Annotated in this window: 50 protein-coding genes, 1 tRNA gene and 2 pseudogenes (1 of these 53 running past the window's edge); 25 read left to right on the top strand and 28 right to left on the bottom strand. The window is 69.3% G+C overall.

Translation table 11 applies throughout. The features are described 5' to 3' along the window. The 4 genes and pseudogenes from ACILRB_RS09960 to ACILRB_RS09945 all read left to right on the top strand — a co-directional run. Positions 1 to 724, top strand: a pseudogene (locus ACILRB_RS09960) (transglutaminase family protein) (its annotated part extends 209 nt beyond the left edge of the window); the annotation flags it as partial. 141 nt (positions 725 to 865) lie between these two features. Further along, positions 866 to 2,188 carry a proline--tRNA ligase gene (proS, locus tag ACILRB_RS09955; protein ID WP_395666138.1) on the top strand — a complete coding sequence of 441 codons (1,323 nt, stop codon included), beginning with the start codon at positions 866 to 868 and terminating at the stop codon, positions 2,186 to 2,188. Positions 2,189 to 2,241: 53 nt separating this feature from the next. Beyond that, on the top strand, positions 2,242 to 3,462 hold the full coding sequence (locus ACILRB_RS09950; protein WP_395666142.1) for a lipoprotein-releasing ABC transporter permease subunit: 1,221 nt from the start codon (positions 2,242 to 2,244) through the stop codon (positions 3,460 to 3,462). A gap of 2 nt (positions 3,463 to 3,464) precedes the next feature. Then, entirely contained in the window at positions 3,465 to 4,172 is a 708-nt protein-coding gene (locus ACILRB_RS09945) for an ABC transporter ATP-binding protein (protein WP_395666137.1), read from the top strand. Positions 4,173 to 4,176: 4 nt separating this feature from the next. Here ACILRB_RS09945 and lipB read toward each other — a convergent pair whose 3' ends face one another. Continuing rightward, complete coding sequence (gene lipB, locus ACILRB_RS09940; RefSeq protein ID WP_395666136.1) at positions 4,177 to 4,911, bottom strand: lipoyl(octanoyl) transferase LipB; 735 nt, start codon at positions 4,909 to 4,911, stop codon at positions 4,177 to 4,179. Positions 4,912 to 5,075: 164 nt separating this feature from the next. On the opposite strand from lipB, the gene ACILRB_RS09935 reads away from it, so the two are divergent. The 3 genes from ACILRB_RS09935 (at position 5,076) to ACILRB_RS09925 (ending at position 7,666) form a co-directional block, all read left to right on the top strand. Next, positions 5,076 to 5,160: transfer RNA gene (locus ACILRB_RS09935), tRNA-Leu, on the top strand. 459 nt (positions 5,161 to 5,619) lie between these two features. Further along, positions 5,620 to 6,867, top strand: a complete 1,248-nt coding sequence (chrA, locus tag ACILRB_RS09930; RefSeq protein WP_395666135.1) for a chromate efflux transporter — start codon at positions 5,620 to 5,622, stop codon at positions 6,865 to 6,867. 301 nt (positions 6,868 to 7,168) lie between these two features. Continuing rightward, positions 7,169 to 7,666 carry a DUF3455 domain-containing protein gene (locus ACILRB_RS09925; RefSeq protein WP_395666134.1) on the top strand — a complete coding sequence of 166 codons (498 nt, stop codon included), beginning with the start codon at positions 7,169 to 7,171 and terminating at the stop codon, positions 7,664 to 7,666. A gap of 29 nt (positions 7,667 to 7,695) precedes the next feature. On the opposite strand, the gene ACILRB_RS09920 is transcribed toward ACILRB_RS09925, so the two are convergent. The 7 genes from ACILRB_RS09920 to ACILRB_RS09890 all read right to left on the bottom strand — a co-directional run bounded on the left by ACILRB_RS09920 (position 7,696) and on the right by ACILRB_RS09890 (position 16,201). Beyond that, positions 7,696 to 8,676: an aldo/keto reductase gene (locus ACILRB_RS09920; RefSeq protein WP_395666133.1), complete on the bottom strand. Its 981-nt coding sequence runs from the start codon at positions 8,674 to 8,676 to the stop codon at positions 7,696 to 7,698. A gap of 100 nt (positions 8,677 to 8,776) precedes the next feature. Continuing rightward, on the bottom strand, positions 8,777 to 9,367 hold the full coding sequence (locus ACILRB_RS09915; RefSeq protein WP_395666132.1) for a putative colanic acid biosynthesis acetyltransferase: 591 nt from the start codon (positions 9,365 to 9,367) through the stop codon (positions 8,777 to 8,779). Continuing rightward, positions 9,364 to 10,557 carry a glycosyltransferase gene (locus tag ACILRB_RS09910; RefSeq protein WP_395666131.1) on the bottom strand — a complete coding sequence of 398 codons (1,194 nt, stop codon included), beginning with the start codon at positions 10,555 to 10,557 and terminating at the stop codon, positions 9,364 to 9,366. Before ACILRB_RS09910 ends, ACILRB_RS09915 begins: the two co-directional genes overlap by 4 nt. A gap of 838 nt (positions 10,558 to 11,395) precedes the next feature. Then, entirely contained in the window at positions 11,396 to 12,157 is a 762-nt protein-coding gene (locus tag ACILRB_RS09905; protein ID WP_395666130.1) for a GH25 family lysozyme, read from the bottom strand. Positions 12,158 to 12,318: 161 nt separating this feature from the next. Next, positions 12,319 to 13,893, bottom strand: coding sequence for a 2-isopropylmalate synthase (locus ACILRB_RS09900; protein ID WP_395666129.1), 1,575 nt, complete (start codon positions 13,891 to 13,893; stop codon positions 12,319 to 12,321). 270 nt (positions 13,894 to 14,163) lie between these two features. Beyond that, positions 14,164 to 15,132 (bottom strand): bifunctional riboflavin kinase/FAD synthetase, encoded by a 969-nt coding sequence (locus ACILRB_RS09895; protein ID WP_395666128.1) that lies wholly within the window; start codon positions 15,130 to 15,132, stop codon positions 14,164 to 14,166. A gap of 181 nt (positions 15,133 to 15,313) precedes the next feature. Next, the gene (locus ACILRB_RS09890; protein WP_395666127.1) at positions 15,314 to 16,201 is read right to left on the bottom strand and encodes a TIGR01459 family HAD-type hydrolase; all 888 of its coding nucleotides are present in this window, start codon (positions 16,199 to 16,201) and stop codon (positions 15,314 to 15,316) included. Between the two features lie 400 nt (positions 16,202 to 16,601). Here ACILRB_RS09890 and ACILRB_RS09885 point away from each other — a divergent pair, with 400 nt between their 5' ends. The 3 genes from ACILRB_RS09885 (at position 16,602) to ACILRB_RS09875 (ending at position 18,398) form a co-directional block, all read left to right on the top strand. Next, a complete protein-coding gene (locus ACILRB_RS09885; protein WP_395666126.1) occupies positions 16,602 to 17,159 on the top strand; it encodes a hypothetical protein in 558 nt (185 codons plus the stop codon). Between the two features lie 199 nt (positions 17,160 to 17,358). Then, on the top strand, positions 17,359 to 17,982 hold the full coding sequence (gene mobA / locus ACILRB_RS09880) for a molybdenum cofactor guanylyltransferase MobA (protein WP_395666125.1): 624 nt from the start codon (positions 17,359 to 17,361) through the stop codon (positions 17,980 to 17,982). A 71-nt stretch (positions 17,983 to 18,053) separates the two neighbouring features. Continuing rightward, positions 18,054 to 18,398 carry a rhodanese-like domain-containing protein gene (locus ACILRB_RS09875; protein WP_395666124.1) on the top strand — a complete coding sequence of 115 codons (345 nt, stop codon included), beginning with the start codon at positions 18,054 to 18,056 and terminating at the stop codon, positions 18,396 to 18,398. A 21-nt stretch (positions 18,399 to 18,419) separates the two neighbouring features. Here ACILRB_RS09875 and ACILRB_RS09870 read toward each other — a convergent pair whose 3' ends face one another. Beyond that, positions 18,420 to 19,889 carry a hypothetical protein gene (locus ACILRB_RS09870; RefSeq protein WP_395666123.1) on the bottom strand — a complete coding sequence of 490 codons (1,470 nt, stop codon included), beginning with the start codon at positions 19,887 to 19,889 and terminating at the stop codon, positions 18,420 to 18,422. A gap of 290 nt (positions 19,890 to 20,179) precedes the next feature. On the opposite strand from ACILRB_RS09870, the gene ACILRB_RS09865 reads away from it, so the two are divergent. The 3 genes from ACILRB_RS09865 (at position 20,180) to ACILRB_RS09855 (ending at position 23,984) form a co-directional block, all read left to right on the top strand. After that, positions 20,180 to 20,542 (top strand): septal ring lytic transglycosylase RlpA family protein, encoded by a 363-nt coding sequence (locus ACILRB_RS09865; RefSeq protein ID WP_395666141.1) that lies wholly within the window; start codon positions 20,180 to 20,182, stop codon positions 20,540 to 20,542. 274 nt (positions 20,543 to 20,816) lie between these two features. After that, positions 20,817 to 22,559 (top strand): 30S ribosomal protein S1, encoded by a 1,743-nt coding sequence (gene rpsA, locus ACILRB_RS09860; protein WP_395666122.1) that lies wholly within the window; start codon positions 20,817 to 20,819, stop codon positions 22,557 to 22,559. Between the two features lie 129 nt (positions 22,560 to 22,688). Continuing rightward, a complete protein-coding gene (locus tag ACILRB_RS09855; protein WP_395666121.1) occupies positions 22,689 to 23,984 on the top strand; it encodes an Hsp70 family protein in 1,296 nt (431 codons plus the stop codon). Positions 23,985 to 24,081: 97 nt separating this feature from the next. Here the strand turns inward: ACILRB_RS09855 and ACILRB_RS09850 are convergent, their stop codons facing one another. The 3 genes from ACILRB_RS09850 to carB all read right to left on the bottom strand — a co-directional run bounded on the left by ACILRB_RS09850 (position 24,082) and on the right by carB (position 29,015). After that, the gene (locus ACILRB_RS09850; RefSeq protein ID WP_395666120.1) at positions 24,082 to 24,915 is read right to left on the bottom strand and encodes an EamA family transporter; all 834 of its coding nucleotides are present in this window, start codon (positions 24,913 to 24,915) and stop codon (positions 24,082 to 24,084) included. An 85-nt stretch (positions 24,916 to 25,000) separates the two neighbouring features. Then, a complete protein-coding gene (gene greA / locus ACILRB_RS09845; protein ID WP_395666119.1) occupies positions 25,001 to 25,474 on the bottom strand; it encodes a transcription elongation factor GreA in 474 nt (157 codons plus the stop codon). A gap of 217 nt (positions 25,475 to 25,691) precedes the next feature. Beyond that, complete coding sequence (gene carB, locus ACILRB_RS09840) at positions 25,692 to 29,015, bottom strand: carbamoyl-phosphate synthase large subunit (RefSeq protein ID WP_395666118.1); 3,324 nt, start codon at positions 29,013 to 29,015, stop codon at positions 25,692 to 25,694. A gap of 353 nt (positions 29,016 to 29,368) precedes the next feature. Here carB and ACILRB_RS09835 point away from each other — a divergent pair, with 353 nt between their 5' ends. Beyond that, a complete protein-coding gene (locus ACILRB_RS09835; RefSeq protein WP_395666117.1) occupies positions 29,369 to 30,346 on the top strand; it encodes an isopenicillin N synthase family dioxygenase in 978 nt (325 codons plus the stop codon). Positions 30,347 to 30,356: 10 nt separating this feature from the next. Here ACILRB_RS09835 and ACILRB_RS09830 read toward each other — a convergent pair whose 3' ends face one another. The 8 genes from ACILRB_RS09830 to ACILRB_RS09795 all read right to left on the bottom strand — a co-directional run bounded on the left by ACILRB_RS09830 (position 30,357) and on the right by ACILRB_RS09795 (position 36,342). Continuing rightward, positions 30,357 to 31,979: a proton-conducting transporter membrane subunit gene (locus tag ACILRB_RS09830; RefSeq protein ID WP_395666116.1), complete on the bottom strand. Its 1,623-nt coding sequence runs from the start codon at positions 31,977 to 31,979 to the stop codon at positions 30,357 to 30,359. A gap of 27 nt (positions 31,980 to 32,006) precedes the next feature. Beyond that, the gene (locus ACILRB_RS09825; protein ID WP_395666115.1) at positions 32,007 to 33,515 is read right to left on the bottom strand and encodes a complex I subunit 5 family protein; all 1,509 of its coding nucleotides are present in this window, start codon (positions 33,513 to 33,515) and stop codon (positions 32,007 to 32,009) included. Beyond that, a complete protein-coding gene (locus ACILRB_RS09820; protein ID WP_395666114.1) occupies positions 33,512 to 33,850 on the bottom strand; it encodes an NADH-quinone oxidoreductase subunit K in 339 nt (112 codons plus the stop codon). Before ACILRB_RS09820 ends, ACILRB_RS09825 begins: the two co-directional genes overlap by 4 nt. Further along, positions 33,847 to 34,821 (bottom strand): hydrogenase subunit MbhD domain-containing protein, encoded by a 975-nt coding sequence (locus ACILRB_RS09815; protein WP_395666113.1) that lies wholly within the window; start codon positions 34,819 to 34,821, stop codon positions 33,847 to 33,849. The genes ACILRB_RS09820 and ACILRB_RS09815 overlap by 4 nt, the downstream gene beginning before the upstream one ends. After that, a complete protein-coding gene (locus ACILRB_RS09810) occupies positions 34,818 to 35,144 on the bottom strand; it encodes a cation:proton antiporter (protein WP_395666112.1) in 327 nt (108 codons plus the stop codon). Before ACILRB_RS09810 ends, ACILRB_RS09815 begins: the two co-directional genes overlap by 4 nt. Next, positions 35,141 to 35,317 (bottom strand): monovalent cation/H+ antiporter complex subunit F, encoded by a 177-nt coding sequence (locus ACILRB_RS09805; RefSeq protein WP_395666111.1) that lies wholly within the window; start codon positions 35,315 to 35,317, stop codon positions 35,141 to 35,143. The genes ACILRB_RS09810 and ACILRB_RS09805 overlap by 4 nt, the downstream gene beginning before the upstream one ends. Continuing rightward, positions 35,314 to 35,850: a Na+/H+ antiporter subunit E gene (locus ACILRB_RS09800; RefSeq protein WP_395666110.1), complete on the bottom strand. Its 537-nt coding sequence runs from the start codon at positions 35,848 to 35,850 to the stop codon at positions 35,314 to 35,316. The genes ACILRB_RS09805 and ACILRB_RS09800 overlap by 4 nt, the downstream gene beginning before the upstream one ends. A gap of 279 nt (positions 35,851 to 36,129) precedes the next feature. After that, on the bottom strand, positions 36,130 to 36,342 hold the full coding sequence (locus ACILRB_RS09795; protein WP_395666109.1) for a hypothetical protein: 213 nt from the start codon (positions 36,340 to 36,342) through the stop codon (positions 36,130 to 36,132). Positions 36,343 to 36,797: 455 nt separating this feature from the next. Here ACILRB_RS09795 and ACILRB_RS09790 point away from each other — a divergent pair, with 455 nt between their 5' ends. The 4 genes from ACILRB_RS09790 (at position 36,798) to ACILRB_RS09775 (ending at position 40,600) form a co-directional block, all read left to right on the top strand. Further along, positions 36,798 to 38,096 carry a hypothetical protein gene (locus ACILRB_RS09790; RefSeq protein ID WP_395666108.1) on the top strand — a complete coding sequence of 433 codons (1,299 nt, stop codon included), beginning with the start codon at positions 36,798 to 36,800 and terminating at the stop codon, positions 38,094 to 38,096. A gap of 72 nt (positions 38,097 to 38,168) precedes the next feature. After that, on the top strand, positions 38,169 to 38,675 hold the full coding sequence (locus ACILRB_RS09785) for a GNAT family N-acetyltransferase (protein ID WP_395666107.1): 507 nt from the start codon (positions 38,169 to 38,171) through the stop codon (positions 38,673 to 38,675). 301 nt (positions 38,676 to 38,976) lie between these two features. Next, complete coding sequence (gene ppa, locus ACILRB_RS09780) at positions 38,977 to 39,510, top strand: inorganic diphosphatase (protein WP_395666106.1); 534 nt, start codon at positions 38,977 to 38,979, stop codon at positions 39,508 to 39,510. Between the two features lie 82 nt (positions 39,511 to 39,592). Further along, entirely contained in the window at positions 39,593 to 40,600 is a 1,008-nt protein-coding gene (locus ACILRB_RS09775; RefSeq protein ID WP_395666105.1) for a hypothetical protein, read from the top strand. Here the strand turns inward: ACILRB_RS09775 and metW are convergent, their stop codons facing one another. From metW to panD, 3 genes are all read right to left on the bottom strand, one after another. Continuing rightward, a complete protein-coding gene (metW, locus tag ACILRB_RS09770; protein ID WP_395666140.1) occupies positions 40,601 to 41,170 on the bottom strand; it encodes a methionine biosynthesis protein MetW in 570 nt (189 codons plus the stop codon). It abuts the gene before it with no gap. Between the two features lie 116 nt (positions 41,171 to 41,286). Further along, complete coding sequence (locus ACILRB_RS09765) at positions 41,287 to 42,471, bottom strand: homoserine O-acetyltransferase (RefSeq protein ID WP_395666104.1); 1,185 nt, start codon at positions 42,469 to 42,471, stop codon at positions 41,287 to 41,289. Positions 42,472 to 42,586: 115 nt separating this feature from the next. After that, positions 42,587 to 43,054, bottom strand: coding sequence for an aspartate 1-decarboxylase (gene panD / locus ACILRB_RS09760; RefSeq protein ID WP_395666103.1), 468 nt, complete (start codon positions 43,052 to 43,054; stop codon positions 42,587 to 42,589). Between the two features lie 373 nt (positions 43,055 to 43,427). Here panD and dapE point away from each other — a divergent pair, with 373 nt between their 5' ends. Then, positions 43,428 to 44,600 carry a succinyl-diaminopimelate desuccinylase gene (dapE, locus tag ACILRB_RS09755; protein ID WP_395666102.1) on the top strand — a complete coding sequence of 391 codons (1,173 nt, stop codon included), beginning with the start codon at positions 43,428 to 43,430 and terminating at the stop codon, positions 44,598 to 44,600. Positions 44,601 to 44,628: 28 nt separating this feature from the next. On the opposite strand, the gene ACILRB_RS09750 is transcribed toward dapE, so the two are convergent. Next, positions 44,629 to 45,771, bottom strand: a complete 1,143-nt coding sequence (locus ACILRB_RS09750) for a 2'-deoxycytidine 5'-triphosphate deaminase (protein ID WP_395666101.1) — start codon at positions 45,769 to 45,771, stop codon at positions 44,629 to 44,631. Positions 45,772 to 45,864: 93 nt separating this feature from the next. On the opposite strand from ACILRB_RS09750, the gene metZ reads away from it, so the two are divergent. From metZ to argE, 3 genes are all read left to right on the top strand, one after another. Next, on the top strand, positions 45,865 to 47,073 hold the full coding sequence (gene metZ, locus ACILRB_RS09745; protein WP_395666100.1) for an O-succinylhomoserine sulfhydrylase: 1,209 nt from the start codon (positions 45,865 to 45,867) through the stop codon (positions 47,071 to 47,073). A gap of 115 nt (positions 47,074 to 47,188) precedes the next feature. Next, the gene (gene apaG, locus ACILRB_RS09740) at positions 47,189 to 47,581 is read left to right on the top strand and encodes a Co2+/Mg2+ efflux protein ApaG (protein ID WP_395666099.1); all 393 of its coding nucleotides are present in this window, start codon (positions 47,189 to 47,191) and stop codon (positions 47,579 to 47,581) included. Between the two features lie 63 nt (positions 47,582 to 47,644). Next, on the top strand, positions 47,645 to 48,838 hold the full coding sequence (gene argE / locus ACILRB_RS09735; RefSeq protein WP_395666098.1) for an acetylornithine deacetylase: 1,194 nt from the start codon (positions 47,645 to 47,647) through the stop codon (positions 48,836 to 48,838). A gap of 28 nt (positions 48,839 to 48,866) precedes the next feature. Here the strand turns inward: argE and ACILRB_RS09730 are convergent, their stop codons facing one another. The 3 genes from ACILRB_RS09730 to ACILRB_RS09720 form a co-directional block, all read right to left on the bottom strand. After that, positions 48,867 to 49,436: an HNH endonuclease gene (locus ACILRB_RS09730; protein WP_395666097.1), complete on the bottom strand. Its 570-nt coding sequence runs from the start codon at positions 49,434 to 49,436 to the stop codon at positions 48,867 to 48,869. 181 nt (positions 49,437 to 49,617) lie between these two features. Beyond that, positions 49,618 to 50,493 carry a 3-hydroxybutyryl-CoA dehydrogenase gene (locus ACILRB_RS09725; RefSeq protein WP_395666096.1) on the bottom strand — a complete coding sequence of 292 codons (876 nt, stop codon included), beginning with the start codon at positions 50,491 to 50,493 and terminating at the stop codon, positions 49,618 to 49,620. Between the two features lie 325 nt (positions 50,494 to 50,818). Further along, on the bottom strand, positions 50,819 to 51,604 hold the full coding sequence (locus tag ACILRB_RS09720) for a hypothetical protein (protein WP_395666095.1): 786 nt from the start codon (positions 51,602 to 51,604) through the stop codon (positions 50,819 to 50,821). A gap of 262 nt (positions 51,605 to 51,866) precedes the next feature. On the opposite strand from ACILRB_RS09720, the gene ACILRB_RS09715 reads away from it, so the two are divergent. After that, on the top strand, positions 51,867 to 52,388 hold the full coding sequence (locus tag ACILRB_RS09715) for a DUF1465 family protein (RefSeq protein ID WP_395666094.1): 522 nt from the start codon (positions 51,867 to 51,869) through the stop codon (positions 52,386 to 52,388). A gap of 104 nt (positions 52,389 to 52,492) precedes the next feature. Here ACILRB_RS09715 and rpmE read toward each other — a convergent pair whose 3' ends face one another. Further along, positions 52,493 to 52,723 carry a 50S ribosomal protein L31 gene (gene rpmE, locus ACILRB_RS09710; protein WP_395666093.1) on the bottom strand — a complete coding sequence of 77 codons (231 nt, stop codon included), beginning with the start codon at positions 52,721 to 52,723 and terminating at the stop codon, positions 52,493 to 52,495. A 421-nt stretch (positions 52,724 to 53,144) separates the two neighbouring features. On the opposite strand from rpmE, the gene ACILRB_RS09705 reads away from it, so the two are divergent. After that, on the top strand, positions 53,145 to 54,440 hold the full coding sequence (locus tag ACILRB_RS09705; RefSeq protein WP_395666092.1) for an adenylosuccinate synthase: 1,296 nt from the start codon (positions 53,145 to 53,147) through the stop codon (positions 54,438 to 54,440). A 103-nt stretch (positions 54,441 to 54,543) separates the two neighbouring features. After that, positions 54,544 to 55,316: pseudogene (locus tag ACILRB_RS09700) on the top strand (hypothetical protein); the annotation flags it as partial.

Raw genomic sequence — 55,316 nt, 5'->3', positions numbered from 1 at the left:
CTGGTTCTGGCGCGAGCCGCAGAACGGCAAGCTGGTGCGGTGGGGGACGAGCCTGCACGACCGCTTCATGCTGGAGCATTACGTCTGGGTCGATTTCCTCGACGTGCTGGCCGATCTCGGCCGCGCCGGCTATCCGTTCGATCCGGTCTGGTTCGAGGCGCAGCGCGAGTTCCGCTTCCCCTTCTACGGCGAGATCGAGCACGGCGGCGTGACGCTCGAACTGCGTCAGGCGCTCGAACCCTGGCATGTGATGGGCGAGACCGGCGCCATCGGCGGCACGGTGCGCTTCGTCGATTCCTCGATCGAGCGGCTCCAGGTGAAATGCCATGGCTTCGTGCCGGGCCGTCATGTGGTCGCCTGCAACGGGCGGCGCATGCCCATGGCCGAGACGCAGACGGCCGGAGAAGCCGTCGCCGGCGTGCGCTTCAAGGCGTGGCAGGCGGCGATCGGCATGCATCCGACCGTGCCGGTCCATGCGCCGCTGACCTTCGACGTCATCGACGAATGGACCGGGCGCTCGACCGGCGGCTGCGTCTATCACGTCGCCCATCCGGGCGGGCGCAATTACGAGACCTTCCCGGTCAACAGCTATGAGGCCGAGGCGCGCCGCCTCGCCCGTTTCCAGCCGTTCGGCCATACGCCGGGGCCGATCTTCGTTCCGCTCGAGGAGCGCAACGCGGAATTCCCCATGACGCTCGACCTGCGCCGGCCGCGCTGGATCTGAGCCGTCGATTCCGGCCCCGGGCGCGGCCCGGGGTCGTTCCGTCCTGCGCCGGCGCCCGCCGCCGGCGGCTTTGCGTTTCGCGCGGCGGCGGCCTAAAGCTTGCGGAACCTTTCCGCCTGAGCCCGGACCCTAAAGCCCCCCATGCGCCTCACCCGTTATTTCCTGCCCGTCCTGCGCGAAAACCCCAAGGAAGCCGAGATCGTCTCGCACCGGCTGATGCTGCGCGCCGGCATGATCCGGCAGGAGGCCGCCGGCATCTATTCCTGGCTGCCGCTCGGCCTCGCCGTGCTGCAGAAGGTCGGGAACATCGTGCGCGAGGAGATGAACCGCGCCGGCGCCGTCGAGCTGCTGATGCCGACGCTGCAGCTCGCCGACCTCTGGCGCGAGACCGGCCGCTACGACGCCTACGGCCCCGAGATGCTGCGCATCAAGGACCGGCACGAGCGCGAGATGCTTTATGGGCCGACCAACGAGGACATGATCACCGCGATCTTTCGCGCCTCGGTGCGCTCCTATCGCGAGCTGCCGAAGATCCTCTACCATATCCAGTGGAAATTCCGCGACGAGCAGCGCCCCCGCTTCGGCGTCATGCGCGGCCGCGAATTTTTGATGAAGGACGCCTATTCCTTCGACGTCGACGAGGCCGGGGCGCGGCTCGCCTACAACAGGATGTTCGTGTCCTACCTGCGCATTTTCGCGCGCATGGGCCTCAAGATCATCCCCATGCGGGCCGAGACGGGGCCGATCGGCGGCGACCAGAGCCATGAATTCATCGTTCTGGCCGAAACCGGCGAATCGGCGGTCTATTGCGACAGGGCCGCGCTCGAGCTGCCGACGCCCGGCGAAGACGTCGACTATGACGGCGACCTCGCGCCGATCGTGAAGCAATGGACGAGCCTCTACGCCGCCACCGAAGACGTGCATGACGCCGCCCGTTTCGAGGCCGAGACGCCGGAGGAGCGCCGCGTCGCCACGCGCGGCATCGAGGTGGGGCAGGTGTTCTTCTTCGGCGACAAATATTCGAAGCCGATGAACGCGCTCGTGACCGGCCCCGACGGCGTCGACCGGCCGTTCCAGGGCGGCTCCTATGGCGTCGGCGTCTCGCGCCTCGTCGGCGCGCTGATCGAGGCCAATCATGACGCGGCGGGGATCGTCTGGCCGGCCGCGGTCGCGCCCTTCAACGTCGGGCTCGCCAATCTCAAGGTCGGCGACGCCGCGACTGACGCGGCCTGCGAGACCGCCTACGCCGCGCTCGAAAAGGCGGGCGTCGAGGTTCTTTATGACGACTCCGACGACCGTCCCGGCGCCAAATTCGCCAGGCTCGACCTGATCGGCCTTCCGTTCCAGCTCGTCGTCGGGCCAAAAGGCCTCGCCGCCGGCAAGGTCGAGCTCAAGACCCGCGCGACCGGCGAACGCGTCGAACTGACGCTGGAGGAGGCGCTCTCCCGCCTCGCCGCGGCGTGAGCCAGGCCGGGGAGGGGGCGCGGGCCCCAAGGCCGTTCTCGCCGTTTGAATGGATGATCGCGCTGCGCTATCTGCGCGCGCGCCGCCAGACCGGCTTCGTCTCGGTCATCGCCGGCTTCTCCTTCGCCGGCATCATGCTTGGCGTCGCGACGCTGATCGTCGTCATGTCGGTGATGAACGGCTTCCACCGCGAGCTGCTCGACAAGATCGTCGGGGTCAACGGCCATATCTTCCTTCAATCGGCCGGCGCGCCCCTGACCGACTATGACGAGGTCACGCGCGAGGTTTCGGAGATCAAGGGCGTCTCGCTCGCCATCCCGATGATCGAGGGGCCGGCGGCGGTCTCGACCACCAACATGGCCTTCGCCCTGGTGCGCGGCGTGCGCGAGGCCGACGTCAAGCGCCTGCCGGGCGTCGCCGGAAACGTGCGCTCCGGGACGCTCGACGGGTTCGACAAGGCGGGCGGGGTCGCCATCGGCCAGCGCATCGCCGACAATCTCGGCCTGCGCGTCGGCGACAGGATCAAGATCCTGATCGCCAACGGGCCGCAGACGCCCTTTGGCGTCGCGCCGCGCAGCAAGGTCTATCCCGTCGTCGCCATCTTCCAGATCGGCATGGCCGAATTCGACAATCTTTTCGTCTACATGCCGCTGCCCGAAGCGCAGAGCTTCTTCAGCCGCGACGGCGAGGCGAGCGTGATTGAGCTGTTTTTGTCGCATCCCGAGGAGATCGACGCGGTGCGCGAGCGGCTCGACGCCAATCTGACGCGCCCGATGCTGATGACCGACTGGCGCGAGCGCAACAAGACCTTCTTCGACGCGCTCACCGTCGAGCGCAACGTGATGTTCATCATTTTGACGCTGATCGTGCTCGTCGCCGCGCTCAACGTCATCTCGGGGCTCATCATGCTGGTGAAGGACAAGGGCCGCGACATCGCCGTGCTGCGCACCATGGGCGCGACGCGCGGCGCGATCATGCGCGTGTTCCTCATCACCGGGGCCTCGATCGGGGTCGTCGGCACCTTCGCGGGCTTCCTGCTCGGGCTTCTCGTCGCCTCCAATGTCGAGACCATCCGGCTCGCGCTGAACCGCGCGCTCAACGCCAACCTGTTTCCGGCCGAGCTTTATTTTCTGTCGCGGCTGCCGTCGGTGGTCGATCCGGTCGACGTCGCGAGCGTCGTCGGCATGACGCTGGTCCTGTCGATTCTCGCGACCCTCTATCCGTCATGGCGCGCGGCGCGGCTCGATCCCGTCGAAGCGCTGCGTTACGAATAGCCATGCAGGCCGAGACGCCGAACGGCGCGACCCCGGCCCTGCGCCTCGCCGCCGCGGAGCGGCGCTACCCGCAGGCCGACGCGCCGCCGCTCGAAATCCTCAAGGGCGCCTCGATCGACCTGTGGGCCGGCCAGTCGGTCGCCCTTGTCGCGCCGTCCGGCGCCGGCAAGTCGACGCTTTTGCACATCGCCGGCCTGCTCGAGCGCCCCGACGCCGGCGAGGTTTATGTCGCCGGGGCCAGGACCTCGGCCATGGCCGACGACGCGCGCACCGCGCTGCGCCGCGGCGAGATCGGCTTCGTCTATCAGTTCCATCATCTGCTGCCTGAGTTCTCGGCGCTCGAGAACGTCATGCTGCCGCAGATGATCGCCGGGCTTTCGCGCCGGGAAGCCGCGCGCCGCGCGCGCGAGATTCTCGACTATCTCGGCCTCGCCGCGCGGGCGACGCACCGGCCGGCCGAGCTTTCGGGCGGCGAGCAGCAGCGCGTCGCCATCGCGCGCGCCGTCGCCAACGGCCCGAGCCTGCTGCTCGCCGACGAGCCGACCGGCAATCTCGACCCCAAGACCGCCGATCACGTGTTCGCGGCGCTGGCCCAGATCGTGCGCGCGACGGGGCTCGCGACGCTCATCGCGACCCACAATCTGGAGCTCGCCGACCGCATGGACCGGCGCGTGACCCTGCAGGACGGCCTGCTGGTCGAACTCGACTGACCGGTCAGACGCGCGTCGTCGGCCCGAAGATCGCCTCGAAGCCGCGCTTCAGCGCAAGGTCGGCGTCCGCCATCGTCACCGGCAGGCCGAGGTCGACGAGGCTCGTCACGCCGTAATGCGCGGTCCTGATCCCGCAGGGCACGATGCCGGAAAAATGCGAAAGCTCCGGCTCCACATTGAGCGATATGCCGTGCAGGCTGACCCAGCGTTTGACCCTGACGCCGATCGCCGCGATCTTGTCTTCGGCCATTTCGCCCGAAAGCCCGCGCGGCTTGTCGGGCCGCGCCGCCCAGACGCCGACGCGGTCCTCGCGCCGCTCGCCGCGCACGTTGAATTCGGCCAGCGCGGCGATGATCCAGGCCTCGAGCGCGGCGACATAGGCGCGCACGTCCTGGCGGCGGCTGCGCAGGTCGAGCATCACATAGACCACCCGCTGCCCGGGCCCGTGATAGGTGTATTGCCCGCCGCGCCCGGTCCGGTGCACGGGAAAGCGCCCGGCCGCGACAAGGTCCGCCGCCCTGGCCGACGTGCCGGCCGTATAGAGCGGCGGGTGCTCCAGAAGCCAGACGAGTTCGCGCGCCGCGCCGCAGGCGATGGCGGCGGCGCGCGCCTCCATGAAGGCGACGGCTTCCTCATAGGGCGTGAGCGGGGCGGTGACGCGCCATTCGGCGGGCGCGCCGTCCTGGCGGCGCCAGTCGAGGGGCGCGATGGAGTCTCGGGGCGCGAAAGCTTGCGTCATGGGCGGCAAGGTTTCATGGCCCGGGCTTTCATTCAAGGCTTCGGCGCCGCGTCGCGCAGGTTTCGGCGGCGTTCGCACATTCTTCGCGTCAAAACGCTTGTCAGGCGTCCGGGCGTTTGTTAGATGACCGGCCTGCCCACGAAGCAAGCTTCGGCGCGGCGGATGCGGCCATGGCGGAACTGGTAGACGCGCTAGCTTGAGGTGCTAGTCCCGAGAGGGGTGGAGGTTCGAGTCCTCTTGGCCGCACCATTTAAATACAAAGTCATGTTGTTTCTTTATTTGTACGGCGCGGCGGTCGGTCAGCGGCGCCTTCGCCGATCCACCTTCCGGAAAGCCCGAAAGACCTGTCGGCGGCGAGCTCAAGCTCGGCTGGCGGTTGAGATCGTCCGCGGGCGATCAGTCCCGTGCGGCGCCCACGCGCTTTTGAAGAGGGCGGCGATCTTCGGCCCGCCGCTTTCTGCCGCCGACGCCCGGCGCGACGCCGTCAATGAGGCCAAGGGCTCCCCTGCGCGCAACGCCATGAGACGATGCCTGCGAGGCTGCGCCGCCGCGCGCATTTCGATGAGGAGGAGTGGTCTTTCCGCAGGACGAGCGCGTCGCCTCGCGCCTTGGCGGGCGAATGGCCGGTCGACGCCGCTTCGAAGCGCCAAAAGATGAACTTCGCGCATGCTAGAGTCGCCATCGAACGCCGCTCGCGAGTCGCATCCAATGTCTGATGACGCAGGTGGAGCCGCGCCCATCGTCAAACATGATTCGGCCGAATCGGCCCGTGCGCCGGGCGGCGCCACGGACGTGCTGTGGGCGTTCCTGAAGCTCGGCCTCACGTCGTTCGGCGGACCGGTCGCTCACCTTGGATATTTTCGCAACGAGTTCGTCGTCCGCCGCAAATGGATCGGCGAGGATGAATACGCGGACCTTGTGGCCCTGTGCCAGTTTCTGCCGGGACCTGCGTCGAGCCAGGTCGGCTTCGCGCTCGGGCTGCTGCGTGGCGGCCCGCTCGGCGCCCTGGCCGCGTGGGCGGCGTTCACGCTCCCATCCGCCATTATGCTGGCGGCTTTCGGGCTGTGGGCTGGCGCGGCGGGCGGCGCGCCGGGATCGGCGCTCGTTCATTCCCTCAAGATCGTCGCGGTGGCGGTCGTCGCTCAGGCGGTGTGGGGAATGTCGAGCTCGCTCGCGCCGGACCGGACAAGAGCGCTCATCGCGCTCGCCGGCATGCTTATCGTGATCGCCGCGTCGACGGCCGTCGGACAGATTACGGCGATTGCGGCCGGCGCTCTGGCCGGCGTTGTTTTTTGCAGGGGGCTGCCGGGCCGGCCGCCAGCCGGCCAGCTTCATTTTCGGATTGCAAGGTCCGTAGGCCTGTTTGCGCTCGCGGCCTTCGCCGCGCTGCTCGTCGTTCCGTCGCTCATGGCGCAGGCGACCGGGTGGCGCGGCGCGGCGCTGTTCGCCTCGTTCTACAGATCCGGCGCGCTGGTGTTTGGAGGCGGACACGTCGTGTTGCCGCTGCTTCGCGCCGCGGTCGTCGACAACGGGTGGGTTTCACCGGACGCTTTTCTCGCCGGCTATGGGTTCGCGCAGGCCGTGCCCGGTCCGCTATTTACCTTCGCCGCCTATCTCGGGGCGGTCGATCATCTTGCGCCGGGCGGAATTGTGGGCGCCGGCCTCGCGCTTGTGGCGATCTTCCTGCCGGGACTGCTCCTTGTCGTCGGCGCGCTTCCCTTCTGGGACTCGTTCCGGACCCGGCCGTTTGCGCAGGCTGCGATGCGCGGCGCCAACGCAGCCGTGGTCGGCGTCCTTGGCGCCGCGCTTTATGACCCGGTCTGGACGAGCGCGATCGAGGGGCCGAAGGACTTCGCTTTGGCGGCCAGCGGGTTTGTCCTGCTGACTGCATGCAAAGCCCCTCCGTGGATCATTGTCGCGCTCATGGCGGTCAGTGGAATGTGGCTCAGGCTTTGAAGGGCCATGCGCGGCGACATGCCAAAGCCGAAGGCTTTATCGCGGCTGGCGCCATGCGCCGGCAGGGCCGCTGGATCTCTCCCGACGCGTCGCCCCGCCCATGTCGCGCGACGCCAAGACGGACTTGGCGAAAGGCGGGGATCAGGTTCGAGATGCGAGTCCTGTCCGGCCGGGCGCGCGGCGCGTGTCCGGGCTTCGGCGGCCCGAGGCTGTGCGCCGGGCTCCGCGCCTTTCTGGCGGGGAGGGAGCGGGGCGTGCGATGATGCGGCCGGCGAGGATGGGCGCGATCGGGGAATCGGCGATGCTTAAGACGATGGTCGGGGTTTTCTTCATGCTGGGTCTCGCGCATGGCGCAAGAGCGGAGGACGCGACGGTCCCGCCGGCCGGATCGAAGCTGCTGCTCGAGGCGGACGCGGCCGGCGTTCAGGTCTATGTCTGCACGCCGTCGGAGACTGGCGAAAACTGGGTCTCCGCCGGCCCCTCGGCCTCCCTGTTCGGCGCCGGCGGCCGCGAGATCGGCGTCCATGGCAAGGGCCCCATCTGGACGCTTGACGACGGATCGGGCGTGATCGGCGAAACGACGGCGACGGCGGAGGCGCCCGAGCCGCACGCCGTCCCCTGGCTGCTTCTCAAGGTCAAGGAGCATGTCGGGACTTTCGGCGCGCTCTCGAACGTGACCTATGTCCGGCGGGCGTCGACCAAAGGCGGCGTCGCGCCGGCCGACGGCTGCGACGCGGCGCGCCGCGGCGACATCGCGCGCATGCGATATTCGGCCGTCTATCAGTTCTACGGACCCTGACGCCAGAGACGCGCGCGGTCGAGGCGGGCTCAGGGGCGTCCATGCGCGCGCTGCGCCGACGCGGCGAGGACCGTCTTGTTGACGAACTCCACCACGTCGGAGCGCGGCGGCCGCGCCGCCCGCGCGCAATTCTGGTCGACATGCGCCGCCTGCGACATGACGATCGCGACGACGCCGGTCGGATTCTCGCCGAAGGCGTAGTCGAGCAGAATCTCCGCCGTCATGAACGGCGGCCCGTAGGCGAGCTGCGAGGCGAGCGAGGCGAGCCGGCCGCCGTCGCCGACGAGCAGCTGCGAAAGCTTTTCATAGGCCTTGTCGAGCGCGCCGGCGAGAACGAGAAATTCGCCGTCGGCCGGCGGCGCGCCCGCGCGCACGCGTTCGATCGTGCGGTCGAAGGGATTGCTGCGTGTTTCGAAGACGCTGAAATGCCCGCAGGCGCGCGCCGCCTCGATCGCGTCGGGCGCGCCGGCGACGCCAAGGAGCTTCGCGCGGCCACTGGCCTTGAGACTCGCCAGCGCGTCAAGGACATGCGGGTCGCGGCAGGCGTCGACGCCCGGATCGTCGATCAGGAGAATGTCGACATGGTCGGTCTGGAGGCGGCGCAGGCTGTCTTCCAGCGCGCTTTCGAAGCGTTCGGCGCGCAGCGGCGCGCGCGACGGGGTCCTGAGGCCCTTGAAGGACGACGAGCCGAATTCGGGGAAAGCGGCGAAGGCGCCGCGTCTGAAGGCGAGAAGGAGGCGCGAGAGCGGCGAGGTCGTGGGGCGCCGCGAACCAAGCCTCGCCACGACGACGGCGTCCTCGCGGCGGCCCTTGAGAAAGCGTCCGAGCGTCGCCTCGGCTTCGCCGTCTCCGTCGGTCGGGCCGATCTCAAACCAGGTGACGCCGCGATCGAAGGCCTGGTCGAGCAGGCGGCGGGACTGGTTTTCGGAGACGAGCGACCCGAGCTGCGCGCACCCAAACCCGAGGGCGGAGACGCCGCGGTCGAGGCCGGGACAAAAAACCGTTCGCATGGACGACGTCCTTCAAGCTCGCTTGAAGGTCGAACAAAGCGTCGCGCCCTGTCAATCGCCGGAACGAGGGACAGGCGCGGGCGGCGCCCGTCGTCGCGCGCTACTCGGCGGCGCGGGCCAGAGGTTCGTCGAAGCGCAGGTTGCGCTCCTTGATGAGACGCGCCGGATTGCCGCCGTGAATGGTCCAGGGCGCGAGATCGCGGAAGGCGCAGCCGCGGGCGCCGAGGATCGCGCCTTCGCCGAGCGAGACGCCGGGGCCGACGAAGGCCTCCGCCGCGACCCAGGCGCGCTGGCCGATCGAGATCGGCTTGGCGACGGTCTGGAAATACAGATCCTCGACGTCATGGCCGGCCGAGCAGAGATTGGCGCCCTGCGACACGATGGCGTAGTCTGCGAGGCGGATCTGCTCGACGTTGTAGACGGTGACTCCGGGCCCGAGGATCGCGAAGCTGCCGACTTCGAGATGCGGCGGATACCAGACCTTCACCGTTCCGTAGACGACGGCGGTGGGGGCGATTTTCGCGCCGAAGAGGCGCAGGAGAAAACGCCGCCAGGCGTGCAGCATCGGCGGCGTCCAGGAGGCGCACACGCCCCAGACGACGATCCACGTCGCGCGGAAGGCGCGGTTCTTGAGCGAGTAGGTCGGCCCGCCCTCATGCGAGCGTGAGGATTTCGCGTCGAGTATCTTCATGCGGCTTTCAATGTCCTGAAGATGTCGATCAGTTCGGGGGTCATCATACCCATGTCGAATTTTTCAAGATAGGTCGCGCGCGCGCGCTTGCTCATCTCGAGCTTTTCGACCGGGGAAAGGGCGACGAACTGGGCGAGCAGGCGCGTCACGCCGCCGACGTCGTCATTTTCGACGAAGCCCGCGCGGCCGGCGACGACCTCGCGCCAGGTGTTCACCTTGTTCGTGGTCAGGACCGGCCGGGCGCAGGCCATCGCCTCGGCGACGACGATGCCGAAATTCTCCTGATGCGAGGGCAGGACGAAGGCTTCGCAGGCGCGGAAGGCGCCCCATTTCGCGTCGCCCTTGAGCATGCCCGGCCAATGCACGCGGCCGTCGATCCCGAGCGCGCGGGCGCGTTCCTGAAGCTGCGCGACCGATCCGACCGAATCCGGGCCGGCGACGACGAGGTCGAGATCGGGGTCTTTGGCGGCGATTTGGCTGAAGGCCTCGATCAGGAGGTCACAGCCCTTCTTGGGATGGATGCGGCTGAGAAACAGGACGAAGCGCCGTTCGCCGAGGCCGGGCGCGAGGGCGCGGAAGGCGGCGATCTGCGCTTCGGGGTCGCCTTCGACGTCGACGACGCCATAAGGCACCACCTTGGAGCGCGCGCGGAACGGCCAGAACGAGGTCTTGGCGAGCTCCTTTTCTTCTTCGGTCGTGAACATGACCGACGTCGCCCGATTGATCAGCCGGCCCTCGCTCCACAGCCACAGCGCCTGCTTGAACAGGCCCTTGATCGGATCGATCCGGTTGAAATAGGGATCGAGCATGCCGTGGGCGTAGACGAAATAGCGCACGTCGCCGCCGCTCAGGGCCTGGCGCGCCGCAAAGGAGGCGTAGTTCCACAGGCCGTTGACGATCACGGCGTCATAGCGCGCCGCGTTCGCGCGGATCCAGGGCGCGAGCTTCGGGCTGTAACCGTAGCGCATGAGCGGAATGCGCTGCTTCCAGGACTTGTAGCCGGGGTCCGCGTTGCCCATCGGATAGACCTTGAGCGACGAGGCGAGCACCCACGGGTCGTCCGGCAGGTCGAGCGAGACGATCTCGCGTTCGCACCCCTGTTCGAGAAAAGCGGGAGCGGAGGTGTAGATCCCCGCGACCGGACCGCCGTACTCAGGGTTCACCGTCGGAATGATGTGCAGGATGACCATGCGAATATATATTCCGTCCGCGCAGGAGTGAGAAGCAAAGTCTAGGCCGCCTTATGGGCGCCTGCCGCATCAGCGGCAATTTTTATACGTAAACTTTGTTCGGAGCAATGGAGGCTCCATCTTTGTCCGGAATGACGGCTTCACTTCAGAGTTGTTGTTTCAGATATGTTTTGAGCATGCCGGCCAATAAAGAAGGCTGGTTCGGCGAACAAACGCGCTACATGTCTCCAGCGATCGCAGGCCTATATGCTCATTGCGATGCGCATGTGAAAGCGAACGACAAGCGCAAGCTTCACAACCGCTGATATAGCGCCGCCGACGTCGGGCTTGGCCGCGATGTCCTTCCGCGTGTTTTTGACGCAGCTGCGGACGAGGCGCGGCCGGCGGCGGGATCCGGCAAGGCCCTCGCGCGGTCACGGCCGCCGCGCCCGCCTCACGCGCCGGGAACCAGTGAAGCCTGCGCCAGGGCCCGCGGATGCGACGTTTCGCACATCGGCGCGCGCACGGGGGACATGGTTCACGGTCGGTTGGCGAATCGGGTTTTTTCGCTTATCCTGTCTTCATCGTCAACGTATCGGAAGGAGGTGGTCCAGTGTCTCATTGTCTTTCTCCGCTAGGCTCGACCTGGATTGGGGGCGATCGCCCTTAACGCCTTCTGACGGCGTCAGTTTCGCGAGACAGCGGTCTTGACAATGGAAGGGTCGTCCTCGGACGGCCCTTCTTTCATTTTGGGCCTACCCTCATTTCGGGGCGCCGGCGGCCCTCGCGGCCGCGCCGGAAATCCCGGACGCGGCAACCCGGGCGTCGCCTTCAGACTCGGGTCGGGGCCGGGACGAGATCAGGCCTTGGGCGGCGTTGCGGTCGCCCCGCCGAGCCAGACCTGCCAGTCCTTGGGCGTGCCGTTGAAGGCGTTGCGGTCGACGTTGCCCTTGATGCCGGCGACGCGCCCTTCGGCGGTGTGCTGCCAGAACCGCCATTTGCGCGCGCCATATTTCAGCGCCGGATGCGTTTTCACGCTGCGCACCCAGATCGGATAGTCGGTGAACTCGCCCTGCATCACGTCGCGGTGGAAGTCGACCGTGCAATAGATCACCGGGCGCTTGCCATAGGCGCGCTCCATCATGTCGAGCATCACCTTCATCTCGGCGATCGCGACGGCGCGCGGCACCTTGCGCGGGCAGGTTTTGGAATGGCCGTTCCATTCGACGTCGAGCACCGGGGGCAGGGCGTCCGGGTCGTTCGGGACATTGGCCGCGAACCAGGCCGCCTGCTCGGCGGCGGGGCGGCACCAATAGGCGAAATGATAGGCGCCGCGCGGCACGCCGGCGGCCTTGGCCGCCTCCCAGTTGTGGCCGAATTTCTCGTCGACGTGGTCGCCGCCTTCGGTCGCCTTGATCCAGGCGAATTTGACGCCCGATTCGCGCACCGTGTTCCAGTCGATCTCGCCCTGATATTTCGAGACGTCGATGCCGTGGACCAGATAGTCGGCGGGCTTGGGGAAAGGATCGTCGCCGAATCCGGCGCCGCCTCCGCCTCCGCCGCAGCCTGCGAGGAGGAAAGAGAGCAGCAGCGCGGGCGCAAGAAAGAGAAAACGCCGCATGAGGCCTCTTCCGATCATCGATCCTTTGCGTTTATCGCCAAATCAGTAAAGCCGCGTTAACGCGTCGAAAAAACGGCGGCCAAGGGCCGCCGCGACGAATTTATCCCCATTTCGCACAAAATCGCGGCGGCCGGCGCGTGCGCCGGACCTGTCGCCGGCCGTCAGCCGGCGAGCGCGTCCCGCGCCTTGGAGCGGCGCAGCATCAGCTTGTTCAGCGAGGCGACATAGGCCTTCGCCGAGGCGACCAGCGTGTCCGGATCGGCGCCTTTCGCGGTCACCGTCTTGCCGTCTTCGGAGAGCCGCACCGAAACTTCCGCCTGCGCGTCGGTCCCCCGCGTCACGGCGTGGACCTGGTAGAGCTCCAGCGTCGCGCCATGCGGCACGAGCGCCTGAATGGCGTTGAAGATCGCGTCGACCGGGCCGTTGCCGGTCGACTGATGGGTCTTTTCCTCGCCGTCGATCGAGAGGGTCAGCACGGCCGACTGCGGCCCCTTGGTGCCGGCGAAGACGGTGAGGTCGACGAGCCGGATGCGGTCATGGGCGTGCACGATCTCGTCGTCGACGAGCGCGATCAGGTCTTCGTCATAGACGATCTTCTTGCGGTCGGCGAGATTCTTGAACCGCGCGAAGGCGTCGGCGAGCGCGTTGTCGGCGAGCTCATAGCCGAGCTCGCGCAGCTTGTCCTTGAAGGCGTGGCGGCCGGAATGCTTGCCCATGACCAGCGAGGTCTTCGCGACGCCGACGCTTTCGGGCGTCATGATCTCATAGGTCTGGGCGTTCTTCAGCACGCCGTCCTGATGGATGCCGCTCTCATGGGCGAAGGCGTTGCGGCCGACGATCGCCTTGTTCGACTGCACCGGCGAGGAGGCGACCGCCGAGACGAGCTTCGAGGCGCGGTTCAGATAGGTCGTGTCGATCCCGGTGCGGAAAGGCAGCAGGTCGCCGCGCGTCTTCATGGCCATCACCACCTCTTCGAGCGGCGCGTTGCCGGCGCGCTCGCCGAGGCCGTTGATGGTGCATTCGATCTGGCGCGCGCCGCCGGCGACGCCGGCCAGCGAATTGGCCACCGCGAGGCCGAGGTCGTCGTGGCAGTGGACCGAGAAGGTGACCCTGTCCGCGCCCGGCACGCGCTCGCGCACCTGGCGGAACATGGCCTCATATTCATGCGGCAGGGCGTAGCCCACCGTGTCGGGCAGGTTGATGGTGGTCGCGCCGGCGCGGATCGCGGCCTCGACGCAGCGGCACAGATAGTCGATCGGCGTGCGGGTCGCGTCCATCGCCGACCATTCGACGTCGTCGACGAGATTGCGCGCCTGCGTCACCGTGCGGGCGATGATGTCGAGCACTTGGCTCTCGCTCTTGTTCATCTGGTGGCGCAGATGGATCGGCGAGGTCGAGACAAAGGTGTGGATGCGCGGGCGCTTCGCCTTGCGCACGGCCTCGCCGCAGCGCGCGATGTCGGCCTCGATGGCGCGGGCGAGGCCGGCGACCACGGCGCGTCCGGTGCGCTGGGCGATGGCGCTGACCGCCTCGAAATCGCCTTCGGAGGCGATCGGAAAGCCGGCCTCGATGATGTCGACGCCCATCTGGTCGAGAATTTCGGCGACCTGGAGCTTGTCTTCAAGATGCATGGTCGCGCCGGGCGACTGCTCGCCGTCGCGCAGCGTGGTGTCGAAGATGACGACGGATTCGGAATTGGAGCGCGCGGCGTCGCGCGGGGCGGAAGATTCGGTCATGACGGCGTTCCGGGATTAAGAGCGGCTTCTGTGCGGCGACGCGACCCCTGAGCGCCCAGGCGAAACGCCCGGCCGGCCCTCAGGGGCGGGTAAGCAGAAGCGTAAACGTCCCAGCCGCAAGCCGCGCGCCGACCGCCGCGCCCAAAAGGGCTGCGCAGCTGAAAGGCTGGAAGGCGGGCTCGATTGTCACGCAGGCGGCTCGATGACGCTAGACTGTGCGGACAATACGCGAACGCCGCGGCGAAGACAAGGCTCTTCGCGCCGGCCGCCTCAGGCCGCGCCGCGCAGCCGGGCCCGCGCCGTCTCGGCGTCTTCGGCGATCTGCGCCCTGAGCGCGTCGAGCGACGGAAACTTCCGCTCGCCGCGCAGCCAGCCGACGAAGAACACCTCGACCCGCGCGCCGTAAAGATCGCCGTCAAAATCGAACACATGGATTTCGAGCAGCGGCGCGCTTTCGCCGACGGTCGGACGCCGGCCGTAATTCGCGACTCCGTCGCGCAGGACGCCGTCGATCTCGACGCGCACGGCGTAGACGCCCTCGCGCAGCCGGAACGACGGGCCGGGCGCGAGATTGGCGGTCGGAAAGCCGATCGTGCGTCCGATCTTCTGGCCGGGCAGGACCTCGGCGGCGATGGAGTAGGGGCGCCCAAGCAGCCGCGCCGCCTCGGCGACGTCGCCGGCCTCGAGCGCCGTCCGCGTCGCCGTCGACGACGCCGGCACGCAGGCGCCGCCCTCGTCGGCGTCGATGCGCTCGACCACGTCGACCCGAAAGCCGCGCCGCTCGCCCTCCCGCCGCAGCGTCTGCGGCGTTCCGGCGCGCCCGGCGCCGAAGCGGAAGTCATAGCCGACCACGACGCCGCTGACGTCGAGGCGGCGGATCAGCACGTCCGCGACGAAGGCTTCGGCGTCGAGCGCCGCCAGCGTCTCGTTGAACGCGACGACGATCATGCCGTCGACGCCGAGCCGCTCGATCTCGCGCGCCTTCGAGTCCATCGAGCCGAGCCGGAAGAGGGCGTGCCGGCCGCGAAAGAATTCGGCAGGGTGCGGCTCGAAGGTGAGCACGGCGCAGGGCCGGTCGAGCTCCAGGGCGAGCGCTTCGGCGCGCCGGATCACCGCGACATGGCCGCGATGGACCCCGTCGAAATTGCCGATGGCCACGACCGGCCGCGCGAGGCCCGGATCCGGAGACTGCGGGTCGATCGCCAGCACAAAGGGCGCGCGCGGGTTTTGGCCGCTCAAGAGGACGCGCCCTTTCTCGCCTCGCGCCCGCCGCGGGCGACATGCGGCGCGCGTCCCGCGCGGGCGGGCTTCAGGATGCAGGACATGGTCGAACGGCCAGGCATGTGTCGTTTCGAGGCGGCGCGACCCTGCCGCCTTGGCCAGCCGGCGTCAAGCGGCCGCGCGGCGCGTCCTGCGCGCCTCACCATGAGAGCTGCGCCATTGCGGCGGTCGGCCGAAGGCCCGCCTCCTCCACGAACTGGCGCAGCGCGGCGGCGTCGATCGCCGAGCCTTCCTGCGCGCCCGCGTGCAGCTCCTCGCGGTGGATGCCCGAAGTCACGAGCACGCTGTCGAAGCCGTTCCTGATCGCGCCGGCGACGTCGGTGCGCATGGCGTCGCCGATCGCGAGCGCGCGCGCCCGCTCCGGCGTCCGGCCGAGCGCCTTGGCGGCGAAGGCGAGGGCGCGCTCATAGATCGGCGCGAAGGGTTTGCCCGCCTGGACGACTGCGCCGCCAAGCCGCTCGTAGCGTTCGGCGATCGCGCCGGCGCAATAGGACAGGACGCCGTCGACCTCGACCACGATGTCGGGGTTGGCGCAGATGAATTCGAGCCCGCGCGCATGGACGCGCGCGAGGCGGTCGTCATAGTCCTGCGGCGTCTCGCGGTGGAAGTCGATGAAGCCGGTGCAGAGCACGTAGTCGGCCTCGTCGATCGGCGCGAAGCGCGGCCGCTCGCCGGTCAGCGCCTCGACCTCGTCGAACAGCCCCGTCTCCTGCGCCGCGCCGATATGGAACAGGGTCTTGCCGCGCCGCGCCATGAGCAGCGAGACGGTGACGTCGCCCGACGAGACGATGGCGTCATAGGCGCCCGCGGGAACGCCGAGCTGGTCGAGCTGCGCGCGCACGATGCGGCTCGGCGCCGGCGAATTGGTGATGAGGACCGCGGCGCCGCCCTTTGCGCGAAAGCGCGACAGGGCGTCGGACGCCGCCGCGAAGGCCGTCGCGCCATTATGCATGACGCCCCACACGTCGCTGAAAATGACGTCATAGGCCGGCGCGACCTCGCGCAGGCCGGACAAGAGTCGAGGCACGGTCTCTCCTGAAATCTCGCGGCCGCTGTCGTCAAGGCCGCGTTCACCATGTCGGCTTCGACCGCGAGAATGCAACCGCGCGGCCGTGGCCTGACGCCTGACGACATGCTTGCATGCGTCAGAATAACGCGGATCCAGACGCCAGCCGAAGGCCCGTTGCGCATGCCAAGCGCGGGAAGACCGACCGAAGGCCGCCGTTTTGCGGCCAGTCTCGCCTGCGTCTGCGGCCTTGCGGCGGCGCTCGCGGCGGGCGACGCCATGTGCGGCGCCTGGCTGTCGCCGCAAGGCGAAGGGCAGATCATCGCAGGCCTCGCCTTTTCCGGCTCGACCCGGGCCTTCGATTCGCGCGGGCGCCTCGTTCCGGTGCCCTCCTACCAGAAGTTCGAGCTGGGCGGCTATCTTGAATATGGTCGCCGCGCCGGCGATCGACCGGGTCCGCCAGTCGGCGCCGGCGCGCGTGAGCTATGGCCCGGGCGATTCGGCGGCGGGGGCGCGCGTCAGGCTTTATGAGGCGAACGGGCTCGTGCTGTCGGCGCAGGGCATGATTTTCGCGCCCGGCGTCTCGTTCAACGGGCCGGTCGAGCCGCGGCGGGCGGGCTCGCTCGAACTGCGCGGCCTTGCGGGCTATGGCTTCGCGCTCGCCTCAAAGCCAGCCTTCGCCTCGGCCGAGGCGGGCTATCGGTTTTTCGCGCGCGGGCAGCCGGGCGCGTGGCGGGTCGATTTCGCCTTCGGCGTGCGGCCGTTCGAGCGCGTCATGATTCTCGCCCAGAGCTTCATTTCGCTTCAGACGCAATCGGCGAAGAATTTTCCGCGCAGCCTCTGGCAGAAGGCCCAGCTCAGCCTCGTTTATGAATTCGCCCCGGGCTGGTCGGCGCAGATCGGCGGCTTCATGACCGTCTGGGGCGCGAACACGGGCCGCGAACTTGGGCCCCTTGTCGCCGTGTGGCGGCGATTTTGAATCCGGCGTGAGCAGGCGGCGGCGTCCCTTGTTCCTCGACAGGGCTTGGAGGTCGTCATCTTGGCGCCCACCTCTTGGCGTTCGGTCGGAATTGAACTAGCGAAATGACCGGCGGCCGGCTTTTTCCCGCCGTCAGGGCCGCGCATCCGCGGCGCCGGGCCTCGCCGGGCGTCGCGTCAGCCTTGAAGTCTGGAGCGTCATGAAGCGAAGCGGCGGCGCGTCGCCTCCGGTCGGCCTGATTCTCGCCGGCGGACGGGGCCGGCGCATGGGCGGGCTCGACAAGCCCCTGCTCGAAATCGGCGGGCGCGCCATTCTGGAGCGGGTCGCGGCGCGGCTTCGCCCGCAATGCGACGGCCTCGTCGTCAGCGCCAACGGCGATCTCGCGCGCTACGCCGCCCTCGGCGCGCCGGTCGTCGCCGACGCGACGGAGGACTTCCTCGGGCCGCTCGCGGGGGTTCTCGCCGGCCTCGACTGGATCGCGGCGCATCGGCCCGACGCGTCCTGGGCGCTGAGCGCGCCGGCCGACGCGCCCTTTCTGCCCGAAGATCTCGTCGCGCGCCTTGCCGCCGCGCGCGGGGCGGCGGGGGCCGAAATGGCCTGCGCGCGTTCGGGCGGCCGGCGCCACCCCGTCGTCGCGCTCTGGCCGATCGCCCTGCGCGAGGATCTGCGCGCCGCCCTCCATGACGAGAAACTGACGAAAGTCGGAGCCTTTCTCGAACGGCGCGGCTGCGTCTGCGCCGACTGGGACGCGTCTCCGCTCGACCCGTTCTTCAACGTCAACGCGCCGGAGGATCTTGCGGCGGCGCGCGCGGCGCGCCGGTGACCGCTCGTCTTTCCTCCGTCGGCGCGTCATTATAAAAGCGTCGCCGGATCATCAATTTGGAAAGAAAGCCCATGTCCGGCGCAGACGCCCAGAGCGCATTTGTCGAAAACGTCTCCATCGAAGAGCTGAAAAGCGGCCTCGCCGACGGCTCGATCGTCCTCGTCGACGTGCGCGAGCCCAATGAATTCGCCGCCGGCCACATCCCGGGCGCGACGCTCAACGCCCTGCAGAGCTTCGACCCGGCGAAGCTGCCGCCGCCCGCGCAGGGCCGGCGGATCGTGCTGTCGTGCCGCTCCGGCAAGCGCTCGCTCGCGGCGCTCGAGCTTGCGCGGCGGGCGGGTCGCCAGGACGTGCGCGCCCATTTCCCGGGCGGTTTCCAGGACTGGGCGCAGCGCGGCGAGGCCGTCGAGCGCTGAGCCGCCCCGCCTCCTTGCGGCTCAGACGAAACGGCAGCCGACCGCGCGGAAAATGCGGTTCAAAATGGCGAGCGTCGCGCCGACGAGCCCGAGGTCGATGACGACGCCGATGGCGCAGGGCGCCATGCCAAGGAGCGCGAACAGCGCCGCGATGATCGGCAGACCGATCGCGGCGAGTTCGAACGCCTCGATCAGCCGTTGCAGCAGCAGGCAGCCGCCGTTGAACGGCGCGCAGAACGCCGCCCACAGGCCGAGCACGAGCGCCCCGGCGAGCGCCAGGGCGACGCCGACGCCGGCCAGCGCGGGAGCGCCGGAACACGCCCCGGCCAGGATCAGCACGCAGCCGACGATGAACAGCGCGAGGCCGGCGATGCGCGCGATCTCGCAGAGCGGCGGCATGGCGGCGCGCCCCGGACCGCGCGGCGGCGGGGGCGGCGGGGGCGGCGGCGGCGGGTTTGACGCGCCGCAGCCCGTCAGCGCGACGGCGCCGCTCGGCGGCGCGCCGCAGCGGGGCGGCGAGACGGCGGCGGAGGCGAGCGGCTGCGCGCCCGCGGCGACGGCGCGGGCGTAGCTCGACCTGTTGACGCCGCTGACGTTGGGGGCCGGATCGACCGTCCCATCGACGCTCCAGACGAAGCTGCGCCCGGCGCCTGCGGGCGCGGTCACGGCGACGACGTAATCTCCCGCCGGCAGGCAGGGCGCGCCGGGCCCGGTCGCCACGACGGCGCCGGCGGAATTGCGGACCTCGAGCGTCACTGCGCTCGGGCAGTCGGTTCGCGGACAGCTTCCGATCTCCAGCGGCGACTGGCTCGCCGGAAGGGCGACGCGTCCGGCGCATGCGGTCGGGAAGGTGGTTTCGAACGAGACGTTCGGATAGCTCCCCGGCGCATAGTCGAACGTATAGGTCCCGACGGCGTCGTTCTGCTGCGTCGTCCATTCGGGCCCGGGGAAGAGCACGGGCAGGCTCGCCGAGCCCGGCGTTCCGTCGCCAAGATGAATGACGCCGACGACCGGCGTTCCCGCCGGCGGAAGATTGCCGAGCCCGATGCGGAAGGTCACGGTCCGCGCGCCGTCGGCGTTGCAGCCGGGCGCGACCTCGGCCTCGAATTCGACCGTGGGGCACGAGCCGCAGTCGACGGTGAAATCGGTCTCGCTGGCGCAGGACGGATTGGCGCGGCACGCCGCGGCGACCCTGACCCTGCCGCCGCAGGGAACGGGCGGAAGCCCCTTGGCCTCGACGCTCCAGGGCGCGTCGACGCCCGTCGCGGGCGGCGGGGCGATCGTCGCCGTGACCGTGGCCGACTGGGTCGGGTCCGGCTGGCCGCCGACGAGCACGGCGACCGTGACGTCGATCCGAACTTCCTCCGGTCGGCCGAAGGAGGGAGGGACCGCGGCGCAGTCCCGCGCCGTGCCCGAGACGACGATCTTGGTCGCGGCGCCTCCGGCGATCTGCGTGACGGCGACCGACGTCGCGACGACGTTGCAGGCCATGGCCTCCCCCCGCTGTTTATTGGTCTTGGCGGCGAGCCTATCGCATCCGCCCGAAAAGTCGCGGGCTTTTCGGGCGGATGCGCATGAGACCGCGGGGCTTTGCGGCATGCGCGGCGAAAATCGAGGCATAGTCGATCATGCTTGCCAGCCTATAAAGTCAAGCTTGTACGAAATTACGCCAGGGCTGCGACCCGGTTTTGGTCATAATTTCTTATTAATCGCGCCGAATCCGCAATGTTCGAGGAGGCGTAAGGTTGAAGTTCTATTGGGTCGCCGCGCTTGGTTTTTGCATGATGTCTCCGGCTTCTGTCGTCTACGCTGACGCGCTCGCTGGAATCACCGATGAGTTCGCCGTCACGGCGTCCTATTATTCTTCCGGGAAAGTCACCGCCAACGGCGAGGCCTTCGACCCCGACGGCTTCACCGCCGCGAGCCGGACCATGCCCTTCGGCACGCGTCTCGCGCTGCGCAATCCCGCGACGGGGCGCACCGTGGTCGTGCGCGTCAACGACCGCGGCCCGTTCATCAAGGGGCGTGACCTTGATCTCGCGCGCGGCGCGGCCGAGGCGCTCGGCATGATCGAGGCCGGCGTCGTGTCCCTGAAGGTCGCGCGCGCCGACGCGCCGGCCGGCCGGAAACTCGCCGCGAAATAAGCCGGGCGCCCGGAGAAGGCGCGTCGCCCGGCCTGTTTCGGGCGAAATCCGCGCCGAACCGCCGCGGCGCTCTTGCCGCCTTTCGCCTTCGTTGCTAGATAGGCGGCTTAAACCTGCTTCGTTTCGCCGTTCCGGCGCCGGTCCGCCCCCAGGGCGGCTCTTCCAGCGCGAACCAGAGCGTTCGCGCTTAAGGGAGTCCGGCGAAAGGAAGCCCGTTCAACCTCGAAACCGCCGGCGCCCCCTGCGCGAGAAGCGTGGGCCTTACGGAGACCACATGGCATCTACCTCAACCTACGCGCCTTCGCGCGAGGATTTCGCGGCGCTTCTTGACGAAAGCTACGGCCAGAACGAAGCTTTTGAAGGTTCGGTCGTCAAGGGAACCGTCGTCGCGATCGAAAAGGACGTCGCCGTCATCGACCTCGGCCTCAAGACCGAAGGACGCGTCGCCCTCAAGGAATTCCAGGGCCCGAACCGCGAAGGCTCGCCGGAAGTCGGCGACGTCGTCGAGGTCTATCTCGAGCGCATCGAGAACGCGCTCGGCGAAGCGGTCATCTCGCGCGACAAGGCGCGCCGCGAGGAGAGCTGGGTCAAGCTCGAAAAGGCCTTCGAGAAGCAGGAGAAGGTCGAAGGCGTCATCTTCAACCAGGTCAAGGGCGGCTTCACCGTCGACCTCGACGGCGCCGTGGCCTTCCTGCCGCGCAGCCAGGTGGACATCCGCCCGATCCGCGACGTCACTCCGCTCATGGGCGTGCCGCAGCCGTTCCAGATTCTGAAAATGGACCGCCGCCGCGGCAACATCGTCGTGTCGCGCCGCACCGTGCTCGAAGAGTCCCGCGCCGAGCAGCGCCATGAGATCGTCGCCAACCTCGAAGAGGGGCAGGTGATCGAGGGCATGGTGAAGAACATCACCGACTACGGCGCCTTCGTGGATCTTGGCGGCATCGACGGCCTGCTGCATGTCACCGACATCGCCTGGCGGCGCGTCAACCATCCGACCGAGGTGCTGACCATCGGCCAGACGGTGCGCGTCAAGATCATCAAGATCAACCACGAGACGCACCGCATCTCGCTCGGCATGAAGCAGCTGCTCGACGACCCGTGGCAGGGCATCGAGGCGAAGTACCCGGTCGAGGCCCGCTTCCGCGGCCGCGTCACCAACATGACCGACTACGGCGCCTTCGTCGAGCTCGAGCCCGGCATCGAGGGCCTGATCCACGTCTCCGAAATGTCGTGGACCAAGAAGAACGTCCATCCCGGCAAGATCGTCGCGACGAGCCAGGAAGTCGACGTCCAGGTGCTCGAAGTCGATCCGGTCAAGCGCCGCATCTCGCTCGGCCTCAAGCAGACCCTCCAGAACCCCTGGGAGGCCTTCGCCGAGAAATACCCGATCGGCTCCGAGGTCGAGGGCGAGGTCAAGAACAAGACCGAGTTCGGCCTGTTCATCGGCCTCGACGGCGACGTCGACGGCATGGTCCACCTCTCCGACCTCGACTGGAAGCGTCCGGGCGAGCAGGCGATCGAGGACTACAAGAAGGGCGACGTCGTCCACGCCAAGGTGCTCGACGTCGACATCGACAAGGAGCGCATCTCGCTCGGCGTGAAGCAGCTTGACGGCGAAAGCGCCAAGTCGTCCGAGCCGCGCCCGGCCGGCGAGCCCGGCGACGACCTCAAGAAGGGCGCCGTGGTCACCTGCGAGATCATGGACGTGAAGGACGGCGGCCTCGACGTGCGCGTCGTGGGCACCGACTACACCGCCTTCATCAAGCGCAGCGAGCTCGCCCGCGACCGCGCCGACCAGCGCCCCGAGCGTTTCGCCGTCGGCGAAAAGGTCGACGCCCGCATCACCCAGTTCGAGCGCCGCGCCCGCAAGGTGTCGGTCTCGATCAAGGCGCTCGAAGTGGCCGAGGAGAAAGAGGCGATCGCCCAGTACGGCTCGGCCGACTCCGGCGCCTCGCTCGGCGACATTCTCGGCGCGGCCCTCAAGGCCCGCGAGAAGGGCGGCAAGGCCGAAGACTAGCCTTTTCGGCGCCCGCAATGGGCGCCGGATGCTGAACGCGCCCGCGCGAATTCGCTTTCGCGCGGGCTTTCTTTTGCGCGTCCGCGCGCGTGCTTTCTTTGCGCTTTGGCGCGCGTCCCCGGAGGAGCCATGAGCGCGAACGCCCCGCGCCTTTGCGGCGTCGGCGTCGATTTCGGCACGACCAACAGCGTCGTGGCGCTCGCCTTCGACGACGGCGAGGTCGAAAGCCTGGTCTGGCCGACGGCCGAGGGGCCGGGCGCGACCTTCCGCTCGGCCATGGCCTTCTGGCGCGAGGGGCGCCGCCTCGCCCATGTGTCGGGCCCGCGCGCGCTCGAGCGGGCGATCGCCGCCGAGGGCGAGCAGCGGTTCCTCCAGTCGATCAAGACCTATCTCGGCAGCCGCGGCTTTTCCGAAACGCGGCTTTACGGGCATCGCCTGACCATCGAGGAGCTGATCGGGCTGTTTCTGGCCGATCTCCTCGCCGACCTGCCGCAGGGGGCGGGCGGCGCGCCGGTCATGCTTTCGGGGCGCCCGGTCGTCTTCGCCGGCGAAAACCCTGACGAAGATCTTGCAGTCTCGCGGCTTCGCGCGGCCTATGCGCGCGCCGGCTTCGCCGGGGTGGAGCTCGCCTTCGAGCCGCTCGGCGCGGCCTATTGGCATGAGCGCCAGGCGCGTCGCGACGAGACCGTGCTCGTCGCCGATTTCGGCGGCGGCACCAGCGATTTCTCGATTCTGCGCTTTTCACGCGAGGGCGGCCGGCTCAGGGCGCGGCCGCGCGCCCATTCGGGCGTCGGCGTCGCCGGCGACGCGTTCGACTATCGCATCGTCGATCACGTCGTGTCGCCGCGTCTCGGCAAGGGCGGCTTCTACCGCTCCTTCGAGAAGCGCCTGCCGATCCCGGCCTTCTGGCACGCGGCCTTCGCGCAATGGCACCAGCTTTCCTTCCTCAAGACGCCGCAGACGCTGGCCGAACTCGCCGCCCTGGTCAAGGCCGCCGAGGAGCCCGAAAAGCTCGAGGATCTGCGCGCGGTGATCGAGCATGACCTCGCCTTCGAGCTCTATCGCGCCGTCGGCGCGGTCAAGGCGCGGCTGTCGCAGGCGCAGGAGGCGCGTTTCTCGTTCATGCGCGAGGGGGTGCGCATCGAGGCCGACGTCCGCCGGGCCGATTTCGAGCGCTGGATCGGCGACGACCTCGCCCGCATCGCCGCGGCGACGGACGAGGCGGTCCGCGCCTCGGGGCTGCGCGCGCAGGACGTCGACGCCGTGTTTTTGACTGGCGGCACATCCTTCGTGCCGGCCGTGCGCGCCCTTTACGCCGCGCGTTTCGGCGAGGCGAAGCTGCATATCGGCGACGCCTTCCAGTCGGTGGCCTCGGGGCTTGCGCTGATGGCGGCCGACCGCGCGCGCGAGGAAAGCCCCGCTTAGAGCGCGTTCGGCGTTCATCGAGTCGCGAACGCGCTCTAACATCTTGTTTTTAGGCATTTTCTTAACGTAAAAGTCTGCAACTTTTACTGAAAATGCTCTAAGACAGGCGCAGCAGGATCGCGCCAAGCGCCACGGCGAAGGCCGCGGCGAGCCGCGCCCGCGTCGGCCGCTCCCTGAGCACAAAGGTCGAGATCGCCATCGCGAAGACGATCGAGCTTTCGCGCAGCGCGGCCACCGCCGCGATCGGCGCCTGCGTCATCGCGTGCAGCACCAGCGCATAGGCGCCGGCGTTGGCGGTTCCGCCCAGAAGCCCCTTGCCCCAGCGCCCGCGCGCATGCCGAAGAAACGCCGCGCCGCGCCGGCGCAGCGCGATCAGGACCACGGGCGCGCCGCCGAGCAGAAGCGTCCAGAGCGTATAGGCGACGGGCGCGCCCGAGACGCGCGCCCCCGTTCCGTCGACCAGCGTGTAGCTTGCAATCACCGCCGCGTTGAGAAGGGGGAGGCCGGCGGAGGCGCCGCCGCGCCGCGCGGCCGCAGCCGCAAGGCCGAGCACGCCGCCGCTCGTCGCCGCCACGCCGGCCCAGCCGAGCGCCGACAGCCGTTCGCCGACGAGCAGCGCGCCGCCGAGCGCGGTCATCAGCGGCGCCGCGCCGCGCATCAGCGGATAGGCGACGCTCATCTCGCCGCGCGCGTAAACGGCGCCGACGAGCAGCATGTAGACGACGTGGATGACGCCGGAGGCGAGCATGAAGCCGAGCGCCGCCGGCGCGGGCGCGGCGAGAAAGGGCAGGGCGACGGCGGCTGCGACGCCCGCGCCGCCGGCGACGAGGGCCGCGTCGAGCGCACGGTCGGCGCTCGAGCGGATCAGCGCGTTCCAGCCGGCGTGCAGCAGCGCGGCGACGAGGACGAGCGCCATGGTCTGCGTCGACATGCCGTGCTCCCGCCGGGCGACGACGCCCGCGCACGCCCAGAACGGTCGTGCTGTGGCCGAACGGCTCCGTCCGGCCCGAAACGCCCTAGTGGAACCCCACCTTCAGGATCTCGTAGCTCTTGCCGCCGCCAGGCGTGTTCACCTCGACCGAGTCGCCGACCTTCTTGCCGATCAGCGCGCGCGCCGTGGGCGAGGTGATCGAGACACGGCCGGACTTCACGTCGGCCTCGGCCTCGCCAACGATCTGGTAGGTCTTTTCTTCCTCGGTGTCCTCGTCGACGAGAGTGACCGTCGCGCCGAACATCACGGTCGTGCCGGACAGTTTCGAGACGTCGATCACCTCGGCGCGCGACAGCTTGTCTTCGAGCTCGGCGATGCGGCCTTCGTTCAGGGACTGGGCTTCCTTGGCGGAATGATATTCGGCGTTCTCCGACAGGTCGCCGTGGCTGCGCGCCTCGGCGATCGCCTGGATGATCCGGGGCCGCTCGACCTGCTGCCGCCGCCTCAACTCGTCTTCGAGGGCGAGATGGCCCGCCGCCGTCATGGGAACCTTGTCCATGTCAGTCTTCACATCCCTTGCCTAAGCGTCCGCTTCTCCCCCGGGGCGCGGAGTTCTTGAAACGCCGAGAAAATTCGGCTGGCCAACGCCTTCGCGCGCCGGAGGCCCCGTTTCGGCCTTCGGCTGCGGGCGCGGACCGCGCCGTGATCAGCGTTGCGTCTAAGAGACACCTTCGCGCGCCGGCCCGCAAGGGGCGGACGCGGCGCGCAAGCGCCCGCTATCCGAAATAGTCCTGCAGGGCGCGGACTTCGAGGTCTCCGGCGAGATAGGCCTTGATTCCCTCGGCGGCGGCGATGGCGCCGGCGAGCGTGGTGTAATAGGGCACCTTGTGCAGCAGCGCCGCGCGCCGCAGCGAGCGCGAATCGGCGAGCGCCTGCTTGCCCTCGGTGGTGTTGAGCACGAGCTGGACGCCGCCGTTCTTGATGGCGTCGACCACATGCGGGCGGCCTTCCGAGACCTTGTTGATGCGCTGCGCCGGAACGCCCTCGGCGATCAGGTAACGCGCCGTGCCGCCCGTGGCGAAGATCCTGAAGCCGAGGCCCGAAAGCAGCTTGATCGCGCCGAGCATGCGCTCCTTGTCGGCGTCGCGCACCGAGACGAAGACCGCGCCCGAGGTCGGCACTTTCGTGCCCCCGCCAAGCTGGCTCTTGGCGAAGGCGACGGCGAAGGAGCGGTCGAGCCCCATGACCTCGCCGGTCGAGCGCATCTCGGGGCCGAGCACCGTGTCGACGCCCGGAAAGCGCGCGAAGGGAAACACGCTCTCCTTGACGCCCACATGGTCGAACGCGCGTGCGGACAGGCCGAAGCTCGCGAGACGCTCGCCGGCCATGACGCGCGAGGCGATCTTGGCGATCGGCTGGCCGACCACCTTGGCGACGAAAGGCACGGTGCGGGCGGCGCGCGGATTGACTTCGAGCACGAAGATCTCGCCGTCCTTCAGCGCATATTGCACGTTCATGAGGCCGCCGACGTCGAGCGCCAGCGCAAGGTCGCGCGTCTGGCGCTCGAGTTCGGCGATGGTCTGCGGCGAAAGGGAGCGCGGCGGCAGCGAGCAGGCGCTGTCGCCCGAATGGATGCCGGCCTCCTCGATATGCTCCATCACGCCGCAGACGAACACGTCCTTGCCGTCGCAGAGCGCGTCGACGTCGACCTCGACGGCGTCGGAGAGGTAACGGTCGAACAGCAGCGGATTCTTGCCGAGCACCGTGTTGATCTGGCCGGTCTTGTCGTTGGGGTAGCGCGCCTTGACGTCGGACGGCACGAGGCCGGGCAACACGCCGAGCAGATAGTCGTCGAACTCGGCGTGGTCGCGGATGATCGCCATCGCCCGCCCGCCGAGCACATAGGAGGGGCGCACGACCAGCGGCAGGCCGAGGTCGGCCGCGACCATGCGCGACTGCTCGACCGAATAGGCGATGCCGTTCATCGGCTGCTTGAGGCCGATCTTGTCGAGGAGCCGCTTGAAGCGGTCGCGGTCCTCGGCGAGGTCGATCGAATCGACCGTGGTGCCAAGGATCGGGATCCCGGCCTTCTGCAGCGCGCCGGCGAGCTTCAGCGGCGTCTGGCCGCCAAACTGCACGATGACGCCCCTGAGCGTGCCCGCCTCCTGCTCCTTGGCGATGATTTCGAGCACGTCCTCGGCGGTCAGCGGCTCGAAATAGAGCCGGTCTGAGGTGTCGTAGTCGGTCGAGACGGTCTCGGGGTTGCAGTTGACCATGACCGTCTCGATCCCCTGCTCGCGCAGGGCGAAGGAGGCGTGGCAGCAGCAATAGTCGAACTCGATGCCCTGGCCGATGCGGTTCGGGCCGCCGCCGAGGATCACGACCTTCTCGCGCGCCGAGGGCCGCGCCTCGTCGGCCGGCGCGCCGGCGAAGGGCGGCGCATAGGTCGAATACATATAGGCCGTGGGGGAGGCGAACTCCGCCGCGCAGGTGTCGATGCGCTTGTAGACCGGCCGCACGCCGAGGCCATGGCGCAGCGCCGCGACCGCGGCGGCGCTCTGGCCGGTCAGCGAGCCGAGGCGCGCGTCGGAGAAGCCCGCCGCTTTCAGCATGCGCAGATTGGCCGCGTCCTGCGGCAGGCCGCGCGCGCGCACCAGCGCCTCAAGGTCGAGGATCTCCTTGACGCGTTCGATGAACCACGGGTCGACGCGGCAGGCCTCGTGGATCTCCTGCACGCTCATGCCGTAGCGCAGCGCCTGCGCGACGACGAGCAGGCGGTCGGGCGTCGGCACGCCGAGCGCGGCGCGCAGCGCGTTCATGTCGTCGCCAAGGCCGAGCCCGTCGATCTCGATCTCGTCGAGCCCGTCGAGGCCGGTGTCGAGCGAGCGCAGGGCCTTCTGCAGGCTCTCGGCGAAGGTGCGCCCGATCGCCATGGATTCGCCGACCGACTTCATGGCGGTCGTCAGGATGTTGTCGGCGCCTGGAAACTTCTCGAAGGCGAAGCGCGGGATTTTCGTGACGACGTAGTCGATGCTCGGCTCGAACGAGGCCGGCGTCGCGCCGCCGGTGATGTCGTTGGCGATCTCGTCGAGCGTGAAGCCCACCGCGAGCTTGGCCGCGACCTTGGCGATCGGAAAGCCGGTCGCCTTGGAGGCCAGCGCGGACGAGCGCGAGACGCGCGGGTTCATTTCGATGACGATCATCCGCCCGTCGGCCGGGTTGATCGCGAACTGGACGTTGGAGCCGCCCGTCTCGACGCCGATCTCGCGCAGCACCGCGAGCGAGGCGTCGCGCATCACCTGATATTCCTTGTCGGTCAGGGTCAGCGCGGGGGCGACGGTGATCGAATCGCCGGTGTGCACCCCCATCGGGTCGATGTTCTCGATCGAGCAGACGATGATGCAGTTGTCCGCGCGGTCGCGGACCACCTCCATCTCATATTCCTTCCAGCCGAGCACGCTTTCCTCGACCAGCACCTCGCTCGTCGGCGAGGCGTCTATCCCCCGTTCGATGATGTCGATGAACTCGGCCTTGTTGTAGGCGATGCCGCCGCCGGTGCCGCCCATGGTGAAAGAGGGGCGGATGATCGCCGGCAGGCCGATGTCGTCGAGGATCGAGAGCGCCTGAGACAGGGTCTTGATCTGGTGCGAGCGCGGCGTCGAGAGGCCGATCTTGGTCATCGCCTCGCGGAACAGCTCGCGGTCCTCGGCCTTGTCGATCGCCTCGGCCGAGGCGCCGATCATCTCGACGTCATATTGCTCCAGAATTCCCATCTTCTTGAGCGAGAGCGCGCAGTTGAGCGCCGTCTGGCCGCCCATGGTGGGCAGGAGCGCGAAGCCGCCCTCCCGGGCGTAGCGCTCCTTGGCGATGATCTTGGCGACGGCCTCGGGGACGATCGGCTCGATATAGGTGCGGTCGGCCATGTCCGGGTCGGTCATGATCGTCGCCGGATTGGAGTTCACGAGGACGATGCGATAGCCTTCCTCGCGCAGCGCCTTGCAGGCCTGCGTGCCGGAATAGTCGAATTCGCAGGCCTGGCCGATGATGATCGGCCCCGCGCCGATGATGAGGATCGTCGAGATGTCGGTCCGCTTCGGCATTCAGTCTTCCCAGTCGGGCGGGTTGGAGGCCAATGCGAAAGCTGCGGCTTTCGCGGGTCGTGAAACAGGATCGGCGGCGCCGGGGCGCGGGCTTGCGCCGGCCCGGCGCGGCTTGAACTCGGCGTGCGGCCTTGCGTTCCGTCGCGGCGGCGCACGCAGCAAGGATCGCGCCGCGTCGCGCGCGCAAAATCGGCCTCGCGGGCGGTCCCGGCGGCGTGCGGCGCCGAAGCTCTAGACCAGAACGCCGCGAGCCTCAACCGGCGAGACGGCCTTGCGGGGCTTGCGCGCCCTCTCCCGGCGCTCTAGGCAGGCGAAAACGCGCCGGAACGGGCGCATGGCCTAGGAGACGCCCGATGCGCGAGCTTCCCGTCGTCGACCTCGCCCGCTACGAGGCGCAAGGAGCGGCCCGCGCCGCGTTTCTTGACGATTTGCGCCGCGCCGCGCGCGAAGCCGGCTTTTTCTATCTCGTCGGCCATGGCGTGCAGGGCAATGACGCGCTTCTCGCCCTCGCGCGCCGCTTCTTCGACCAGCCCGACGCCGAAAAGGACGCCGCCGCGATGATCCGCTCGCCGCAGTTTCGCGGCTACACGCGGGCCGGGGCGGAGCTGACGCGGGGCGCCCCCGACTGGCGCGAGCAGTTCGACGTCAACAGCGAGCGCGCGGCCGTGTGGCGCGCGGGCGATCCGGCGTGGCGCCGGCTCATCGGGCCGAATCTGTGGCCGCAAAACCCCGCGGGCCTGCGCGAAGCCGCGCTCGGCTGGCAGGCCGAGATGACGGCCGCGGCGCTGCGGCTGCTGCGCGCCTTCGCCGAGGCGCTGGGCCAAAACCCCTGCGCCTTCGACGGGCTCGTCGGCGACGAGCCGAACCAGCATGTCAAGCTCATCCGCTATCCGGGGCTCGGGCGCGGCCAGGGCGTCGGGCCGCACAAGGACAGCGGGCTTTTGACCTTCGTGCTGCAGGACGGCGTCGGCGGGCTCGAGGTCGGGACGGCGGACGGAGGCTGGATCGCTGCGACGCCGGTCGAAGGCGCCTTCGTGGTCAATATCGGCGAGGTCCTCGAACTGGCGAGCGGCGGCTATCTGCCCGCGACCGTGCATCGGGTCGTCGGCCCGCCGCCGGGGCAGGACCGGCTTTCGGCCGCCTTCTTCCTCGGGCCGCGCCACGAGGCCGAGGCGCCGCGTCTTGTCCTGCCGCCGGAGCTGGCGCGCGAGGCCAACGGCGTCTCGAACGACCCCGACAATCCGCTGCTGCGCCACGCCGGCGAAAATTATCTGAAAGGCCGCCTGCGCTCGCATCCCGACGTCGCGGCGCGCCACTACCACGACCTCTGACCCGCTTTCTTCAGCCCGAGGCGAAGGCGACGCCGAACGCCACGATCAGGGCGACGAGCGCCATGGCGGCGGCCGGCCAGCGCCGCATGGCGTATTCGGCGCGCTCCACCATGGCGCCGACGCGGGCGAGCGCCATGACGCCCGCCTCCTCGACCACCACGAGGTCGCCCGGCGGGACATGCGGCAGCGCGTCGCCCGCGCGCCGCAGCGCGAAGGCGAGCGCCGCGCCGAGAAGCACGGGCCAAAGGCCGTCGACGAGCGCGGCCGGCGCGAAGGCGGCGTCGATCGGCTGCCCGACGATCGGAAAAAAGAGATAGGGCAGGAAGACCGCCGCCGCGACGGCGCTGAACCAGCCGAGTTCGGCGCGCCGGCGTCCGGCGGCGGGCGCTTCGGCCTCGACGCTCGCGAGCCGGCCGGCGAAATGCAGCATGAGCAGCGTCGTGCCCGCCGCCGAAAACGCCGCGAGCCAGCCCACGACGAAGGAGCCGAGCGTGTCCTTGACCGCGAGCTTGGCGAGCCCGCCGCCCGTCAGCGGCAGGCCGCCGAGATTGAGCGCGAGGAGAATCGCCGGCGCGAGAATGAGGACGCGCCGTCCGCCGCGCGCCGCCGCCGCGCCGACGCCAAGAAACAGCGCGCCTTTCACGAGCAGATGATTCGCGCCGTAAAAGGCGGTCTGGATCAGCGCGGCAGGGTCCTCGGCCGACAGGCCCATGCCGACGACCGCCGCGAGCACGCCCATCTGGCTGACGCTGGAATAGGCGAGGATCGTCTTCGGGTTTCTCTGCAGCAGGCCGAGCGCCACGCCGTAGAAGGCCGCAAACAGCCCGGCGGCGGTCAGCGCCTCGGAGAGCCCCGGCAGGCCGGTCTCGAAGGGAACGAAGCGGATCAGCCCGATCACGCCGGCGTTGACGCCTGCGGCCGACAGGGCGGCGGCCGCCGCCGGGGGCGCGGCCGTGTAGGCGAGCGGCAGATAGCCGTGCATGGGCGGGAGCGCCATTTTCATGGCGAGGCCCGCGACCGTCAGCGCCACGGCCGGCGCGGCGAAGGGCGAGTCCGGCAGGGCGGCCATGACGTCGGCGATATAGAGGCTGCCGGACGGCTCGCCCGCCGCAAGGAGCGCGAGCCCCAGCAGCAGGATCGCCTCGCCGAACAGGGCGAAGGCGATGGCGACGACGCCCGCGCGCAGCGCCCGGGCGCTCCCGTCATGCGTGATGAGCACATAGGCCGGCAGGCTGACGAGGGCGAAGACGAAATAGAAGGTCACGAGGTCGGTCGCGGCGAAGACGCCCATGCCGCCGGCGAGCGTCAGCAGCCAGCCGATCGTGAAGCGCAGGCCGTTGTCGCCCGCGCGCAGCGGCCCGGCGGCGACGCCGGCCGCGATCCACAGCGCGGCGGCGGCGGCCATCAGCACGGCGCCCGGCGCGTCGAGGTAGAAATTGAGGCCGAGCAGCGGCGTGCGCGCGGCGATGCGCCCGAGCGTCAGGGCGTCGAGCGCGGCGAGAAGCGCCGGCACGGGCGCATAGGGCGCGAGCGCCAGGGCGAGCCGGCGCAGGCCGGGAACGGCGCAGGCGAGCGCGAGGACGAGCGGCGCGCCATAGGCGGCGGCGAGGAGAAGGGCCGTCGTGTCGGTCATTGTGCGCCCGGGCTCATGATGCGCGTCCTAGGGAATAAGCGGGCGGCCGATGTCGAGAAAATCGTAGAAGCCGAGCGGCGCGAGCCCCATCAGCAAAGCGACGACGGCGAGCGCGAGCGCCGCCGCCCCGCGCAGCGGGTGGGGCCGCGACCTGAGCGGCGGGGCGGGCGTCGCCAGCGCCGGGCCGAGGATGCGGCCGACATAGGCGCCGGCCATCAGCCCGCCGGCGAGAAGCATGGCGACGATCGGCCAGAAGCCGGCCTCGGCGGCGCTGGTCAGCAGCAGCCATTTGGCCATGAAGCCGCCGCTCGGCGGCAGGCCGACGAGCGAAAGCCCGCCGATTCCAAGCGTCAGCGCGGCGAGCGGCATGGCCCGGCCAAGCCCGCGCAGATCGGCGATGCGGTCATGGCCGAGGCCCTCGACCACAAGGCCCGCCGCGAGGAACATGCCGGCCTTGGCGAAGGCGTGCGACAGGGTCTGCATCACGCCTCCGGCCCAGGCGTCGGGCGCCCAGGGGGCGCCGCCGACCGCGAGCGGGAACATCAAGAAGAGATAGCCGAGCTGGGCGACGGTCGAATAGGCGATCAGCGGCTTGAGCCGCGCCTGGCGCAGCGCCATCGTCCCGCCGACGAGGATGGCGAGGCAGCCGAGGCCAGCGATCAGCGCCGACGCGGCGCCCGCGGCGAGCGCCGGAAAGACGTCGAACCACAGCCGCACGATCAGGAAGAAGGAGCCTTTGACGACGAGCGCGGAGAGAATCGCGCTGGCCGGCGCCGGCGCGTTGGCGTGCGCCGGCGGCAGCCACAGATGCAGTGGGACGAGCGCGGTCTTGGCGAGCAGCCCGGCCGTCGCCAGCGCGGCGGCGGCGTAGACGATCGGCGCGGGGCGCAGCCGCTCGGCGAGCAGCGCCATGTCGAGCGTGCCATAGGCGCCGTAGAGCAGCGTCACGCCGAGCAGATAGAGCACGGAGCCGATCAGCGCGAACAGGAGATAGCGCAGCGCCGCCCGCAGCGTCTCGGCGCTCCCCTTGAGGCAGACGAGCGGGACGGCGGCGAAGGTCAGAAGCTCCAGCGCGACGAACAGATTGAACAGGTCGGCGCTGAGGAAGACGATGGCCAGCGCCGCGCTCAGCGCCTGGGTGAGCGTCCAGAACGCAAAAGGGGCGCGCGCCTCGGCGACGCCCGCGGGCGTCGCAAAATCGGCCCGCGCGAAAAGATGCGCCGCGGCCATGACGAGCGCGCTCGTCGCCAGCATGACCGCCGAAAAGCCGTCGGCCCGCAGGCTGAGGCCGAGCGGCGGCGCGAAGCCGCCCACATGGTAGAAGATCGGCGCCCTGGCGCGCCAGACGGCGCTCGCGATCAGGGCGGCGATCACGATGTTGACGGGGGCGAGGGCGAGCGCGACGCGCTGGGCGTTGCGCCCGCCGAGCGTGAAGGCGGCCATGACGCCGACGACCGGCGCGAGAACGGCGGCCGGCAGGAGAAGCCCGCCCGGCGAGGCCGCCGCGCCGGAAAGGCTCGCGAGGGCTTCGTTCACGGCGCGGTCCGGTCGGCCGGGGCGGGCGGCGCGTCGGGCCTGAGGCTCGCTTCGCCCTCTTCGTCGACGAGGCGGTTGAGAATCGCGACGGCGAGCGCGCTCGCCGAAAAGGCGACGACGACGCCGGTGATGACCAGCGCCTGCGGGACCGGGTCGGAGGCGAAGCCCGCGCCGGCGCCGTTGCGCGCGACGATGCCGAACACGAGGAAGACCCCGCTGCCAAGCATGTTGAAGGCGAGAATCTTGCGCAGCGGCTGCGGGTCGACGATCAGCCCGTAGAGGCCGAGGCCGACGAGAAAGGCGCCGGTCAGCCCGGCGAGCGCGCCGGGCGTCATGGCGCGGCGCCGCCTTCGGCGGGCGCGTGCGGCGCCGGGCCATGGGCGGGCGGGCCAAGCACCAGCATCGGCAGCGTCGCCGCGATCGACAGGGTCATGAAAGCCTCGACGACGAGAATGAGGGGGACGGACCAGGCCTCCGGCACGGCGAACACGGCGCCGGCCGTGAACAGCCCGAGGACGCCCGAAACGACGAACAGGGCCGGGCCGACGATGAGGGCGAGGCGCAGCGGCCGCGAGCGCACGGAGGGCGCCTGCGACACGCGGGCGAGCAGCATGACGAGCCACATGGCCGCGACGACCGCGCCGCCCTGGAAGGCGCCGCCCGGCTCGTCCTTGCCGACCCAGACGAGATGGATCCCCACGACGAGGCCGAGCGGCGGCAGCGCCCGCGCGAGGAACGGCAGGGCGCCATGGCGGCGCGGCAGCGCCGGCGCCCCCGGCGCGCCGCCCCAGAAACGGTCCGGCGTCAGCGACCAGACGCCGACCACGGCGAGCACCAGCACGATCTTTTCGAGCAGCGTGTCAAACGAGCGGAAGACCATCAGCGTGGCGGTGATCGGATTGCCGACGCCGGTCGGCTCGAGATGGGCCGCGACCTGCGCCGAAAGGCCAGGGCCGTGCTGCGGCAGGGACAGGATGACGCCGGCGAGCGCCAGCGCGCAGAGGGCGCAGAGCGCGCCGGCGGCGAGCCGGACGGGCAGGCCGGGGCGGTCTCCGGCCGCGCAGGGCGCGTCGCCGATCCGGCGCGCCGCGCCGATCAGCAGCACGCCGGTCACGCCGCCGCCGATCGCCGCCTCGGCGATGGCGACGTCGACCGCCGAGAGCCGCACCCAGACGAGCGCCAGAAGCAGCCCGTAGGCGACATAGCCGACGGCCGCCGAAAAGGCGGCGCGGGTTAGGATCGTCCACGCCGCCGTGGCGGCGACGAGCGCGGCGAGGCCGAGGTCGAGCGCGTCGAGCAGGCTCATGCGCCGGTCTCCTCGCGGCGCGCGTCCCCGCGTCTCCGCAGGGCGCCGGCGACGATTTGCGAGCTCGTCGCCGCGCCGATCTGGGCGAGCGCCCAGACGGCGACGAGCTTCAGCGCGCCGGCGACGCCGCCGGCCTGCGGAATGAGCCCCAGCACGATCAGCCCGAGCCCAAGCGTGTCGGCCTTGGTGAGCGCGTGCAGCCGGCACAGCGGATCGGGAAAGCGCAGGAGGCCGAGCGCGCCGGCGAGGAAGAAAAAGCCGCCGAGGCTCACGGCGACGACGCTGAAGGCGTCGAACGCCAGCGTGAGGATGGAGGAGGTCATGAACGCGGGCCGCTTTCGTCGGGCGCGCCCTTGAGCACGAAGGCGAGCGAGGCGAAGACCGCGAGCAGGGCGAGCGACAGGGCGACGTCCTCGACGCCGGGCGTTCCGGTCGCGGCCGAGACGAGCGCGAGCGTCGCCACGCCGCCTGCGCCGAGAAGCTGCGCGGCCATCATGCGGTCGGCGTCGTCCGGGCCGCGCAGCAGCCGCGCGAGGCCTCGAGCCCGAAGGCGCGCGCGAACGCCGCCTCCTCCGCGGCGAGCTGCGCCGCGACCGGCTGGCCGACGTCGAGGCAATGGACGATGAGCGCGCCGTCGGCTTCCTCGCAGACCGGCAGCGAACCCGGCAGCAGGCTCGACAGGGCGTAGAAGGCGCTGCGCGCGCCGGCCGATTCGATCTGCGGCCGGAACACGACGAAGCCCGGCTTCAGCGCGAGCCGCGGCGCGAAAGCGCGCCGCGCCACGTCGAAGCCGGCGAGAATCGACTGGACGGCGAAGCGGACGCCAAGGCGCATGAGGAGCGCGGGCCGCGGCCGCGCGCCGCCGGAGGGCGCGAGCCGAAGGCTCAGCGCGGCGGCGGCGACGGACGCCGCCGCCCCGATTGCGAGGCCCAACGGCGCCGCGCCGGCGATGAAGATCCAGAAGATGAAAAAAGCGGCGGCGCGCCGAAGGATGGGCCAGCCGGGCGCGGACGCGCGCGCCGCCGTCATGGCCGCGCGAAAGGCGCGGGCGAAGGGGCGCGGGTCGTGCGCCGCAACGACGATCTGCGCCGCGAAGACGATCTGCGCCGCAACGGCGAAAAGCCAGAATTACCCGGGCCGGCGTCGATCATCTGCGCTCCGCGGACGAAATCGCGCCGCGCTGACGCGGCGTTCGCGCGAGCTTAGCGTTTTGCCGCGGCGCGTAAAGGCGCCTTGCGCGCCGCGACGCGGAACGCACGGCCGCGCCTCAGGAGCGACGGCGCAGGGAACGACGAAAACGTGAAGCCGTCAGCTGCGCGCGCCGCCCGTCGAGCAGACGATCTTTTCATATTCGTCGCGCTGGGGGCCGAGGGGAGAGCGGGCGAGCTGGGCCTGGCCGAACAGGCCGCAACTGATGGCGCTCGAGACGTCGGGGCCGCGCGCCGCGCTGAGCGCCGTCATGGGGGAGCATTCCTCGACGGGAGTCGACATGGAGCATACGAGAATAAGGATCTTGGTCATCGTCGCTTTCCGATCCAGACGGACGCCAATTCCTCCCCAGCGCATAAGATCAAGCAAGAGGCGCGCCATGACGGCGGGCGCGACGTCTCCGGTCAGGGCTGGAACAGCGCCATCATGACAAGCCCGAGCATGGCGAGCGCGGCGATGGTCCGCGTGTCGTCTTCAAAGGCTTTGCGCAGATGACGCATGGGCGTGGACCTCCATCCCGGTCGGCGCGGGCCTGACCTTCCTGGCTCAGGCTGCGCCGTCATCCTTAACAGACCATTGAACCTGGACCGTCGGCGACGCAACCGGCGTGCCCGCGCGCACGCGGCGAGGGAGGCCCCGCGGCTCGGTTTCTTGCAATTACGCCGTAAAATGTTTCAGATGGCCGCGCGCGGCGACGCGGAGCTCCGCGTCGGGAAGCTCCGCGTCGGCCTCAGCCCTGACCGCAGCGGACGAGACCAGAGCGCTTCATGTTCATCGCCTCGCATTCCGTCGAAACGCCGGCGGCCAGCGCCTCGAAGCTTCTGATCAGCCTCGGCCTCGTGACGCTCATGACGGTCATGCCCGTCCTCAGCGTCGCCGCCGAGGGCGCGATCTATGTGCTCATGCCGATCGGCGCGGCGACGATGCTGATCGGCGCCGTGATCGGCGCGGAAGGGCACGGGCCGCGCCATCTCATGGGCGCGCTCGGCTCGCCCGCGGGGCTCGCCGCGCTGTTCGTCGCCTTCTGGGCCGGCCTGTCCCTTGTCTGGACGCCGTTTCCGGCCGAGGCCGCGCCGCGTTTCGCGCAGATCGTCGTCACCACGCTGCTCGTCGCGCTCGTCGCCGCGTGGCTGCCGCCGCGCACGCGGACCTTCGACCTCTACCTGCTGCCGGTCGGGGTGACGCTGAACGCGCTGAGCCTGCTTTATTTCGCGCTGCGCGGCGAAACGTCCTTCGCCGGGGCCGGCGCGTTCGGCGATTCGCTGTTCGCGCGGGCGATGATCGCGCTCGTCGTGCTGGTCTGGCCGGCGCTCGGCGCGCTGTGCCTGCGCGAGCGCTGGGCGTTCGCGGCGGGGCTCGCGCTGCTTGCGGCGGGCGTGGCTTTCGCCGGCTTCGCGCAGGCCGGGCTCGCGGCGATGGGGGCCGGCGCCTTCGTCTTCGCGCTCGCCATGTCGAACCCGTCGCGCATCGGGCCCAATCTCGGCGCGGCTTTCGCCGCGCTGATTCTCGCCGCGCCCCTGTTCGCGCTCGGCGTCGGCGCGCTGGCCGGCGCCTGGCCCGAGGCGGGGCCGGGCGCGCGGTCCATGGAGGCCTGGCGCGAGATGATCGTCTCCGACTGGCCGCGCCTTGTCACCGGGCACGGCTTCGGCTCGACGGACCGCATGGCGGCGCTGGGATTTTTGTCCCACGACGCGCCGCGGGGGCTGCCTTTCATCGTCTGGCATGATCTCGGCCTCGTCGGCGCGGGCGCTTTCGCGCTGCTTACGGCGCTGACCTTCCGGCTCACCGCGCGCGTGCCCGAATCGATCGCGCCCTCCGTGCTCGCGGGCCTCTCCGCCGTGCTGGCGCTCTCGTTTCTCGGCGCGGCCGTGTCGCAGATCTGGTGGATTACGCTGCTCGACTGCGCGGTGATCGCCTATGTCGTGCTGATCAAGGGCGTCTATCGCTCGCAGCGCCCGACCGCGCCGCGCCGCGACGAGGCGCCCGCCGCGCCGCGCGACCTCAGCCTTGAGCCGGGCTTTGGCCCCGGCGCCCTGTCGGGCCGGGCGGAAGCCTCCGGCCGGTAACGCGCGCCCCGGCGCCCCGGCGCGGCGTGGAGCCTCTTGCGGAGCGCCGGCGATCAACCTTAACATCGCCCCATGATCGAGAGCGTGATCAGCATCCGCAACGCGCGCGAGGGCGACGCGGCCGGCATCGCCGCCGCGCATGACGCCGCATGGCGCGACGCCTATCGAGGCCTCATTCCCGGGCGCGAGCTCGAGCGGCTGATCGCGCGGCGCGGGCCGCGCTGGTGGCATTCGGCGATCGTGCGCGGATCGCGCCTCCTCGTGCTCGATTTCGACGAGACGATCGGCGGCTATGTCAGCTACGGCCGCAACCGCGTGCCCTCGCTGCGCTACGGCGGCGAGATCTTCGAGCTTTACGTCGCGCCCGAATTCCAGGGCGCGGGCTTCGGCCGCCGCCTGTTCGAGACGGCGCGGCAGGATCTCGCCGATTACGGCTATTCGTCCTTTCTCGTCTGGGCGCTCGCCGACAATGAGCGCGCGGTCGCCTTCTACCAGCATCTCGGCGGCCGCAACGTGCGACAGGCCAACGAGCGGTTCGGCTCCGAGATCCGGGCGCGGCACGCCTTCGCCTTCGAGTAGGCGGGCCGCCCCGGCCAGGCCCCGTTCCGGCTCCGATTACCTCCAAGGTCAGACTTGCCGCGCGGCGCGCCGCGGCGCATAAGGCCGGACGACCCGCCCTGAGGCGCGCCCGCGCCGATCTCTACGCTTGTCTCTTTCTCGCCTTCAGGCGCGCAGGCCGCACAGGCGCCTCGAGGGGAGTTGCGGGCGCGCGCGGGGCGCTTCATGCTTGCCCGTCCGCCGCGCGACGTTCCCGGCGGGCCAAAGATTGATCCGGCGCGGCGTTTCTCCGCCGGCCGCAACGAGGGAACAGGAGACGACCATGCGCCTTGACGCCATCTCGATCGGCAAGAATCCGCCCCACGACGTCAATGTCGTGATCGAAGTCCCGATCGGGGGCGAGCCCATCAAATATGAGCTCGACAAGGCCGCCGGCGCGCTGATCGTCGACCGCTTTCTTTATACGTCGATGCGCTATCCCGGCAATTACGGCTTCATCCCGCATACGCTGTCGGAGGACGGCGACCCCTGCGACGTGATCATCGCCAACACCCGCGCGATCGTGCCGGGCGCCGTCATGAGCTGCAAGCCGGTCGGCGTGCTGATCATGCGCGACGAGGCCGGGCAGGACGAAAAGATCCTCGCCGTTCCCTCGGCCAAGCTGACCAAGCGTTACGCGCACGTCGAGAATTATTCGCAGCTGCCGGAGATCACGCTCCACCAGATCGAGCATTTCTTCGCCCACTACAAGGATCTCGAGCCCAACAAATGGGTCAAGATCGAGGGCTGGGGCGACGCCGAGCGCGCCCGCGCCATCATCACGGAATCGATCGAGCGGGCCAAGACCGCGAAATAACTTTTCCGCGTCAATAGCCGACGCGGAACCCTCCGCGCCGGCGCCCATTCTCGGGTCGCCGCACGGCGCCGGAGAACCACGCATGCGAACCCTCGCCACGACTGTCTTTCTTGCCTTCGCGCTTGGCGCGTCCGCTCCCGCTCTCGGCGACGCGGTCAGGACAGTGGACGTGCATTTTCCGGCCGGCGCGAGCGGCGAGACGGTCAGCGGCTCGGTCAGGGGCTATGACACGGTGCGCTACCGGATCGACGCGCGCGCCGGACAAACCCTCTCGGCCAGGCTTTCGGCGAGCAATTTGAGCCTTTACATGAACGTGATCGCGCCCGGCGCGAAATCGGCCATGTATATGGGCGCGACCTCGGGACATGATTTTTCCGGCGTTCTGCCTGTCGACGGCGTTTATGTGGTCGAGGTCTACCTTTACCGCAACGCGGCGCGACGCAGGGAGAAAGCCGATTTCACGCTCGACCTTCGCGTCGACGGGTCAGGCGCGCGCGCGCCTGCGGCGCCAGGGCGGCAGGCGGCGGCCGACGTCGCCGACGGCTGCGCCGGCGGGCCGGATTATTTCCGCGTCGAAGGTCTCGCCGCCGGCGATGCGCTGAACCTGCGCGCGGGGCCCTCGCCGTCCGCCACGGCCTCGCTCCAGCTCGGCGAGGGGGCGATCGTGCGCAATCTTGGCTGTCGGACGGTCCACGGCGCGACCTGGCGCCAGATCCAGCTCACCGGCGATTCGGATGAAAAAGGCTGGGTCGACGCCCGCTTTCTGCGCGAAGCCGCCGCCCCCGCGCCGCACGACGCCAGGGTTGCGGGAACGCCCTATCATGCGACAGCCGAGATTGGCTGCGGCTTCAAGGGCGACGCCGCGGTCTCCGTCTGCAAGGCGGGCGTCTCGCGCAAGGACGCCGGCGTCGCGACGCTTGTCGTGACTTTCCCGGACGGCTTCAGGCGCACGCTCGATTTCGACCACGGTCATGTCGTGGCGCGCGGCGGCGCGGCGCAGAGCCGGCGCGAGGGCGACGACACGGTCGTCACCGTCGACGACGGCGCCGAGCGCTTCGTCGTTCCTGACGCTCTGATCAAAGGCGACTGATCAGCCCCGGCGCGAAAGCAGGAACACGCCCTGTTCGCCGAACAGGTTCCACACCGAGCGCCCGCCCCACGACAGCGGCTCGCCCTTTGAATCGAGCGCGACGCCGCGCTCGATTCTGGCGCCGATCGACTCGGCGAGGGCGATGAAATCCGAAATCGTGCAGAAATGAATGTTCGGCGTGTCGTACCAGGGCGTCGGCAGCTGCCGCGTCACCGGCATGTGGCCGCCGAAGGCGAGCTGCGTCCTGATGCGCCAGTGGCCGAAATTGGGGAAGGACACGATCGCGCGCCGGCCGATGCGCAGCATGTTTTCGAGCACGGCGCGCGGGCGGCGCGTCGCCTGCAGCGTCTGCGACAGGATCACAAAGTCGAAGGCGTCGTCCGGGTAACCTGAAAGGTCGGTGTCGGCGTCGCCCTGAATCACCGACAGACCCTGCGCGACGCAATCGTTGACGCCGCGCTGCGACAATTCGATGCCGCGCGCGTCGACGCCCTTCTCCTCGGCAAGCAGGCGCAGCAGCGCGCCGTCGCCGCAGCCGACGTCGAGCACGCGCGCCCCGGCGCTCACCATGCTGGCGACGAGCAGGAGATCGACGCGGCCGGCCGGCGAGAGGGGCAGGGCGGCGATGCGCGCGTCGTCATAGGACGGCGCCTGCGCGCTCACGTCTCGGGACGGCGCCTGCGCGCTCACGTCCCGCGCTCGGGCAGGCCGCGCGCCCGCGCCGCCGCCGCGAGGAAGCCATGCGAGGTCGCCTCGAACTCCGGCAGGTCGAGCAGGAAGGCGTCATGGCCGCGGTCGGTCTCGATGTCGACGAAGGACACCGAGGCGCCGCCGGCGTTGAGCGCATGGACGATCGCGCGCGAGGCCGAGGTCGGGTAGAGCCAGTCGGAGCTGAAGGAGACGACGCAAAAGCGCGTCTTCGCACCCTGGAAGGCGCGCGCGAGCGAGCCGTCATAGTCGGCGGCGAGGTCGAAATAGTCGCAGGCGCGGGTGACGTAGAGATAGGAATTGGGGTCGAACCGGTCGACGAAGCTCGAGCCCTGATAGCGCAGATAGTTCTCGATCTGGAATTCGGCGTCGAAGGAGAAGGCGCGCGCCTCGCGGTCCTGCAGCTTGCGGCCGAACTTGCTCTGCAGCGCCTCGTCCGAAAGATAGGTGATATGCGCGGCCATGCGCGCGACGGCGAGCCCCTTGGTCGGGATCACGCCTTCGTCGAGATAGCGGCCCTTGCGCCAGTCGGGATCGGCCATGACCGCCTGCCGGCCGACTTCGTGGAAGGCGATGTTCTGCGAGGAATGCTTGGCCGCGGTCGCGATCGGCATGGCGCTGAACACGCGCTCGGGATAGCTCGCGACCCATTGCAGCACCTGCATGCCGCCCATCGAGCCGCCGACGACGCAAAACAGCGTGTCGACGCCAAGATGGTCGATCAGCTTCGCCTGCGCGCGGGCCATGTCGGCGATGGTCACGACCGGAAAGTCGAGCCCGTAGGGGCGCCCCGTCGCGGCGTTGCGCGAGGCCGGGCCGGTGGTGCCCATGCAGCCGCCGAGCACGTTGGAGCAGATGACGAAATAGCGGTCGGTGTCGATCGGCCTGCCGGGGCCGACCATGCTGCTCCACCAGCCGGGCTTGCCGGTGACGGGGTGCACGTTGGCGACATGCTGGTCGCCGGTCAGCGCGTGGCAGACCAGCACGGCGTTGGAGCGCTCCGCATTCAGCGTCCCGTAGGTCTGGTAGGCGATGGTCCAGTCGTCGAGCCGCGCGCCCGAATCGAGGTCGAGCGCGTGGTCCGGGCCGAAATGGGCGACGAAGCTGTGCGGCGCGTCGGTCTCGCGCAGCCCGTTCAGTTTTTGGGACAGGACGATCGTCAATTGCTTGGGCCGGCGCGCGTCAGCGCGTTCTGTATGGCGAACGCTTCGTACGAAATATGGGATAGGCGGGGCGCGAAAGTCAAGCCGGCGGCGTTTGCGGAGCCGCCCGGCGCGGTCAGCTCGCGCGCTTCTGGCGCACGCCCGATTTCAGCGGAACCTGCAGCCGCGCGCCTTCGTCGTCCAGAATCGCGAACTGGTAGCGGCCGGCGGCGTCCTGCGAGACCGAATATTGCAGCGTCTCGACGACGTTGTTGTGCGCGTCGAAGGTCACGACCTTGGGCGAAAGGCCGACGATCTCCTCGCCGTCGACATAGACCGAGCTGCAGATGATCAGCTCGTCGCCCGGCTGGCAGGTGCGCGCGGCGGCGCCGTTGAGCACGCAGCAGCGCGAGCCGCGCTGGCCGAGAATCACATAGGTCGAGATGCGCGCGCCGGAGCTCTTGTTCCAGATCTCCACGAATTCGAGCGGAAAGATGCCCGCGGCCTCGCAATGGGCGGGATCGAGCGTGATCGAGCCGTGATATTCGAGATTCGATTCCGTGACGCGGATGCCGTGCAGCTTTCCGCCAACAACTTTGCGCATCGATCGTGTTTCCGTCGGCGGCTTTCGTTCAAGCTCGCGCCAGTTGGACCAGGGGACGCATGGACCCGTAAAGCATGGACCCGTGAAACATGGACCCGTGAAACATGGACCCGTGAAGCGGACAGACCGACGCCCCGTGCGGGGCGTTCCGGCCGGGCGCACGCCATCCGGCCGGTCGCGGACGCCCTCCGGCCTTTCGCAGCACATGCGTCATTTTCGTCCGTTTCACAATAGCAAATGGGGAGCGGGCGGCGTCTTTGTAAGCGGCCCGGCGAGCGGCCGCGCCAGGCGGGCTTCGCCGCCTGACGGGCGCGATTGGCGACGCGGGCCTTCCGTGCGATAGACCGGACCGCTAAATCTTCAGGGCGGCGCGATGACGGATCTGGGACAGGACGCGGTCGATCTCTGCCGCGCGCTGGTGCGCCGGCCTTCCGTCACGCCGCAGGACGCGGGCGCGCAGGAGGCGCTCGCCGCGCGCCTGCGCCAGGCCGGCTTTTCGGTCGAGAGCGTGACTTTTTCCGCGCCCGGCACGCCCGACGTCGTCAATCTCTTCGCCCGCTTTGGCGAGGGCGCGCCGCATTTCGCCTTCGCCGGCCATACCGACGTGGTGCCGCCGGGCGATCTCGCGCGATGGCGCAGCGACCCTTTCGCGGCCGAGATCGACGGCGGCGAGATCATCGGGCGCGGCGTCGTCGACATGAAGGGCGCGATCGCGGCCTTTGCGGCGGCGGCGGCAAGCTTTTGCGCGCGCGGCCCGTTCAAAGGCTCGATCAGCCTGCTGATCACGGGAGACGAGGAAGGCCCGGCGATCAACGGGACCGAAAAGCTGCTCGCCTGGGCGGCTGAGCGCGGCGCGCGCTTCGACCATTGCCTCGTCGGCGAGCCGACCAACCCGGACGCGCTCGGCGACATGATCAAGATCGGCCGGCGCGGCTCGCTCAACGGGACGCTGACGGTCACAGGCCGCCAGGGCCATGTCGCCTATCCGCAGCGCGCCGACAATCCCATTCCTGCGGCGATGCGCCTCGCGCAGGCGCTGGCGGCCCCGCCGCTCGACGCGGGGACGGCGCTTTTCGACCCCTCGAATCTTGAAATCGTCAGCTTCGACGTCGGCAATCCGGCCTTCAACGTGATTCCGGCGCAGGCGCGGGCGCGCTTCAACATCCGCTTCAACGACCACTGGACGCCGCAAAGCCTCGCCGCCGAGCTTCAGACGCGCGCGGCGCGGGCGGCGCAGGGCGCGGATTTCGCGCTGGCCTTCGAACCCTGCAACGCGCTCGCCTTCGTCACCGAGCCTGACGCCTTCGTCGGGCTCGTCGCCGGCGCCGTCGAGCGGACGACGGGGCGCAGGCCGAAGCTTTCGACGAGCGGCGGCACCTCGGACGCGCGCTTCATCCGCGCCTATTGCCCGGTGCTGGAGTTCGGCCTCGTCGGCCAGACCATGCATATGGTCGACGAACGCGCGCCGGCGGCGGAGATCGGCGCGCTCGCCGCGATCTATGAGGCCGTGCTCGACGATTATTTCCGCGTTTTCGCGCACGGCTGAGCCGGCCGGCCCGCTCGGCCCAAACGGCTCAGCCCATCACGAAATGCTTTGAGAGCTTCAGCCCCTGGCCCTGATAGTTCGAGCCTTCGCCCTCGCCGTAAAGGGTCAGCGGCGGCTCGGCCATTTTCTCATAGACGAGGCGGCCGATGATCTGCCCGTCTTCGAGCGCGAACGGGACTTCGTGGCTACGCACCTCGAGCACGGCGCGCGCGCCGGGCTTCATGTCGGGCGAGGCGCCGAAGCCCGGATCGAAGAAGCCCGCGTAATGGACGCGAAACTCGCCCATGGCCGGGTCGATCGGCACCATTTCGGCGGCGAGGTCCGGCGGAATCTGCAGGCGTTCCTGCGAGGCGAGGATATAGAACTCGCCGGGGTCGAGAATGAGCCGGCCGTCGGCGCGCGGCCAGATCCTGTCCCAGAAATCGTCGAGCCTGTAGCCCGTCCGGTCGATGTCGACCACCTCGGCGTGCTTTTGCGCGCGAAAGCCGATCGGCGCGCCGGGCGCGGCCTCGCCGAGCGCGACGCGCAGGATCAGGCCCTGGCGCAGATTGGCCGCGCCTTCGACCAGCGGACGCGAATCGTGGCGTTGCGCCAGCTCACGGTCGTCGATGGCGAAGCCGGCAAGACGCAGCTGCTGCGAATTGAGCCGCCGGAAGCGGATCTGGTTGAGCTTCGAGCCTTTTCGGACGCGCACGGAGAAGCTGCGCGGCGACACCTCGGCGTAGAGCTGGCCCTCATAGCCGCGCGGCGCGCGGTCGAACGCCTCCGACCGGTCGGCGATGAGCCGCGTGAAGATGTCGAGCCGGCCGGTCGAGCTTTTGGGATTGGCGACCGCCGAGATGCTGTCGGGCAGGCGAAGCCGTTCGAGCAGAGGGATGACATAGACGCAGCCGCGTTCGAGCACGGCGCCCGACGCAAGGTCGATCGCGTCGTCCTCGCGCAGCAGCTCGCCGACGCATCGCTCGCGCCCGGGCAGAAAGCTCGCGCGCACGCGATAGGCCTTCGGCCCGAGCCGCAGGTCGAGGCTCGCCGGCTGGAGCTGGCGCGCTTCGATCGGCTCGGAGGGCGCGATCATGCCGCGCCGGATCATGACCTCGATCTTCTGGCGCGCGAGAAGCCCGAAGGAGGGGCCGAAGTCGTCGGACTCGAATGTTTTGGCGGGCAAAGGCATGAAGACGGGGCGGCAAGGGCGGGCGCGCGAGCTTAAGGCTTGAGGCGCGGGTAAGAAAGTCCTAATCAGCCGGGATCACCAGAGGAGAGACGATTGACCGGCTCCAAGACTCTGCGCCCGGCGACGCTGCTCGTCCATGGCGGCGCGACGCGCTCCCCCTTCGGCGAAACCGCCGAGGCGCTGTTCCTGACGCAGGGCTATGTCTTCCCGACCATGGAGGCCTGCGAGGCGCGCTTCAAGGGCGACGACCCGGGCTTCGTCTATTCGCGCTACGGCAATCCGACGATCGCCATGTTCGAGGAGCGCATGGCCCTGATCGAGGGGGCCGAGGCCGCCCGCGCCACAGCGACGGGCATGGCCGCCGTGACCGCCGCCGCCATGTCGCAGGTGCGCGCCGGCGATCATGTGGTGGCGGCGCGCGCGCTGTTTGGCGCCTGCCGCTTCATTATCGAGGACCATCTGCCGCGCTACGGCGTCGCCTCGACGCTGGTCGACGGCGCGGACCTCGACGCCTGGCGGGCGGCGATCCGGCCGCAGACCAAGGTGTTGTTCCTCGAAAGCCCGACCAATCCGCTGCTCGACGTCTACGACATTCCGGCGATCGCCAAAATCGCGCATGACGCGGGCGCGATTCTCATCGTCGACAATGTGTTCGCGACGCCGATGCTGCAGAAGCCGCTGCGGCTCGGCGCCGATCTCGTGGTCTATTCGGCGACCAAGCACATCGACGGCGGCGGGCGCTGTCTCGGCGGCGTCATCCTCGGCTCGAAGACGCTGCTCGAAGGCGACCTCCAGACCTTCCTGCGCCAGACCGGGCCGGCGCTTTCGCCCTTCAACGCCTGGGTGCTCCTGAAGGCGCTGGAGACGCTCGAAATCCGCATCGCGCGCCAGACCTCGACGGCGGCGCGCATCGCCGATTTCCTCGCCGCCCGGCCCGAGGTCTCCTTCGTGCGCTATCCGGGCCGCCCCGACCATCCGCACGCCGACGTCGCGCGCCGGCAGATGACCGGCGGCGGCACGCTCGTGGCGTTCGAACTCAGGGGCGGCAAGGAGGCCGCCTTCGGCGTCGGGCGCGCGCTCGAGGTCGTCAAGATCTCAAGCAATCTCGGCGACGCCAAGAGCCTGATCACCCACCCGGCGACGACGACGCATCAGAGGCTTGCGCCCGAGGCGCGGGCGGCGCTCGGCGTCAGCGACGGCGTGCTGCGCCTGTCGGTCGGGCTCGAGGACCCGGACGATCTTCTCGAGGATCTGGCGCAGGCGCTCGACGGCCTCGCCACGCTCGGCGTCGCCGCCCAGTAGCGGCGGCGGCGCGGCGGCGCGCGCGGCGTTTTCCTGAACCCGAAGCTATGCTAGTCTTGCGCCGTCCGCACTGGCCGGGGCTCCTCCCGGCCGCAAGGGGTTCATCGTCTTCGCCATGTACAGCGCCGTCACTCAAGACATCCAGATCACGGTCCTGCCGGAGTTCGTACCCGAGCGCTCGAACGCCGAGCAGGCGATGTTCTTCTGGGCTTACACGGTCGAAATCGCCAACCAGAGCGACCGTACGGTGCAGTTGACCTCCCGCCACTGGAAGATCACCGACGGCAACGGAAAGCTCGAGGAGGTGCAGGGGCCGGGCGTCGTCGGCGAGCAGCCGATCCTGAAGCCCGGCGAGACGTTTCGTTACACCTCAGGCTCCAATCTCACGACGCCGTCCGGCATCATGACCGGCGCCTATCGCATGGTGGACGAGAACGGCGAGGAGTTCGACGCGCAGATCCCGGTGTTCTCGCTCGATTCGCCCTTCGTGCGCCGCGTGCTGAATTGACGCCTTCGGGAGCCTCGCGCTGAGTTTCGCTCCCGCCCGCGCCACGATCCGGGAGACACGACCATGACCGCTGCGCAGGACGCACAGGCGCGCGAGGACGGCGCGCGGCTCGAAGCGGCGATCGAGATTCTGACGCGGCTTGTCTCCTTCGACACCGAAAGCTCGAAATCGAACCTCGCGCTGGTCAATTTCGTCGAATCCCTGTTTGACGATTACGGCGTCGATTACGTGAAGATTCCCAACGCGGTCGGCGACAAGGCCGCGCTGTTCGCCACCATCGGCCCGAAGGTCGACGGCGGGGTCTTGCTGTCCGGCCACACCGACGTGGTGCCGGTCGAGGGGCAGAGCTGGACGTCGAATCCGTTCGAGCTGCGCCGCGAGCGCGGGCGCCTCTACGGCCGCGGCGCGACCGACATGAAGGGATTCGACGCGATCTGCCTCGCCATGATCCCCGAATTCCAGCGCGCGGCGCTCAGGCGGCCGATCCATATTCTTCTGAGCTATGACGAGGAGACGACCTGCCGCGGCGCGCTCGACGCCATTCGCCGACTCGGCGAGGACCTGCCGCGCCCCGACGTCGTGCTGGTCGGCGAGCCGACGCTGATGCAGGTCGCCGACGCGCACAAGGCGATCGTCACCTATCGCACCACGGTGCACGGCCGCGAAGCTCATTCCTCGAAGCCCTATCTTGGCGCGAACGCGGTCGAGGCGGCCTGCGATCTCGTCTGCGAGCTCTATCGCTTCAATGAGGCGCTCGGGCGGCGCGGCGATCCGGCCGGCCGGTTCGATCCGCCCTGCTCGACGATCGAGGTCGGGGTGATCCACGGCGGCACGGCGCGCAACATCCTCGCCAAGCAATGCGCTTTCGACTGGGAGTTCCGCAGCTTGCCGGACGTGCCGCAGCGGCTCGCGCTCGACCATCTCGAGGAGTATATCGCCCGCGTCGCCCTGCCGCGCCTCAGGCGCAACGCCGAGGACGCCTCGATCGAAACCTGGGCCGAGGTCGAGGTGCCGGGACTCGCGGCCGAGCCCGGATCGGCGGCGGAGACGCTGGCGCTCAAGCTCGCGCAGTCAAACCGCACGATCAGCGTGCCCTACGCCACCGAGGCGGGGCAGTTCCAGGCGGAGGGCCTGCCGACCGTGGTCTGCGGCCCGGGCTCGATCGACCAGGCGCATCAGCCTGACGAGTTCCTCGAAGAATCGCAGGTCGCGGCGGCGATCTCTTTCATGCGGCGGCTGGCGAAGGAGTTGGGCTGAGAGGGCGCGCCGAGCGGAAGAAAACGCCTTACGGCTCGAGTTCCGAGTCCCAGTAAAGATAGTCCATCCAGCTTTCGTGCAGGTAGTTCGGCGGAAACAGCCGGCCGTTCTGGTGCAGGTCGTTGACGGTGGGCTGGTAGGGCCTGTGGGCCGGCCACATATGGGCTTCGTTCGGAAGCCGGTCGCTCTTGCGCAGATTGCAGGGCGAGCACGCCGCGACAACGTTTTCCCACGTCGTCAGCCCGCCCTTGGAGCGGGGAATCACATGATCGAAAGTCAGATCCTGCCGGGAGCCGCAATACTGGCAGGAGAAGCGGTCGCGAAGAAAGACGTTGAAACGGGTGAAAGCCGGATGGCGCGACGGTTTTATATATGTCTTTAAGGATACGACCGACGGCAGCTGCATCTCGAAGCTTGGACTTCGCACCGCCTTGTCATAGCTCGATACGATGTTCACCCGGTCGAGAAAGACCGCCTTTATCGCATCCTGCCAGGACCATAAGGACAAGGGGTAGTAACTTAGCGGCCGAAAGTCGGCGTTAAGGACAAGGGCCGGACAGGCTTCCGGCGAAGCTGTGGCGTGGAAATGGACCGACACTTTCGGCGCCTCTCCTCTTGCGGCTCCCGCATTATCCGCGCTGGATCAAATCGTCAACGTTTGATTCCGCCTGACCAATGCGGCGATTCGCCGGGATAGTGTAGGGCGCGCGTGACGGCGCTGTGAAGTTCGGCCGACCGGTTCTCCACCGCCGACGGCGGACCGGACCGGCGCGCAAGCGTCAGCGCGTCGGGACGGGCGTGCCGCTGCGATAGTCGTAGAAGCCGCGCTGCGTCTTGCGGCCGAGCCATCCGGCCTCGACATATTTCACGAGAAGCGGGCAGGGGCGGTATTTGGAGTCGGCGAGCCCCTCGTGCAGCACCTGCATGACCGAGAGCACCGTGTCGAGCCCGATGAAGTCGGCGAGCTGCAGCGGGCCCATGGGATGATTGGCGCCGAGCTTCATGGCCGTGTCGATCGCCTCGACCGAGCCGACGCCTTCATAAAGCGTGTAGATCGCTTCGTTGATCATCGGCAGCAGGATGCGGTTGACGATGAAGGCCGGAAAATCTTCGGAGACGGTGAAGGTCTTGCCAAGGCGGGTGACGAACGTCTTCGCGGCGTCGAAGGTCTCGTTCTCGGTGGCGATGCCGCGAATGAGTTCGACGAGCTGCATCTTGGTCACCGGATTCATGAAATGAATGCCGATGAAGCGCTCGGGCCGGTCGGTGGCCGAGGCGAGCCGCGTGATCGAGATCGACGACGTGTTGGACGCGAGGAACGCCTCGGGCCGCAGCGCGTGGCTGACCTCGGAGAGCACCTTGCGCTTGACCTCTTCGTTTTCGACGGCCGCCTCGATCACGAGGTCGCAGTTCTTCATGGCGGCGTAGTCGGCGGCCGGCTTGATGCGGGCGAGCGCGTCGTCCACGGCGCCGGCGTCGGTCGCGCCGCGTTCGACAAGCTTGGCGAACCCGGCTCTGGCCGCCTGAAGGCCCGCTTCGATCTTTCCTTCGGAAACGTCATTGAGCATGACGTCGAGGCCCGCGAGCGAGCAGACCTGAGCGATGCCTGAGCCCATCTGGCCCGCCCCAATCACTCCGATGGTGTTGATGGCCATTGTTCTTTCCATGAGAGGACGTCGCGTCGGCGACCACGATGCGTCGGTGCGGCGTCCCCGCCTGGCGGCGCAGTTTCGCCCTGAACCGCCGGAAGGCGTCACGCGCGGGAGCGTGCGGCTCATCGTCAAGCCGAGATGACTTCTAGACTGGAAAAACCCACTTGGCCATAATCAAAACCGCAGCACGCCGTGAGACGTAGGCCGCGTTCCGCCCTGTTGGAGGTCGCGCCGGCGCCTGGCGCGGCGACGCCCTCCGAGCTTAACGCAGCGGCGTCGCTTGAGCGTTGCGCGGCGGCGTCCGCCGACGCGTGAACGCGAGCCGCCCTCAGACGGCGAAAGCCAGCGTCTGCGGCGCGGCGGCGGGGAAGCGCCGCGCCGGATCGCCGCGAAAATCGAAGGCGCCGACATGAGTCAGCCGCCCCTCGAGGTCGAGCCAGATCTTTCCGCCGATGTCGCGCCAGCGCTGGCAGAACGCGAAATCCTCGCTGACATAGGTCCCGGACTCCTTGTCGATCAGGCAGTCGAACAGCGCGTAGGCCTCCGCCGGCGCGACGTTGGAATAGGCGTTGGCGCCCATGTAGCGCGTCTGCGGATAGGCTTCGATCATGCGCAGGATCACGCGTCGTCGCAGCAGCATGAAACCGCCGCCCGCGTAGATCGCGGTCGCGAATCGGCCGCGCCGCTCATGGTCCGCGCCGACGCAGGGCGCGCCGACGTAATGCAGCGGCGCGGCGGCGAAGCCTTCCTGCGCCGTCGCCGCGCGGCGGATCGCGGCGGCGCTCCAGTCCTGCGTCTTCAGCGGATAGGCGCCGGCGACGAAATCCTCGCCGAAGGCGAGCATCTGCGTCACCTGATCCGGCTCGAAGCCGATGTCGGCGTCGATGAAGAGGAGATGCGTCGCCTGCTCTGTCGCCAGAAACTGGCTGACCAGCGTGTTGCGGCTCCGGGTGATGAGGGAGTCATGCCCGAGCAGGGCGAGCGCGGCGTCAAAACCCGCCGCGCCCGAATGCTGGATGAGCGCCAGAATCGACTGCATGTAGCGCTGCGAGACCAGCCCGCCGAAGCAGGGGGTCGCGATGAAGATCGTCGGGCGGTCGGCGGATGGGCTCATGGCGGTCCTGCGCATGTGGATGGAACGAGACGCCATCCTTGCCGCCGGACCCTGCGCGAAGCCTGCGCGCCCTCAAGAGTCCCGCGCGCCATTAAGCTTAACGCAAGGTTAACCGCCCGCTTGCGCAAAAACCGTCTAAAACTTTCACGTCGTCGCAGCCGGCGCGGATCGCCCGCGTCCGCCTGCGGCTTTCCATTTCGCAACCTCCCTGCGAAGGCGGTCGGCCTTCGCGGGCGCATCTCGAACACAGGCTCGCCGCGCAATGAAGCACAGCTTTTCGATGAAATCCGAGCCGACGGTTTCGTTTGGAGAGAAGCTTGTCGCGTCGGAGCAGTTCCAGAGCCTGTTCAGGGAAGGGATGGATCTCGTCGGCGCCGCCGCCGCCTATCTGGACGGCGACGGCCGGCGCGAGGCGCAGGGCCTGCCGCGCCCCGCCGCGCTCGCTTATGCGGTCGAAAGCATGCGATTGACGACGCGCCTGATGCAGATCGCGTCCTGGCTGCTGCTCCAGCGCGCCGTGAACGAGGGCGAACTGACGCGCGCTGAAGCCTCCGGCGAGAAACGGCGCGTGCGGCTCGCGCGCCAGGACGCGGTTGCTGGAGAAGAGGTGCTGACGGAGCTGCCGAAACGGCTGTGCGAACTCGTCGCGGCGTCGCTGCGGGTGCAGGCGCGCATCCGCAAACTCGACGCGCTGATTCATGAGCGCGCGCCGGCGCCGCTTGCGGCGTCCAATCCGGTCGCGGGACAGATCGCCCTGCTTGACGCGGCGTTTCGCCCGCGCTGAGCGCGGCGGCGCTCCGCAGGCGCTTCTGTCGCCGGGCCGCGGCGGGGAGCTCCGGCCCTGCGCATGAAAAAGGCGGCCTCGGCCGCCTTGTCGCTTTTTGGTCGTTACTTCTTGCCGAAGCTGAGCCCGGCGAAGCGCGAATTGAAGCGCGACAGGCGCCCGCCGCGATCGAGAAGCTGGGCCGAGCCGCCGGTCCAGGCCGGATGCGTCTTGGGGTCGATGTCGAGGTTCATGGTCGCGCCGTCGGACCCCCAGGTCGAGCGCGTCGCGAACTCGGTCCCGTCGGTCATGACGACCTTGATCATGTGATATTGCGGATGGATGTCGGCCTTCATCGGGACTGCCTCGAAACTCTTGCAAAATCGGGCGCCGGCCTGAACAAGCCTGGACGTCGCCGACGTGAAGCCGCCCGGACGGGTCTGGACGGCGGAAGGAAACTGCCGCGCAAGCGCCGCCTGGCTGAATCTCGCGCTGTTTCAGCCACGACCGCGCGAGCGCGGGGTCCGCGTCGCCTCGGTCATGGCTGGAAGCCGCGGCCTATAGCAAAAGCGCTCGCGCCTGACAAGACGGCGCGCGCGCGGCGCGGCGCGCAAGCTTTACTCGCGCGCGCCGAACGTGTACCGCAGGGCGTCTCCCCGGCCGCCGCGCCGGGATTGTTTTTTGCGAGGTTTTTTCTGAAAACCGGCCCGCCGCGGCGCCCTCCGGCGCGGCGTCGACGCGGCCGGCTTTCAGCTTCGAAGAAGCGAAACGCGAATCATGGCGAATGTGGCGGTGGTCGGCGCCCAGTGGGGCGACGAGGGCAAGGGCAAGATCGTCGACTGGCTGTCGGTCAAGGCCGACGTGGTGGTGCGGTTCCAGGGCGGGCACAACGCCGGCCATACGCTGGTGATCGGCGGGACGACCTACAAGCTCGCGCTGCTGCCGTCCGGCATCGTGCGCCCCGGCAAGCTCTCGGTCATCGGCAACGGCGTCGTGGTCGACCCTCATCATCTCGTCGACGAGATCGCGAAGCTCTCCGCGCAGGGCGTCGAGATCGGGCCGCATAATTTCAAGATCGCCGACAACGCCACGCTGATCCTCAGCCTGCACCGCGAGCTCGACGCGCATCGCGAAGGGGCGCTCGAGGGCGGGCTCAAGATCGGCACCACCAAGCGCGGCATCGGCCCGGCCTATGAGGACAAGGTCGGCCGGCGCGCGATCCGCCTCACCGACCTCGCCGAGCCCGACCTGCTTGACGAGAAGATCGCCCGGCTTCTCGCGCATCATGACCCGCTGCGCCGCGGCCTCGGCCTCGAGCCCGTTCCGGCCGCCGCGCTACGCGCCGAGCTCGACGCGGTCGCCCCCAAAATCCTGCCCTATATGGACGCGGTCTGGGACCTGCTCGAGACCGAGCGGCGCAAGGGCCGGCGCATTCTGTTCGAAGGTGCGCAGGGCGCGCTGCTCGACGTCGACCACGGCACCTATCCGTTCGTCACCTCCTCGAACACGGTCGCCGCCAACGCCGCCACCGGCTCGGGGCTCGGCCCCAAGGCGATCGGCTATGTGCTCGGCATCGCCAAGGCCTATACGACCCGCGTCGGCGGCGGGCCGTTTCCAAGCGAGCTGACCGACGAGATCGGCGAGCGCATCGGCGACCGCGGCCATGAATTCGGCACCAACACCGGGCGCCGGCGCCGCTGCGGCTGGTTCGACGCGGTGCTGGTGCGCCAGACCGTGAAAACCTCGGGGATCGACGGCATCGCCCTGACCAAGCTCGACATTCTCGACGGCTTCGACGAGATCAAGGTGTGCGTCGGCTACATGCTCGACGGCGCGCGCGTGTCGCGCTTTCCGGCGAGCCAGGCTGCGCAGGCGCGCGTGACGCCGATCTACGAAACCATGGAGGGCTGGCGCGGCACGACGGCCGGCGCGCGCTCCTGGGCGCAGCTTCCGGCCCAGGCGATCAAATATGTCCGCCGCATCGAGGAGCTGATCGAGGCGCCGGTGGCGCTGCTGTCGACGAGCCCCGAGCGAGAGGACACAATTCTCGTCACGGACCCGTTTCGCGACTGACGGCGGCGCGAGCGGCGCCATAAAGATCGCCTCATTGTGAAGTAAGCGCCGGCGTCGTCGGCGAATCCATTGACGGAACGCGGCGCGAATGGTCTGAACCAGCATGGCTGATTATTACCCGCTGCTTGCGAGAGCCGTCGCCGGCCTGCCCGAAAACACGCCGCAGGCGCGCGCCTCGATCTTTGATCGCGCGCGCAACGCGCTCGTTGGACAGCTGCGCCGGCTCGAGCCGCCGATCGCCGAAGAAGAGATCGACCGCGAAAGCGCGGCGCTCGAAGCGGCGATCGGGCGCCTCGAACGCGAGTTCGCGCCGCCGGCGCCGAGCGAGGCTGAAACGGCCGCGGCGCCCGAAACTCTTTCCGCCGTCGACGCCGCGAGCCCCGAGGCGCTGGCGGAGCGGGAGCAGGAGCGCGAAGCCGTCGCGCCGGCGTCCGACGTGGCGGAGCCTGCGCCTTACGAGGCCCGCGAAAGCGTCGCGCCCGTCATGCTCGAACCGGACATGCGCGAACCGGAGATGCGCGAGCCGGACATGCGCGAGCCGGAGACGCCGCCTGACGGGCGCGCGCCGGATATGGGCGGCTCTGAACCGGGCGGGCCTCAATCCGGCGGGTCCATCGCCGCGGCGCCCGTCGTCGAGCCGCAAGACGCCGCCGACCGCCCCGGCGCGGCGCGGCGACGGCCCGGCGCGCCGGCGCCGCTGCAGACGCGCCCGCCCATGTTCTTCAAGGGCCGTCGCGACCGTCCCGTCGTCGAGCCCCAGCGCCGCCCGCCGGGCGCGAGCCTGCTGACGCAGCCGCCGTTCCCGGTCGACGCGCCGGCTGCCGAAAACCTCGCGCCCGAAACATTCGCGCCGCCGCAGGCCGAGGCCCCGGAATC

Origin of the sequence: Methylocella sp., assembly GCF_044226135.1 — a bacterium.
Classification (GTDB): domain Bacteria; phylum Pseudomonadota; class Alphaproteobacteria; order Rhizobiales; family Beijerinckiaceae; genus Methylocapsa.
The sequence above is the reverse complement of the archived record's forward strand: the minus strand, read 5'-3'. Positions and strand labels throughout refer to the sequence as shown.

Excerpts from the sequence above, each read along its gene's own strand:
- proS (WP_395666138.1), top strand. The coding sequence starts at position 866 with ATGCGCCTCACCCGTTATTTCCTGCCCGTCCTGCGCGAAAACCCCAAG.
- ACILRB_RS09950 (WP_395666142.1), top strand. The coding sequence starts at position 2,242 with ATGATCGCGCTGCGCTATCTGCGCGCGCGCCGCCAGACCGGCTTCGTC.
- ACILRB_RS09945 (WP_395666137.1), top strand. The coding sequence starts at position 3,465 with ATGCAGGCCGAGACGCCGAACGGCGCGACCCCGGCCCTGCGCCTCGCC.
- lipB (WP_395666136.1), bottom strand. The coding sequence starts at position 4,911 with ATGACGCAAGCTTTCGCGCCCCGAGACTCCATCGCGCCCCTCGACTGG.
- chrA (WP_395666135.1), top strand. The coding sequence starts at position 5,620 with ATGTCTGATGACGCAGGTGGAGCCGCGCCCATCGTCAAACATGATTCG.
- ACILRB_RS09925 (WP_395666134.1), top strand. The coding sequence starts at position 7,169 with ATGCTTAAGACGATGGTCGGGGTTTTCTTCATGCTGGGTCTCGCGCAT.
- ACILRB_RS09920 (WP_395666133.1), bottom strand. The coding sequence starts at position 8,676 with ATGCGAACGGTTTTTTGTCCCGGCCTCGACCGCGGCGTCTCCGCCCTC.
- ACILRB_RS09915 (WP_395666132.1), bottom strand. The coding sequence starts at position 9,367 with ATGAAGATACTCGACGCGAAATCCTCACGCTCGCATGAGGGCGGGCCG.
- ACILRB_RS09910 (WP_395666131.1), bottom strand. The coding sequence starts at position 10,557 with ATGGTCATCCTGCACATCATTCCGACGGTGAACCCTGAGTACGGCGGT.
- ACILRB_RS09905 (WP_395666130.1), bottom strand. The coding sequence starts at position 12,157 with ATGCGGCGTTTTCTCTTTCTTGCGCCCGCGCTGCTGCTCTCTTTCCTC.
- ACILRB_RS09900 (WP_395666129.1), bottom strand. The coding sequence starts at position 13,893 with ATGACCGAATCTTCCGCCCCGCGCGACGCCGCGCGCTCCAATTCCGAA.
- mobA (WP_395666125.1), top strand. The coding sequence starts at position 17,359 with ATGAAGCGAAGCGGCGGCGCGTCGCCTCCGGTCGGCCTGATTCTCGCC.
- ACILRB_RS09875 (WP_395666124.1), top strand. The coding sequence starts at position 18,054 with ATGTCCGGCGCAGACGCCCAGAGCGCATTTGTCGAAAACGTCTCCATC.
- ACILRB_RS09870 (WP_395666123.1), bottom strand. The coding sequence starts at position 19,889 with ATGGCCTGCAACGTCGTCGCGACGTCGGTCGCCGTCACGCAGATCGCC.
- ACILRB_RS09865 (WP_395666141.1), top strand. The coding sequence starts at position 20,180 with ATGATGTCTCCGGCTTCTGTCGTCTACGCTGACGCGCTCGCTGGAATC.
- rpsA (WP_395666122.1), top strand. The coding sequence starts at position 20,817 with ATGGCATCTACCTCAACCTACGCGCCTTCGCGCGAGGATTTCGCGGCG.
- ACILRB_RS09855 (WP_395666121.1), top strand. The coding sequence starts at position 22,689 with ATGAGCGCGAACGCCCCGCGCCTTTGCGGCGTCGGCGTCGATTTCGGC.
- ACILRB_RS09850 (WP_395666120.1), bottom strand. The coding sequence starts at position 24,915 with ATGTCGACGCAGACCATGGCGCTCGTCCTCGTCGCCGCGCTGCTGCAC.
- greA (WP_395666119.1), bottom strand. The coding sequence starts at position 25,474 with ATGGACAAGGTTCCCATGACGGCGGCGGGCCATCTCGCCCTCGAAGAC.
- carB (WP_395666118.1), bottom strand. The coding sequence starts at position 29,015 with ATGCCGAAGCGGACCGACATCTCGACGATCCTCATCATCGGCGCGGGG.
- ACILRB_RS09835 (WP_395666117.1), top strand. The coding sequence starts at position 29,369 with ATGCGCGAGCTTCCCGTCGTCGACCTCGCCCGCTACGAGGCGCAAGGA.
- ACILRB_RS09830 (WP_395666116.1), bottom strand. The coding sequence starts at position 31,979 with ATGACCGACACGACGGCCCTTCTCCTCGCCGCCGCCTATGGCGCGCCG.
- ACILRB_RS09820 (WP_395666114.1), bottom strand. The coding sequence starts at position 33,850 with ATGACGCCCGGCGCGCTCGCCGGGCTGACCGGCGCCTTTCTCGTCGGC.
- ACILRB_RS09815 (WP_395666113.1), bottom strand. The coding sequence starts at position 34,821 with ATGAGCCTGCTCGACGCGCTCGACCTCGGCCTCGCCGCGCTCGTCGCC.
- ACILRB_RS09810 (WP_395666112.1), bottom strand. The coding sequence starts at position 35,144 with ATGACCTCCTCCATCCTCACGCTGGCGTTCGACGCCTTCAGCGTCGTC.
- ACILRB_RS09805 (WP_395666111.1), bottom strand. The coding sequence starts at position 35,317 with ATGATGGCCGCGCAGCTTCTCGGCGCAGGCGGCGTGGCGACGCTCGCG.
- ACILRB_RS09800 (WP_395666110.1), bottom strand. The coding sequence starts at position 35,850 with ATGACGGCGGCGCGCGCGTCCGCGCCCGGCTGGCCCATCCTTCGGCGC.
- ACILRB_RS09795 (WP_395666109.1), bottom strand. The coding sequence starts at position 36,342 with ATGACCAAGATCCTTATTCTCGTATGCTCCATGTCGACTCCCGTCGAG.
- ACILRB_RS09790 (WP_395666108.1), top strand. The coding sequence starts at position 36,798 with ATGTTCATCGCCTCGCATTCCGTCGAAACGCCGGCGGCCAGCGCCTCG.
- ACILRB_RS09785 (WP_395666107.1), top strand. The coding sequence starts at position 38,169 with ATGATCGAGAGCGTGATCAGCATCCGCAACGCGCGCGAGGGCGACGCG.
- ppa (WP_395666106.1), top strand. The coding sequence starts at position 38,977 with ATGCGCCTTGACGCCATCTCGATCGGCAAGAATCCGCCCCACGACGTC.
- ACILRB_RS09775 (WP_395666105.1), top strand. The coding sequence starts at position 39,593 with ATGCGAACCCTCGCCACGACTGTCTTTCTTGCCTTCGCGCTTGGCGCG.
- metW (WP_395666140.1), bottom strand. The coding sequence starts at position 41,170 with ATGGTGAGCGCCGGGGCGCGCGTGCTCGACGTCGGCTGCGGCGACGGC.
- panD (WP_395666103.1), bottom strand. The coding sequence starts at position 43,054 with ATGCGCAAAGTTGTTGGCGGAAAGCTGCACGGCATCCGCGTCACGGAA.
- dapE (WP_395666102.1), top strand. The coding sequence starts at position 43,428 with ATGACGGATCTGGGACAGGACGCGGTCGATCTCTGCCGCGCGCTGGTG.
- ACILRB_RS09750 (WP_395666101.1), bottom strand. The coding sequence starts at position 45,771 with ATGCCTTTGCCCGCCAAAACATTCGAGTCCGACGACTTCGGCCCCTCC.
- apaG (WP_395666099.1), top strand. The coding sequence starts at position 47,189 with ATGTACAGCGCCGTCACTCAAGACATCCAGATCACGGTCCTGCCGGAG.
- argE (WP_395666098.1), top strand. The coding sequence starts at position 47,645 with ATGACCGCTGCGCAGGACGCACAGGCGCGCGAGGACGGCGCGCGGCTC.
- ACILRB_RS09725 (WP_395666096.1), bottom strand. The coding sequence starts at position 50,493 with ATGGCCATCAACACCATCGGAGTGATTGGGGCGGGCCAGATGGGCTCA.
- ACILRB_RS09720 (WP_395666095.1), bottom strand. The coding sequence starts at position 51,604 with ATGAGCCCATCCGCCGACCGCCCGACGATCTTCATCGCGACCCCCTGC.
- ACILRB_RS09715 (WP_395666094.1), top strand. The coding sequence starts at position 51,867 with ATGAAGCACAGCTTTTCGATGAAATCCGAGCCGACGGTTTCGTTTGGA.
- rpmE (WP_395666093.1), bottom strand. The coding sequence starts at position 52,723 with ATGAAGGCCGACATCCATCCGCAATATCACATGATCAAGGTCGTCATG.
- ACILRB_RS09705 (WP_395666092.1), top strand. The coding sequence starts at position 53,145 with ATGGCGAATGTGGCGGTGGTCGGCGCCCAGTGGGGCGACGAGGGCAAG.